At 65.7% G+C, this 57,671-nt stretch carries 50 protein-coding genes (1 of these 50 running past the window's edge); 14 read left to right on the top strand and 36 right to left on the bottom strand.

What is annotated here, in order from left to right; genetic code table 11:
* Positions 1-550, top strand: the 3' portion of a protein-coding gene (locus tag ACFYOW_RS38505; protein ID WP_387295133.1) for a M13 family metallopeptidase. It extends 1,487 nt beyond the left edge of the window; the window shows 550 of its 2,037 coding nt (coding positions 1,488-2,037); its start codon lies off the left edge, out of view; its stop codon occupies positions 548-550.
* Between the two features lie 21 nt (positions 551-571).
* Here ACFYOW_RS38505 and ACFYOW_RS38500 read toward each other — a convergent pair whose 3' ends face one another.
* A complete protein-coding gene (locus tag ACFYOW_RS38500; RefSeq protein WP_387295310.1) occupies positions 572-1,093 on the bottom strand; it encodes a Uma2 family endonuclease in 522 nt (173 codons plus the stop codon).
* 244 nt (positions 1,094-1,337) lie between these two features.
* Positions 1,338-1,676 carry a hypothetical protein gene (locus tag ACFYOW_RS38495; RefSeq protein ID WP_387295131.1) on the bottom strand — a complete coding sequence of 113 codons (339 nt, stop codon included), beginning with the start codon at positions 1,674-1,676 and terminating at the stop codon, positions 1,338-1,340.
* A 272-nt stretch (positions 1,677-1,948) separates the two neighbouring features.
* On the opposite strand from ACFYOW_RS38495, the gene ACFYOW_RS38490 reads away from it, so the two are divergent.
* A complete protein-coding gene (locus ACFYOW_RS38490) occupies positions 1,949-2,932 on the top strand; it encodes an ABC transporter substrate-binding protein (protein ID WP_387295129.1) in 984 nt (327 codons plus the stop codon).
* A 2-nt stretch (positions 2,933-2,934) separates the two neighbouring features.
* On the opposite strand, the gene ACFYOW_RS38485 is transcribed toward ACFYOW_RS38490, so the two are convergent.
* From ACFYOW_RS38485 to ACFYOW_RS38430, 12 genes are all read right to left on the bottom strand, one after another.
* Positions 2,935-3,999, bottom strand: a complete 1,065-nt coding sequence (locus ACFYOW_RS38485) for an MAB_1171c family putative transporter (protein ID WP_387295127.1) — start codon at positions 3,997-3,999, stop codon at positions 2,935-2,937.
* A gap of 44 nt (positions 4,000-4,043) precedes the next feature.
* Positions 4,044-5,813 (bottom strand): MFS transporter, encoded by a 1,770-nt coding sequence (locus tag ACFYOW_RS38480; RefSeq protein WP_387295125.1) that lies wholly within the window; start codon positions 5,811-5,813, stop codon positions 4,044-4,046.
* A gap of 84 nt (positions 5,814-5,897) precedes the next feature.
* The gene (locus ACFYOW_RS38475; RefSeq protein ID WP_387295123.1) at positions 5,898-6,662 is read right to left on the bottom strand and encodes an ABC transporter permease; all 765 of its coding nucleotides are present in this window, start codon (positions 6,660-6,662) and stop codon (positions 5,898-5,900) included.
* On the bottom strand, positions 6,659-7,423 hold the full coding sequence (locus ACFYOW_RS38470; RefSeq protein WP_387295121.1) for an ABC transporter permease: 765 nt from the start codon (positions 7,421-7,423) through the stop codon (positions 6,659-6,661). The genes ACFYOW_RS38475 and ACFYOW_RS38470 overlap by 4 nt, the downstream gene beginning before the upstream one ends.
* The gene (locus ACFYOW_RS38465) at positions 7,420-8,376 is read right to left on the bottom strand and encodes an ATP-binding cassette domain-containing protein (RefSeq protein WP_387295119.1); all 957 of its coding nucleotides are present in this window, start codon (positions 8,374-8,376) and stop codon (positions 7,420-7,422) included. Before ACFYOW_RS38465 ends, ACFYOW_RS38470 begins: the two co-directional genes overlap by 4 nt.
* Complete coding sequence (locus ACFYOW_RS38460) at positions 8,373-12,929, bottom strand: amino acid adenylation domain-containing protein (protein WP_387295117.1); 4,557 nt, start codon at positions 12,927-12,929, stop codon at positions 8,373-8,375. Before ACFYOW_RS38460 ends, ACFYOW_RS38465 begins: the two co-directional genes overlap by 4 nt.
* Positions 12,930-12,999: 70 nt before the next feature.
* Positions 13,000-18,993: an amino acid adenylation domain-containing protein gene (locus ACFYOW_RS38455; RefSeq protein WP_387295115.1), complete on the bottom strand. Its 5,994-nt coding sequence runs from the start codon at positions 18,991-18,993 to the stop codon at positions 13,000-13,002.
* Between the two features lie 14 nt (positions 18,994-19,007).
* Positions 19,008-22,091: a nocobactin polyketide synthase NbtC gene (nbtC, locus tag ACFYOW_RS38450; protein WP_387295113.1), complete on the bottom strand. Its 3,084-nt coding sequence runs from the start codon at positions 22,089-22,091 to the stop codon at positions 19,008-19,010.
* Complete coding sequence (locus ACFYOW_RS38445) at positions 22,084-23,400, bottom strand: polyketide synthase (RefSeq protein ID WP_387295111.1); 1,317 nt, start codon at positions 23,398-23,400, stop codon at positions 22,084-22,086. Before ACFYOW_RS38445 ends, nbtC begins: the two co-directional genes overlap by 8 nt.
* Positions 23,397-24,188, bottom strand: a complete 792-nt coding sequence (locus tag ACFYOW_RS38440) for a thioesterase II family protein (RefSeq protein WP_387295109.1) — start codon at positions 24,186-24,188, stop codon at positions 23,397-23,399. Before ACFYOW_RS38440 ends, ACFYOW_RS38445 begins: the two co-directional genes overlap by 4 nt.
* A gap of 184 nt (positions 24,189-24,372) precedes the next feature.
* Complete coding sequence (locus tag ACFYOW_RS38435; RefSeq protein ID WP_387295107.1) at positions 24,373-25,308, bottom strand: methionyl-tRNA formyltransferase; 936 nt, start codon at positions 25,306-25,308, stop codon at positions 24,373-24,375.
* Between the two features lie 40 nt (positions 25,309-25,348).
* Positions 25,349-26,635 carry a SidA/IucD/PvdA family monooxygenase gene (locus tag ACFYOW_RS38430; RefSeq protein ID WP_387295105.1) on the bottom strand — a complete coding sequence of 429 codons (1,287 nt, stop codon included), beginning with the start codon at positions 26,633-26,635 and terminating at the stop codon, positions 25,349-25,351.
* A 142-nt stretch (positions 26,636-26,777) separates the two neighbouring features.
* Between ACFYOW_RS38430 and ACFYOW_RS38425 the strand changes: the two genes are divergently transcribed.
* From ACFYOW_RS38425 to ACFYOW_RS38415, 3 genes are all read left to right on the top strand, one after another.
* Positions 26,778-27,269: a hypothetical protein gene (locus ACFYOW_RS38425; protein WP_387295103.1), complete on the top strand. Its 492-nt coding sequence runs from the start codon at positions 26,778-26,780 to the stop codon at positions 27,267-27,269.
* Positions 27,270-27,391: 122 nt separating this feature from the next.
* The gene (locus ACFYOW_RS38420) at positions 27,392-28,093 is read left to right on the top strand and encodes a siderophore-interacting protein (protein ID WP_387295101.1); all 702 of its coding nucleotides are present in this window, start codon (positions 27,392-27,394) and stop codon (positions 28,091-28,093) included.
* 245 nt (positions 28,094-28,338) lie between these two features.
* Positions 28,339-29,721: an alpha/beta hydrolase family protein gene (locus ACFYOW_RS38415; RefSeq protein ID WP_387295099.1), complete on the top strand. Its 1,383-nt coding sequence runs from the start codon at positions 28,339-28,341 to the stop codon at positions 29,719-29,721.
* Here ACFYOW_RS38415 and ACFYOW_RS38410 read toward each other — a convergent pair.
* Together ACFYOW_RS38410 and ACFYOW_RS38405 are read right to left on the bottom strand one after the other, a co-directional pair.
* A complete protein-coding gene (locus tag ACFYOW_RS38410; RefSeq protein ID WP_387295097.1) occupies positions 29,718-30,257 on the bottom strand; it encodes an ATP-binding cassette domain-containing protein in 540 nt (179 codons plus the stop codon). The genes ACFYOW_RS38415 and ACFYOW_RS38410 overlap by 4 nt on opposite strands.
* A 232-nt stretch (positions 30,258-30,489) precedes the next feature.
* On the bottom strand, positions 30,490-31,476 hold the full coding sequence (locus ACFYOW_RS38405) for a sulfotransferase domain-containing protein (protein WP_387295095.1): 987 nt from the start codon (positions 31,474-31,476) through the stop codon (positions 30,490-30,492).
* A 619-nt stretch (positions 31,477-32,095) separates the two neighbouring features.
* On the opposite strand from ACFYOW_RS38405, the gene ACFYOW_RS38400 reads away from it, so the two are divergent.
* The 5 genes from ACFYOW_RS38400 (at position 32,096) to ACFYOW_RS38380 (ending at position 37,664) form a co-directional block, all read left to right on the top strand.
* Entirely contained in the window at positions 32,096-32,290 is a 195-nt protein-coding gene (locus ACFYOW_RS38400) for a hypothetical protein (protein ID WP_387295093.1), read from the top strand.
* Positions 32,291-32,351: 61 nt separating this feature from the next.
* Complete coding sequence (locus tag ACFYOW_RS38395) at positions 32,352-32,858, top strand: TIGR03667 family PPOX class F420-dependent oxidoreductase (protein WP_387295091.1); 507 nt, start codon at positions 32,352-32,354, stop codon at positions 32,856-32,858.
* A gap of 51 nt (positions 32,859-32,909) precedes the next feature.
* Positions 32,910-33,845 carry an RluA family pseudouridine synthase gene (locus ACFYOW_RS38390; protein ID WP_387295089.1) on the top strand — a complete coding sequence of 312 codons (936 nt, stop codon included), beginning with the start codon at positions 32,910-32,912 and terminating at the stop codon, positions 33,843-33,845.
* A 104-nt stretch (positions 33,846-33,949) separates the two neighbouring features.
* A complete protein-coding gene (locus ACFYOW_RS38385) occupies positions 33,950-34,693 on the top strand; it encodes a CPBP family intramembrane glutamic endopeptidase (RefSeq protein WP_387295087.1) in 744 nt (247 codons plus the stop codon).
* 169 nt (positions 34,694-34,862) lie between these two features.
* Entirely contained in the window at positions 34,863-37,664 is a 2,802-nt protein-coding gene (locus ACFYOW_RS38380) for a hypothetical protein (protein ID WP_387295085.1), read from the top strand.
* A gap of 86 nt (positions 37,665-37,750) precedes the next feature.
* Here the strand turns inward: ACFYOW_RS38380 and ACFYOW_RS38375 are convergent, their stop codons facing one another.
* The 6 genes from ACFYOW_RS38375 to ACFYOW_RS38350 form a co-directional block, all read right to left on the bottom strand.
* Positions 37,751-38,488, bottom strand: a complete 738-nt coding sequence (locus ACFYOW_RS38375; RefSeq protein WP_387295083.1) for a hypothetical protein — start codon at positions 38,486-38,488, stop codon at positions 37,751-37,753.
* Positions 38,489-38,763: 275 nt separating this feature from the next.
* On the bottom strand, positions 38,764-40,932 hold the full coding sequence (locus tag ACFYOW_RS38370; protein ID WP_387295081.1) for an MMPL family transporter: 2,169 nt from the start codon (positions 40,930-40,932) through the stop codon (positions 38,764-38,766).
* Between the two features lie 41 nt (positions 40,933-40,973).
* Positions 40,974-41,420: an EXLDI protein gene (locus ACFYOW_RS38365; RefSeq protein WP_387295079.1), complete on the bottom strand. Its 447-nt coding sequence runs from the start codon at positions 41,418-41,420 to the stop codon at positions 40,974-40,976.
* Positions 41,421-41,602: 182 nt separating this feature from the next.
* The gene (locus tag ACFYOW_RS38360; RefSeq protein ID WP_387295077.1) at positions 41,603-42,838 is read right to left on the bottom strand and encodes an MFS transporter; all 1,236 of its coding nucleotides are present in this window, start codon (positions 42,836-42,838) and stop codon (positions 41,603-41,605) included.
* 170 nt (positions 42,839-43,008) lie between these two features.
* A complete protein-coding gene (locus ACFYOW_RS38355) occupies positions 43,009-43,473 on the bottom strand; it encodes an NUDIX domain-containing protein (protein WP_387295075.1) in 465 nt (154 codons plus the stop codon).
* Between the two features lie 3 nt (positions 43,474-43,476).
* On the bottom strand, positions 43,477-44,688 hold the full coding sequence (locus tag ACFYOW_RS38350) for a helix-turn-helix domain-containing protein (protein WP_387295073.1): 1,212 nt from the start codon (positions 44,686-44,688) through the stop codon (positions 43,477-43,479).
* Between the two features lie 131 nt (positions 44,689-44,819).
* Between ACFYOW_RS38350 and ACFYOW_RS38345 the strand changes: the two genes are divergently transcribed.
* Positions 44,820-45,293: a hypothetical protein gene (locus tag ACFYOW_RS38345; RefSeq protein WP_387295071.1), complete on the top strand. Its 474-nt coding sequence runs from the start codon at positions 44,820-44,822 to the stop codon at positions 45,291-45,293.
* 83 nt (positions 45,294-45,376) lie between these two features.
* On the opposite strand, the gene rpsQ is transcribed toward ACFYOW_RS38345, so the two are convergent.
* Genes rpsQ through rpsJ form a run of 11 tightly spaced genes read right to left on the bottom strand, consistent with a single transcriptional unit; the run spans position 45,377 to position 50,656 of the window.
* Positions 45,377-45,658, bottom strand: a complete 282-nt coding sequence (gene rpsQ / locus ACFYOW_RS38340; protein ID WP_063047820.1) for a 30S ribosomal protein S17 — start codon at positions 45,656-45,658, stop codon at positions 45,377-45,379.
* Positions 45,655-45,894 (bottom strand): 50S ribosomal protein L29, encoded by a 240-nt coding sequence (gene rpmC, locus ACFYOW_RS38335; RefSeq protein WP_040686552.1) that lies wholly within the window; start codon positions 45,892-45,894, stop codon positions 45,655-45,657. The genes rpsQ and rpmC overlap by 4 nt, the downstream gene beginning before the upstream one ends.
* Entirely contained in the window at positions 45,894-46,310 is a 417-nt protein-coding gene (gene rplP / locus ACFYOW_RS38330) for a 50S ribosomal protein L16 (RefSeq protein ID WP_014981662.1), read from the bottom strand. The genes rpmC and rplP overlap by 1 nt, the downstream gene beginning before the upstream one ends.
* 3 nt (positions 46,311-46,313) lie before the next feature.
* A complete protein-coding gene (gene rpsC / locus ACFYOW_RS38325; RefSeq protein ID WP_040686551.1) occupies positions 46,314-47,123 on the bottom strand; it encodes a 30S ribosomal protein S3 in 810 nt (269 codons plus the stop codon).
* Positions 47,124-47,534, bottom strand: coding sequence for a 50S ribosomal protein L22 (rplV, locus tag ACFYOW_RS38320; RefSeq protein WP_387295067.1), 411 nt, complete (start codon positions 47,532-47,534; stop codon positions 47,124-47,126).
* Positions 47,531-47,812 (bottom strand): 30S ribosomal protein S19, encoded by a 282-nt coding sequence (gene rpsS, locus ACFYOW_RS38315; protein WP_040686549.1) that lies wholly within the window; start codon positions 47,810-47,812, stop codon positions 47,531-47,533. The genes rplV and rpsS overlap by 4 nt, the downstream gene beginning before the upstream one ends.
* Before the next feature lie 15 nt (positions 47,813-47,827).
* Complete coding sequence (rplB, locus tag ACFYOW_RS38310) at positions 47,828-48,664, bottom strand: 50S ribosomal protein L2 (RefSeq protein WP_387295065.1); 837 nt, start codon at positions 48,662-48,664, stop codon at positions 47,828-47,830.
* Between the two features lie 33 nt (positions 48,665-48,697).
* Positions 48,698-49,003: a 50S ribosomal protein L23 gene (rplW, locus tag ACFYOW_RS38305; protein ID WP_040686547.1), complete on the bottom strand. Its 306-nt coding sequence runs from the start codon at positions 49,001-49,003 to the stop codon at positions 48,698-48,700.
* Positions 49,000-49,674, bottom strand: coding sequence for a 50S ribosomal protein L4 (gene rplD / locus ACFYOW_RS38300; protein ID WP_387295062.1), 675 nt, complete (start codon positions 49,672-49,674; stop codon positions 49,000-49,002). The genes rplW and rplD overlap by 4 nt, the downstream gene beginning before the upstream one ends.
* The gene (rplC, locus tag ACFYOW_RS38295) at positions 49,671-50,336 is read right to left on the bottom strand and encodes a 50S ribosomal protein L3 (protein WP_387295060.1); all 666 of its coding nucleotides are present in this window, start codon (positions 50,334-50,336) and stop codon (positions 49,671-49,673) included. Before rplC ends, rplD begins: the two co-directional genes overlap by 4 nt.
* A 14-nt stretch (positions 50,337-50,350) precedes the next feature.
* Positions 50,351-50,656 (bottom strand): 30S ribosomal protein S10, encoded by a 306-nt coding sequence (gene rpsJ, locus ACFYOW_RS38290; RefSeq protein WP_003938093.1) that lies wholly within the window; start codon positions 50,654-50,656, stop codon positions 50,351-50,353.
* 473 nt (positions 50,657-51,129) lie between these two features.
* Between rpsJ and ACFYOW_RS38285 the strand changes: the two genes are divergently transcribed.
* Positions 51,130-51,606 (top strand): hotdog fold domain-containing protein, encoded by a 477-nt coding sequence (locus ACFYOW_RS38285; protein ID WP_063046548.1) that lies wholly within the window; start codon positions 51,130-51,132, stop codon positions 51,604-51,606.
* Between the two features lie 160 nt (positions 51,607-51,766).
* Positions 51,767-52,960 (top strand): lycopene cyclase family protein, encoded by a 1,194-nt coding sequence (locus ACFYOW_RS38280; protein WP_387295058.1) that lies wholly within the window; start codon positions 51,767-51,769, stop codon positions 52,958-52,960.
* 6 nt (positions 52,961-52,966) lie between these two features.
* Here the strand turns inward: ACFYOW_RS38280 and ACFYOW_RS38275 are convergent, their stop codons facing one another.
* From ACFYOW_RS38275 to ACFYOW_RS38265, 3 genes are read right to left on the bottom strand one after another with little or no spacing between them, the layout of a single operon-like run.
* Complete coding sequence (locus tag ACFYOW_RS38275) at positions 52,967-53,821, bottom strand: ABC transporter permease (protein WP_387295056.1); 855 nt, start codon at positions 53,819-53,821, stop codon at positions 52,967-52,969.
* Positions 53,818-54,600, bottom strand: coding sequence for an ABC transporter permease (locus ACFYOW_RS38270; RefSeq protein ID WP_387295308.1), 783 nt, complete (start codon positions 54,598-54,600; stop codon positions 53,818-53,820). The genes ACFYOW_RS38275 and ACFYOW_RS38270 overlap by 4 nt, the downstream gene beginning before the upstream one ends.
* Positions 54,601-54,635: 35 nt before the next feature.
* Entirely contained in the window at positions 54,636-55,643 is a 1,008-nt protein-coding gene (locus ACFYOW_RS38265) for an ATP-binding cassette domain-containing protein (RefSeq protein WP_387295054.1), read from the bottom strand.
* A gap of 396 nt (positions 55,644-56,039) precedes the next feature.
* Between ACFYOW_RS38265 and ACFYOW_RS38260 the strand changes: the two genes are divergently transcribed.
* A complete protein-coding gene (locus ACFYOW_RS38260) occupies positions 56,040-57,563 on the top strand; it encodes an aldehyde dehydrogenase family protein (RefSeq protein WP_387295052.1) in 1,524 nt (507 codons plus the stop codon).
* Positions 57,564-57,671 lie beyond the last annotated feature (108 nt).

The raw sequence follows: 57,671 nt of genomic DNA, 5'->3' as shown, positions 1-57,671 counted from the left end.
GCCGCCGTTCTTCGACAAGGACGCGACGACCGCGGTCAATTACGGTGCGGTCGGCGCGACGATCGGTCACGAGATCGGCCACGGCTTCGACGATCAGGGCCGTAAATACGACGCCAGCGGTAATCGCAGCGATTGGTGGACACCCGAGGACCTGGCCGCATTCGAGGCCAAGACCAAACAGCTGATCGATCAATTCGACGTGCTGGTCCCCGAGGGCCTGGATCCCAAATACCACGTCGACGGCGCACTCACGGTCGGTGAAAACCTGGCCGATCTGCGCGGCCTGCAAATCGCCGTCGAGGCCTACCGCATCGCCGCCAAGCGCGACGGCATCGAGCCCGACTACCAGCAGATGTTTTTCTCCTACGCCCGCAGCTGGCGCGAAAAGCAGACCGAGGAATCGACCATCAGCCTGCTCCAGGACGTCCACGCCCCCAACGAATTCCGCTGCAACCAGATCGTCCGCAATATCGCCCAGTTCTACAACACCTTCGCCGTCAAGGAAGGCGACAAACTCTTCCTCCCCGAAAACCAGCGCATCACCCTCTGAGCCGGAGGCCGACCTTCCTCGTTATCGGACCAGGTCCGCGAAGCTGATATCGCCCAGCACCACGCGCTCCAGTCGTACGAATCCGTCGCGATGCAACCGGTGCAGGCGGTATTCGGCGGCGTGGGCGTCGAGCCGGAACTCGCGGACCTCTTCGATGTCGTACTTGGTGTCGAGTGCGACGACAAGGTAGAGCGGGATGCCCGCGCGGGCGTACTGCACCTTCTTGTCGAGCAGATCCTCGGCGGCGGTGGATGGCGAGGAGACCTCGATGACGATCAGGGCATCACCGGCCTCCGGTTTCGCACCCCGCTCCGGAAGACACCGATAGACCGTGACATCCGGCCGCCGGAACGTGAATTTAGGTACTCGCCAGAGCACTACGTCGATATCGGTCTCGACTCGAATACACGGTTCGGTACTCGGCAACTGCTCCATGGCACCGGCCAGCCTGCGCGCCACGCGATTGTGCTCGGGTACCGGCGATTCACAGACGATCACATGCCCGTGTACGACCTCGATCTCGCGTGCTGTCGCCTCGGGCAGTTGACGGTTATTGCTCCTCGGTCATCTCGTGCGGCAGATGGCCGTCGATCGTCATGACGGAAGCCTACCCATTCGCCATGGCGAGAGAGCCCATGTCCGCGGCAGCTGATCGACCGGCGATCTACTTCGCCGACGACGCCGTTGCGGGGCGTCGGATGGATGTGAAATAAGCCCGGCTGCTGTGCCGGGCTTACTCATACGAAGCGCTTCGAGGGGAATGGCTTGCGCTGCCGAGCTTCTGGAGTCAGAAGGCGCTGCCGGTGGAGGGCATGGGGAAATAGCCGGGCCAGCCCGGGGAGCCGAACCAGCCGCCATAGCCGCCGCCCCAGCCACCGTAGCCGCCCCAGCCGCCATAGCCGCCACGACCCCAGCCACCACGACCCCAACCGCCATGGCCCCAACCCCCGTGGCCGTGGATATCGTCGGCCTGATCGACCTGCACGATCGCCGGACCCTGCGCGTCGGTCGTATCGGCGAGCGCGGGGCCCGCGACCGCGGCGATCGGGGCCAGGGCAAGGGCGGAGGTGATGGCGATGCGGGCGACCATGGGGCGGACGCGTCCGGCGGAACTCTTTTGATTCATCGGAACTAACCTCAATTCGGTATGCGTCAGTCGTGCGAAGACCCGCGTGCTCACGGGTTCGACGTCGATGCCTCCCGGACGAGAGGATCATTTATTGACGTCATTTAACGTACCGCTATATAGCGGCACGTTCAATAGGTTCGCAATAGATGACATGACAGCAACCGGCAAGCCCGGATGATGCGACGATCAATGTAGGTTAGGCTGACCTTTGCTGTTGCGGCTCGAAGGGAGCCGAGTCGGGGAATTCCTCGATGAAGGAGAGGGTGTCGATGGAGTCTGCGCGGACGTCTCGTGGCTGGAAGCGGGCGGCGGTTGCCGTGCTGGCCGGTGCGCTGACCCTGGGTATCGCCGCCTGTGGGTCGTCGAGCGACGACGCGGGGTCCGACGGTGGCGCACCCGTGACCGTCAACCACGCACGCGGCACGACAACGGTGCAGGGCACCCCGAAAAAGATTGTCACACTGGGGAATCAGTGGCTGGATTCGACGCTGGCGCTCGGCGTGACCCCGGTCGGCTACGTCGACAATGTCGCCTCGATATCCAAGAGCACCCCGGCATGGGAGCCGAAGTCGCTCGAATCGGCGAAGGCCTTGAATACCACCGGCAATATCGCCGAGCAGGTCGCGGCGCTGGAGCCGGATCTCATTCTGGTGGACGGATTCCTGGCCGACCAGAAGACCTATGACGAGCTGTCCAAGGTCGCCCCGACGCTGCCCGCACTCACCTCCTCGTCGATCCAGCCCTGGCAGAACCTGGTGACCACGCTCGGCAAAGTACTGCACAAAGAAGACGACGCGACGCGCGTGATCGCCGATGTGGACAAGAAGGTGGAGTTCATCGGCCAGGCCAATCCGGGTCTGAAGGGCAAGACCTTCGCGAGCACCTGGTTGGCCAGCCCGGCCCAGCTGATGGTGCTGACCGATCCGAACGACGGGTCCAGCAAGATCTTCTCCCAGCTCGGACTGAGCATTCCGAAGAACCTCGCCGATCAGCCGTCGAATCAGGGCAGGCTGGCGCTGTCCCCGGAGCGGGTCGACGAGCTCACCGCCGATCTGCTGCTCGCGGGCTACTCCCCCGGTATGGACGAAAAGTACCGGCAGCTCCCCGGATACGCCGATCTGCCCGCGGTGAAAAAGGGTTCGGTGGTCTTCCTCACGGTGCAGGAAATCAGCGCCGTCAACCAGCCGACCGCACTGTCGGTGCCCTACCTGTTGAACAAGCTGGAGCCCGCCTTCGCCAACGCGGCGAAATAGGTTCAGCGCGCCGAAGATTCGAGGGCCGCACGCACCAGCGCGCGAGCCTTCGGCCATTCCGCGGCCAGAGCGAGCAGGTACCTGAGTTCATCGGTCCGGTCGCGCAGGTCGACCGGAGTGGCGCGACCGGAGGCCGTCGCGGGCGACCCACCAGCAGCTTTGGCCTGTACGGCCTGCGCGATACACCGCGTGTATTCGCGAATATCGGTGTGCGCCTCGATATCCGGTGCGTACGGCCGCAATTGCACTAGGGCGTCGCGGATTTCGACCGTCATCCGATACAGCCGTGATGTGGAACCACTACTCGGCCGAGCCAGCACCACCTCGGGTACGGCATCGGTGAGCGCCCGCCACAGCGGACGCAGTCGGCGACAGCAGCGCCCGGCCCGATCCAACTCCGCCCGAATCAGCAACGCATTCCACAGCGGGATTCCGATCAGGCCCGCGAGCAGGACCAATGTCGCGTATGTTCCGATCGCCCAGATCAGCCCCTGCTCATCGGGGCGAGTGCCGGTGGCCATCCGCACGAGCGAGACCACCGTGGCGCACGCGGCATACCCGGCGACGAGCAGCAGTGCACCGTAGGTCAGTCGTTCCTTCGCCGTGATCCCACCGGCGCGCAACTCCCGGACGCAGGCCCGCGTCATCAGCATGCCGGACAAGGCCGTCGGCACCGCGGTAAGCGACCAGACGGTGAGCCCCCAATCTCGCTGCGGTGCCACCACTATGCCGACCAGCACGACACCTCCGGCCGCCACGGCGATCCCGTCATAGGTGCGCTGCCGCCGCACCGCGGTCCGGGTGTCCACGCCGTCGAGCAAGCGGGCGAATCCGAAGACATTCGCCACAGTCAGCGCGCCGAAGATCGTGAACAGATCGAGGGCGAGATGAGCCCGACCGAGCCGACCGACGCAGATAAAGACGAGCAGACCGACCAGATCCCAGGCCAGTGCGCGATTGATGAGCCGGTCGCTGAGGGTCTCCTCGACCAGGAACCACCGGCCGATGGTGATCGCCGCGACGAATCCGACGATCACCACCACGGGCGCGACCGGCAGCGAGTTCATGGCCCAGACAGTAGAGTCCGAGCGCGGCACGCACCAGCCGTAGCTCAGCGCGCGGCGACGAGTTCGTCGGCCTCGGCGAGTTCGGCCAGTTCCTCCTCGACGTACTTATCGCCCGCGAAGTACGAGGCCACGGCGGCCAGGAACATCATCAGGGCGGCCGAGACGAACACCACGATCAGACCCGAGTGGAACGGTCCGGTGAGCAGATGCGGGAAGAACTCCTGACCGGTGAGGGTGTCCGCATTGACGCCCGGCTTGGCCAATTCGCCGCTGGGGCCGAGCAATTCCTGGATCGGGTTGTAACCCAGGAAGGCGGCGAACAAGCTCGCGACGGGCGGCAGATCGGCGAGTTGGGACGCGGCGCCCGCGGATACGCCCTGGGCGCGCAGACCACTGTCGAGTGCCGAGGGCAGGCTCGCGGCGAGGCCGACGACCATGAGCGAGAAGAAGATTCCCATCGACAGCGCGTTGCCGCCATTCAACAGGGTGCCGCGCATACCGGAGGCCGCACCGCGCTGGGACGCGGGCACGCTCGACATGATGGCGGCGGTGTTCGGTGAGAAGAACAGTCCGCAACCGATACCGTTGAGCAGCACGATCGCGGCGAACACCCAGTAGTTGAAATCGACCGGGATGACGAGCAGCAGCAAGAAGGTGAGCCCGGCCAGTGTCGCGCCGCCGGTGGTGAACCGGCGCGATCCGTAGCGATCCGACAGCCAACCCGAAACCGGTCCGGCGACAAGGAATCCCACGGTCAGCGGCAAGAGATAGATGCCAGCCCACAGCGGCGTCGATTCGTAGTCGTAGCCGTGCAGCGGCAACCAGATGCCCTGCAGCCAGATGATCAGCATGAACTGCATGCCACCGCGGCCGATCGACACCATCAGATTGGCGAAATTGCCGAGGCCGAACGCACGGTTACGGAACAGCGACAGATGGAACATCGGCTCGGCGACCTTGGTCTCCACCACGCAGAACGCCGTGAGCAGGGCGATGCCGCCGAACACCGCACCGAGCACCCAGGGGTTGGACCAGCCGGTGGGATGTCCGCCATGCGGCTGGATGCCGTAGGTGATGCCGGTGAGCAGTGCGGTCAGGCCGAGGCCGAAGGTGATGGTGCCCGCCCAGTCGACCTTGCCCTTGGTGCGCATGCCGACCTCATGCAGCGAGCGATAGGACCAGATCGAACCGATCACGGCGATCGGCACGCTGACCCAGAACACCGCGCGCCAATCCCATTCCGAGAGCACGCCGCCGATGATCAGCCCGAGGAAGGAGCCCCCGACCGCGGCGACCATATTGATGCCGAGCGCGGTACCACGCTGTTTGGCCGGGAAGGCGTCGGTGAGGATGGCCGTCGAATTGGCCGTCAGCATGGCGCCGCCGATGCCCTGCAGCACACGCCAGACGATGATCCACATCGCGCCCGAACCACCATGGAACGGATCGAAGGACAGCGCGACCGAGGTCACCGCGAAGACCGCGAAGCCGAGGTTGTAGACCCGGACGCGGCCGAAGATATCGCCGAGCCGCCCGAACATCACCACGAGCACCGCGGTGACGAGCAGATAGCCCATCAGCATCCACAGCAGATAGCCGACATTGCCCGCTTCCAGCGGATTCAGTCCGATGCCTCGGAAGATCGCGGGCAGCGAGATCAGCACGATCGAGGCGTTGACCGCGCTGAGCAGCACACCGAGAGTGGTGTTGGTCAGGACGATCCACTTGTAATGCGGGTGGTCCCGGTCGTAGCGCAGGCGACGACGAATGGTCTGGACATCACCCAGATCGAGATCGGCGGATGGAATCGTCACGGCAGCCCCTTGCGTATCGTTACCTCAGAAAACTATATAGTTAGCCGATGTAACTATCAAGCTGGGCCCCACTCAGTGGACCGCTCAGCCCTCCGCAGCCTTGCGGTAACCGCGTACCGCGAAAGCGCCGAAGACCAGGGCGAGCCCAACGGACCAGGCGATTGTCTGCAGCAGCGGGGTGGCGATGGGGCCGCCGATCGTGCAGCCGCGCATTGCCTCGATGGCGCAACTCATCGGCTGGACGCGCACCACCGGCTGCAACCAACCCGGGTAGTTCTCCACGGGTACGAATCCGGAATTGAAGAACATTCCGAGCAGCACGAGTGCCGAGAACAATTGCACGACCTTGTCGCCCGCCTTGCTGACGCCGACGGTGATCACCATGGTGGCGAAGCCGGGAATCAGCAGCACCGGAACGGCGAGCGCACCGAGCACGCCCAACCAGCCCTGCTCGAAGCGCAATCCGAGCGCGACGCCGAGGACGACCACGATGATCGTCGCGATCAGCGTGCGTCCGCATTCGGCGAGCAGCCTGCCGATCAGTCCGGCCGCGCGGTGCACCGGCAGCACCCAAAAGCGCCGCAGCAGACCGCTTTCCCGTTCCGCGTAGAGCGAAAGGCCCGTCCCCATGGCACCGTACATCGCGCCGGTGACCGCGATCATCGGGACGAAACCGTAGATGGTGTCCACGCCGGAGGATGCGCTGAGGAATTTGTGGAGCACCAGTTGGTACATCAACAGCAGCAGGACCGGCACGATCACGGTCGAGGTCAGCACCTCCTGTTCGCGCGGCCAGCGTCGCAGCAGTCGGCCCGTTTCGACGAAGCTCTGGTCGATCAGTGTTTTCACGGCCGTCGCCCTCCCACCCAGACCGAGATCGCGGTGAACGCCACGATCAGACCGAGAATCCAGGCCACCGCAACGGCGACGGCCGAGGTGTATTCGCCATCGGCGAGATCGCGCAGGGCCGCAGCGGCCTGGGAAACCGGCTGATTGCGAACGAAGGGCTGGATCCAACCCGGAAAACCTTCGGCCGAAACGAAACCCGTGGACATCATGATGAGCAGCAGTTGCGGTGCCAGCAGTGCGGACGCGCCGACTTCCGGCTTACCCGTGGCGACGCCGAGTGTGTCGGCACCGATGACCAGTGCGACGGCGAAGGCCAGGGACAATGCGATGAAGACGAGAGCCGCTGCCGCACTGTGGAATCGGAATCCGAAGGCCGTGCCGATGACCAGCGCTCCGGCGAGTCCGGCCAGCGCGCGAGCCAGATTCGCGGACATCCGTGCGGCCAGCGGCACCCACGATTTGACCGGCATGGACCGCATGCGAGTCCCCATGCCGCTGAAGGTGTCTCGGGCGGCACGGTCGGCCGCCGACATGGCGGTGAAGAACATGCCCTGCAGCACGATCACCGGCAGCAGGTACTGGGCGTAGTCCGCACCGGTCTGCTCCATCGACTTGCGCAGCGGGACATAGAAACAGACGAAGAAGATCATCGGCGCGACGAAACCGAAGGGCAGATCACCCTCGCGGACCGCAGCGCGCACGGTGCGACCGCTCAGCGCGGTCCACTGCATTCCGGCCGGAATGGTGACTGATTCGGTCATGCGGTCGCCAACCCGGGCTCGTCGGTGGTGAGCTTGATGAAGACCTCGTCGAGTGACGGTCTGCGCAGGGCGATATCGATGAGTTCGATACCGGCCTCGGTAATGCGGCGCAGCGCCTCGGCCAGCGTGGCGGCACCGTCGGGAGCGGGGAGCGACACCCGGTCCTCGGATTCGGCGACGGTCACCGTGCCGAGTCCGTCCAGTGCGGTGACCACGGCGGGCACGTCACCCGCGTCGACCGGTACGACCTCGCAGTGGCTCGAACCCGAGCGGGCCTTGAGTTCGTCCGCGGTGCCCTCGGCGATGACGCGGCCCTTATCGATGACGATGATGTTGTCGCTCAACGCATCCGCCTCTTCGAGGTACTGCGTGGTGAGCAGGATCGTCACCCCCTGTTCTTTCAGCGAACGCACCAGCGACCAAACGCCCTGTCTGCTCACCGGATCCAGGCCGGTGGTGGGTTCGTCCAGGAAGACGACCTTGGGCGGGCGCACCAGCCCGCAGGCGATATCGATGCGTCTGCGCATACCGCCGGAGTAGCCGCCGACGCGACGATCGGCCGCCTCGGTGAGATCGAACTGTTCGAGCAGTTCGGTGGCGCGGACCTTGGCCTGTTTCGGACGCAGACCCATCAGGCGGCCGAACAGGACGAGGTTCTCCCGGCCGGTCAGCACCTCGTCCAGGGCGGCGTACTGGCCGGTGAGCATGATGGATGCCCGCACATCGGCGGCCTCGCGCACGACGTCGTATCCCGCGACCAGGGCGCGGCCCGCATCGGGCTTGGTGAGCGTGGACAGAATGGAGACCGTGGTGGTCTTGCCCGCGCCGTTCGGGCCGAGTACGCCCAGCACACTCCCGGCCGGCGCCGAGAAACTCAGGCCGCGCACGGCGTGGACGTCGCCGAAGGACTTGCGGACGTCCTCGACCACGATGGCGTTTTCGATCGCGTTCATCGTTCTCCCGGAGTTGCGCTTGGTATGGCGGCGGCGACTGCGGTGATGCAGCGCTGCCAGATGGTGGCGAAACGGTCGATCTCGGTGGTGTCGAAAAGTGCGTCACTCCAGCGGAACAGGGTGGCCAGCTGGGGCCCGTCGGCGCCGGGGTAGACGGCGACGACGAGGTCGAGTGCGTAGCGCAGCGGCATCTCCGGTTCGGGTGCGACCGGAAGCCGTTGGTGCAGAGTGAGGTCGGTGATCGGGGTCCACGGACCCGATGCGCCTGCGGTGAGGTCCATGCGGCCCAGGTAGTCGAGCATTACCTGGGGATCGGCGTGCGGCTCGGTATCGCCGTAGCGCAGCAAGCCGTAGTCCAAGCCCTTGTTCGGAACGCTGTCAAGCTGTGCTGCAACAGCTTTCAGCAAGCCAGCGGCTTCGGCCGAATCGGATTCGGCGCGGGTGATATCGAGTGTCCAGCCCGTGCCGACGCGCAATGGGTACACGGTGGTGAACCAGCCGACCGTCCGCGATGTGTCGACGTTGCCGACGGCGGCGTCTGCACGGCCGTGGCCTTCGAGGGCGACCAGTGCGCCGGTGGAGCCGTCCTGGTTGCGTTCGAGTCGCCAGGTGGTGAGCGCGATTGCCAGTGCGGTGAGCAGCAATTCGCGCATGCCGAGGTCGCTGCCGAGGTCGTCGAGGATGCGGCGGGTGGTGTCGGTCGGCATGAACGACGGCGTGAGGCGGTAGGCGGACCAGGTGTCGCGGGTCGGATCCGGGTGGCGCAGGCCGAGTTCCGGATCGGGGCCGGTCAGCTGGTCCGACCAGAAGTCGCGTTGGGCCGATACTTCCGGTGCGGTGCTGCGCTTGTCGAGCAGTTCGGCCCAGCTGCGGTAACTAATCAATTCTGATGCGACAGTGGGGGTTTGCCCCTCCGCGATTTGCGACCATGCGTCGGCCAGATCCGCGAGGATGATGTGCCAGGAGACGGGATCAACCGCGAGGTGATGGATCGACAGCAGCAACACATCGCGGCCCGCGAAGCGGACGGCCTGAATCATGGTGCCGGTCTTCGGATCGATGCGATCGATCGCCGCTCGTGCATGCTTCTCGAGTGCGGTACCGAAGTCACCGGATTCCCGAACCTCGTGCAGGATATCGGCGGCGCGCACGCTGCCCGGCGCTCTGGTTTCGAACCTGTTTCGGGTCCTCGACAGCCGGCCGCGCAGCATGTCGTGACCATCGAGTAGTGCCTGTAGCACCGCTTCCAACTGGGCCCGATCAACCTCGGCGGGCAGCGATACCAGCGTCGAGAGTGCGAGCCTGCGGAAGCCGCCGTACTCGCACATCCAGGACATGATCGGCGTCGGGAGTACCTCGCCGATCTCGGTCGGGCTGTTCTCCTGTTGTGCCGCACGGGAATCGATGGCGGTGGCCAGATCGCGGACGGTGGGGTTGGTCATGACCATGGCCGGGCTGACCGAGAGTCCCGCGCGTCGCACCGCGTTCACCAGGGAGATGGCGACAATGCTGTCCATGCCGAGTTCGATGAAGTCGTCATCGATGCCGGGGGTACCGCCCAGCGCCTCGGCGAGCGCGCGGCACAAGGTCCGCTCGGTATCGGTGCTCGGCAGGGTGCGTTGGGCGGAGCCCTGTAGGGCCTGCAGCGCCAGCGCGTTCAGCGCTCGGACATCGAGCTTTCCGTTGCGGGTGACCGGCAGCTCGGGCAGCGCAATGACCCGCGCCGGAACCATATACGCAGGCAGGCGCTCCGCGAGGCGGGCACGCAAGGTGGCCGAATCAGTACTGACCGCGAAGGCGACAAGACTCTGGCCGCTCGGCCGCTGCACGACCAACACAGCGCCCGCACGAACCTGCGGCAGCTGCAGCAAAGCCGTTTCGATATCACCGATTTCGATTCGGTAGCCGCGAATCTTGACCTGGTCGTCGGCTCGGCCGAGATAGGCGAGATCGCCATTCGGCAACTGCCGCACCAGATCACCGGTGCGATACATGCGAGCGCCGGATCGGAAGGGGTCGGCGATAAAGCGATCCGCGGTGCCGGCGGCCTTACCGATATAGCCGCGGGCCACCTGAGCGCCGGACAAGTACAGCTCACCGACGACACCGCGCGGCACCGGCCGCAGCATGGCATCGAAGACGTAAGCGGACATGCGATCCACCGGTCCGCCGATGGTGGGCTGGGCATTGCCCGGCTCGTTGCGACCGGTATTCACCGTCGCGACCACCGCCTCGACCGTGGTCTCGGTGGGGCCGTAGCAGTTGTAGACCGCGGTACCCGGCAGCGCGCGCAACTGCTCCCACATGGGCGCACCGATGGCCTCGCCACCGAGGGCGAGCACGGTCAGTCGCTCACCGTCCACCAGACCGGCGGCCGAGAGCTGGGTGAACATGGACGGCGAGGTGTCGATCATGTCGATCTGGTGGCCGACGATGCCGTCGACGAGGCCCTGCGCATCGCGCATTTCGGTCTCGTCGAACAGGTGGACGGCGTGGCCGTCGAACAAGCCGATCATCGGCTGCCAGGAGGCGTCGAAGCTCAGCGACCAGGCGTGTGCGATGCGCAGCCGGCGGCCGAGCCGGGCCACCGCCGGGCGGTATACGCGGTCGCGGTGGTCGGTGAAGTAGCTGTTCAGAGCGGCGTGGGTGCCGATTACGCCCTTGGGTTCGCCGGTCGAGCCGGAGGTGAAGATGAGATAGGCGGCTGTCTGCGGGGCGACCGGGCGGTAGGGCGGGATGGGGTGGTTCGCGATTCGCTCGGCGACGGCGGAATCATCGAGTACCAGGATCGAGTGTGTGGTCTCGCCGAGCAGGTTTGCGGACTCCCCAATTGCCAGAATGAGTTTCGGATCCGCTTGGCGCAGTATGGATTCGATGCGGGCAGCGGGAGCCGAGAGGTCGACCGGCACATAGGCTCCGCCAGCTTCCAGTACGGCGAGGATCGAGATGATGGATCGAGCCGATCGCGGTAGCGCGAGCGCGACAACGGTTTCCGGGCCGACACCATTGGTGGTCAGCTCATTCGCCAGTTGCCCAGCAGCTGCACGCAATTCACGGTAGGTGTAGCGATCCGAACCCGTGCTCAGTGCGATCGCATCCGGGGTGTGGGCGACCTGGTTCAGGAAGAGCTCGTAAGCCGTGCCATTCGCGCAGACGTCCTTCTCGGCAACGATGACTTTCTCATCGGCCAGCAGGACGTCCAGTGCATCGGGGCTCGAATCGCCATGATCGGGCAGCTGACGCAGCACCGACAGGATCCGCCGGCCGATATCGCCGACCGGGAAGTGCGGCAGGGCTTCGGCAATCGCCTCGAGCATGACGACGAGCGTGCCGTCGTTCAGATGAGACACCACCGAAAGCGGGTAGTGCACCAGACTTTCCATGGCCACCGGCAGGAAGCGGGCGCCGCTCGCGGTGACGATCGGATCGGTGGCCGCGCCGATGGGTGCGTTCTCGAAGACGAACAGCACGTCGAACAGCGCACCGTGCCCCGCCGCGCGCTGAATGGTCGACAGGCTCACATATCCCGCATCCCGCATGGCCGCCGATTCACGCTGCAGCTGTGCACATTGCTGGGCGACGGTGCTGGTCCGGTCGATGATGACGCGCGCGGGCACGGTATTGATGAACAGCCCGATCATCGTCTCGACGCCGGACAGCGCATCCGGACGGCCGGAAATGGTCGTGCCGAAGACGACATCGCGTCGACCGGTGAGCCTGCCGAGGACGACAGCCAAGGCATACTGCACAACGGTATTGACGGTCAGGCCGTTCGCCCGTGCCCAGTGCACCAGCCGCGCGGTTTCGGCATTGTCCAAGCTGAATCGGCTGCGGCGCGGAATCGCCGCGCCGACTTCGGTTGCCGTACCGGCGGCCAGCATGAGCGGACCGCTCAGCGGCGCGAGGTATTCGGTCCAGCTGCGGGTGATGGCGGCGGTGTCCTGCGCGGCGAGCCAGCCGATGTAGTCGCGGTACGGCCGGGCCGGTGGCAGCGAATCCGTCTGTCCCCCGGCGTCGTACACCGCGATCAGCTCGCGGAAGAACACCGCGACCGCCCACCCGTCCATCAGGATGTGATGCGCGGTCACGATCATTCTGTGCCTACCCACCCCGCCGACTCCGCAAGCTCCGTCGGCTGCCATCCCCCGGTGCCGTTCGTCGGCCAGCGTGACCAGGGTAATCCGCAGAGCCGGACCGCGAGAGAGGTCGAACCGCTGCTGCCGGTCGGCCTCGGCGATGGCATCGAATTCCGCGGGTAGCGCGGAGATTTCGAACCAGGGCAGATCCACCCAGGTCGGCACGATCTGCACCGGCTTGGGTAGATCCTTATCCCAGAACGCTGCCCGCAGATTGGCGTGCCGCTCCAGGATCGCCTCGGCGCTGCGACGCAGCATCGGCACGTCGATCGGACCGCCGATATCGATGACGAACTGCATCGTGTACAGGTCGACCCCGTCGGCGGCCAGCCGCGCCAACGAGAACAGTCCCTCCTGCAGTGGGCTGAGCGCGAGCACATCCTCGATTTCCGCCGGGACGCTCCGGTCCACACTCATCGCAACGCCTTTCGGCCCATGGACATCGCATCGCCCTTCGTCGGGTCCGCCGCTCGGAAGAAATCGCCCCTCATTGCGACTGCTTCCATGCCGCACCCAATGCGGCCAGCGCGTCCGAGCCGAGGCCGGACACGCTCATCGCGGCGTGCTGGTGGTTATCGGTCGGCTCCGCGGGCTCGGCCTGCACGCCACCGTTACCGAAGGTGTCGCCGATGGTCGTAGTCACCCCGGTTGCTAACGCTTCGTCCACTGCGGCCGCGAGTTCGGCGATGGTGAGGTGCTCGAATACCAGCTGCGGAGACAGCGGGAGGCCGAGCTCATTGGCGCGGGCCGACCACTGGATGGAGATCACGCTGTCGCCGCCGAGTGCGAAGAAGCCGTCATCGGCGGTGACATCCTCGATCTCGAGCAGTTCCTCGAGGATCGCAATGAGCTGCTGTTCGGTCTCGGTGTGCTCGACATCGGAAGATGCTGTGCCCGTGCTGGTTTCACCGGAACTATCGGTCCGGAACGCGAGCCGCCCCGCGGTATCCCAGCGCGCCCGCTGCGTCGTGCGGAACAACCGGGCTCCCGGCAGGTGCGGGTCGTCGATGAACGCGACTGCCGAATCCTCGACGTACCCCTGAGCGAGCCCGACACCACCGACATACACATCGCCGTCTACGCCGGGCGCGACCGGTCGCAGGGCTGCATCCAGCACCAACAGCCGAGCCCCTGGAATGGGTCGCGCGCGTCCGCTGCCATCGACCGCACCGCGTGCCACCGCACCCGCGTACTCCGGAATCCGGAAGTCGAAGGTGGCGACCGAACCGGCCGCGAACGCGGGCAGCAGGTGGGGAAGCGCTGCGGGCCAATCGGTTCCGACGACCTCCCAGCTGCGCACCGACGGCAGCATGGAGACACCGGTCTGCACGAACCGCGACAGCGTGACCGGCTCGGCGACCACATGGGTGACCGAATGCGCACCGATCAACTCGACGAGCGCGACCGGATCTTCGCGTTGCTGTTCGGTGGTGAGGATCAGCGTCGCTCCATCGGCGAGCGCGGCCAGCAACTCGACTTCGATCTCCGATTCCGTCCAGGGTGCGGCGACGAGTCGCACATCCGCCGAACCCGTGGCCCGGTCCAGCGATTCGCCGCGGAGATCGGCGGCAATGGCGCGTCGATCGGCCACCGCGGCCGCCAGCGCCTCCCAGTCGAAGACAATGTGCGAAACCGCGATGGTCCCACCGGTATTCGCAACCGCATCCAATGCGGCTAGCCTGCGCACCACCCCGGCCGCCGAAGCACCATCGGGCACTTGCGCCGAGCCCCCGCCATCGAGCTGTTCGAACAGCTCGCCATAGGTGAGCGTCTCGGTACCGCAGCGCAGGGCGATCCGATCGGTCGGCACCCCGCGGCCACGCCGGATCAACTCGGCAATGCCCGGCGTCCAGGAGAGCTCCACACCGGTGGCCCATTCACCGAGGACCCGTTGCCGCTCGGCGGCGGGCATGATGTCGAGCTCACCCACCGTGCTGTCGGGGGCTTCGGCGAAGGCCGTCAGTACGCGAAGCATGCGCTGCGCGAACAACTCTCCGGTCGCAGGCTCGTACAGATCGGTATTGACGATGACGCTGGCATCGAAGCCGCCGTCGGAGCCCGCGAAGAAATTGATGCTGAGGTCCAACAGCGAGGTGTCGAAATCCAATGGCAATACCGTCAGCGCGGTGTGCGCGTCCAAGCCCTGACCCGCAGTGTCCCAGTCCTCTTCGCGGAAGTGCATCATGGCCTGGAACAGCGGATTCCTGGACCGGGATCGCGCCGGATTCAGCGAGTCGACCACGCGTTCTATCGGGATGTCCTGATTGCTGTACGCGCCGAGCGCGGTGTCGCGGGAGCGCTCCAGCACGGTCCGCAGCGTCGGATCGCCGGACAGGTCATTGCGCAGCACCACCATATTGGCGAGCAGTCCGACCAACTCGGCGGCGGCCGGATCGACCCGGCCCGCGATCGGCGTGCCGAGCGGAATATCCACACCCGCACCCAGTTTGTGTAGCAGGGTCGCGACCGCGGCCTGGTAGAGCATGAATTCACTGCCGCCGCTCGCCTCGGCCAGGGCCTCGAGCTTGCCGCGCAATGCGGCGGGCACCGCGAACGGCACCACATGTCCGTTCTTGCCGAGAATGGCGGGACGCGGGCGATCCAAGGCGACATTGATCTCGTCCGGCAGACCGGCGAGTGTGTCGCGCCAATAATCCACCTGGGTGCCGAGCGTCTCGACCACCTCGCGCTGCCACAGCGCATAGTCGGCGTACTGCACGTCCAGGGGCGTCCAGTCCGGATCAGCGCCTGCGGTGCGTGCACGGTAGGCGGTGGCGAGGTCGTCCAGAATCGTCCGGAACGACCAGTGATCCGCCACCAGATGATGTACGAGCAGCGAGAGTACGTGGGTCTTGTTGTCCAGCACGAAGATTCGCGGTCGGATCAGCAGCTCGGCATCAACGGCGAAGCAATGCCCACCGGCCGCGGCGAGTTCCGCACGCAGCTTCTCCGGATCGTCCAGCTCCGTCACCGGCACATCGATCGGCCCGGCGGGCAGCACCAATTGATACGGCACGCCACCGTTCTCGGGGAAGACGGTGCGCAGCACCTCGTGCCGGGCAACGACATCGCCGAGCGCGGCGGTCAGCGCATCGAGATCCAGCGGACCGTCCACCCGCACCGCGAATGGAATGTTGCCGATTGCACTCGGCCCCTCCAGCCTGCGCTGGAACCACAACGCGAGCTGCGAATAGGACAGCGGAATATGCTCGGGCCGTTCCCGTTTCAGCAAGGCGGGCACGGCAGCGCAGGCCGGTGCCGGCGTGGCTTCGATGAGCGCGGCAAGTCCCGCGACAGTCGGGGTGTCGAAGGGTGCCCGCACATCGATCTCGACGCCGAATTCGGTGCGAATCCGCACGACCAGGCGGGTGGCCAGCAGCGAATGCCCGCCTAGTTCGAAGAAGGAATCGTCCGCGCCGATCTGCTCGCGGCCGAAGATCTGCGCGAACAGGCCCGCGAGCCGGATTTCGGTGGCGGTGCTCGGCTCCCGATAGCGGCGTGTGGTGGCGCGTTCCGGATCCGGCAGCGCGCGACGGTCGAGTTTGCCGTGCACGGTCAACGGGATCTCGTCGATCACCGCAAAGGCACTGGGCACCATGTACTCCGGCAACGTCGCTGCGGCGTGCCTGCGCACCTCGTCGATATCGAGCGTCGGCTCCGAAAGATCACTGTCCGCAACTACATACGCGGCCAGCATCGCACCGACGGCCGCGTCCTCGACCGCGATGACGACACAGTGGCCGACACCCGGACAGGACGCGATGGCCGCCTCGACCTCGCCGAGTTCGATCCGGAAGCCACGCACCTTGACCTGCTCATCGGCCCGGCCGACGAATTCGATCTCACCATTGGCATTGCGTCGCGCGAGATCGCCGGTCCGATACAGCCGAGCGCCCGGCGCGAACGGATCGGCGACGAACCGATCTGCCGTCAGCCCGCGCCGATTCAGGTAGCCGCGCGCCAATTGCGCTCCACCCAAATAGATCTCACCGACCACACCCGATGGCACCAACTGCAGCGCCTCGTCGAGCAGATACACCGTGACGTTCTGATTCGGCACACCGATCGGCACGATCCGCGTGCCCTGCGGGCCTTCCACATTCATGTGCGTCGCACACACGACCGCCTCGGTCGGACCGTAGTGATTGCGCAGTTCGGCATCGAAGACGCCGGCGAACTTATCGGCCACCTCCCCGGGCAGCGCCTCACCTCCCACCGGAACATGCCGCAGCGCACGCCATTCGCTCACCTCCGGCAGCAGCAGGAAGGTGCTCAACATCGACGGCACCATATGCAGCACAGTGACCCCGCAGCGGGTGATCAACTCGGCGACATACGGAATATCGCGGAAGGCATCCGGCTTCGGGATGACCAGCCGGGCGCCGAGCGTCAGCGTCACGAAGATATCGAGCAGGGAGGCATCGAAGCTCACCGAGGAGGACTGCAGCAGCCGGTCCTCGGCGGTCATACTCCATTCCGCGACGAAGCCCGCGAGATGTTCGGCGATCGCGGCATGGGACACCGGCACGCCCTTGGGCTTTCCGGTGGAACCGGAGGTGTAGATGACGTACGCCAGATGGCCGGGCAGCAGCGGCCGCACCCGGTCCGTGTCGACAGGATCGGTTTCCGGAAGCTCGACGGCCGCGGCCTCGGCGGCGGCCAGTTCGGCCCGCCCGAGCACCAGCCGGGGCGCGGCATCCTCGACCAGGTAGTCGATGCGATCGTCCGGGTAGGCCGGATCGATGGGCAAGTAGGCCGCACCGGATTTGAGCACACCCAGCACCGCGACGACGAACTCCACCGAATTCGACAGCCGCAACCCGACGATGTCCTCGGTGCCCAGTCCACGCCCGATCAACCAGTGCGCCAAACGATTGGCACGGCGATTCAGTTCGACATAGCTGAGTTCGGTGTCGCGTTCGGCGGGGGCGACGATGGCGAGCGCGTCGGGCGTTGCGGCGACCTGGTTTTCGAAGAGCGCGACCATGGTGGTCGCTTCGGCCTCGACAACCGGGCCGTGTGACAGTTCGAGAATCGCGGCACGATCCGCCGCGCCGAGCATATCGATATCACCGAGCCTGCGATCGGGATTCGCGAGCGCGCTGTCCAGCAGCTGCACATAATGGCCGAGCAGCTGTTCCACCAGGGCACGGTCCAGATCGGCGATCCGGTACTCGGCCTCCAGATAGGCGCCATCGGCTTCGGTGACTACGGTCAGCCCCAGCGGAACCTGCGCCACAGCGCTACCGAGATCCAACAGCGTCGCCTCGACACCCACGAGATCGAAGCCCTGTGCGCTCCTGCGGACCCCGAAGCCGAGTCGGACCAGCTGCTCCAAACCGTTCCGGCCGCCGACGCGATCCGGATTCGCCTCGCGCACAACGCGATCGATGCCGACATTCTGGTGTGCGAAGGCGCCGACACAGGTGTCGCGAATGGTTTCGGTGAAGCGAGCGAAGGTGTCCTCGGGGCCGATGGTGGCACGCAGCAGCAGCGTATTGCCGAAGTAGCCGATCAATGATTCGGCGGCGGCATCACGGCGCACGGTCACCGGGACCGATACCAGGAAATCCGTTGCCGCGGTGTAGCGATGGATCACCGCGTCATAGGCGGCCAGCCACACCATGAACGGGGTGGCGCCGTGCGCACGCGCGAAGGCCTCGACCCGGCCGACGAGTTCAGCGGGCAGCGGCAAGGTGCACCGATCGGACTGCTTGGCCGCAACTGTGGCGACCGTGGCCGGACCAGGAAGTTCCAGGGATTCCGGCAGTGGGCGCAGGGTTGCGCGCCAGTAGTCGATATCGGCGCTGTCGTTGTCGGCGGCGATATCACCGAAGACTGCGACGTCGACGAATTGCGCACGGTCGTCCTGGACGGACTCGGCGCGGTAGGCGGCATTGAGTTCGGTGAAGAAGACGGCCCACGAGTCGTCGTCCCAGCTGATGTGATGCGCGACCAGCAGCAGGGCGAATTCATCGGCACCGATGCGCACAAGGCTGACGCGCAACGGCGACTCGGTCGCGAGATCGAACGGTCGGCCGAATTCCCGGCGGGCCAGCACTGCCAGCCTGCGCAACCGGCCGGATTCCGGCAGATCGGTCAGATCGTGTGCCTGCCAGGACAGTTCGAGATCGACATGGACGATCTGGTACGGCTCGCCGTTCTCGTCGAGCCCGTAGGTGGTGCGCAGGATGTCGTGGCCGTTTACAACGGCCGCTACTGCGTCACGCAGCCGCGCCTCGTCGAGCGCACCCGTCAGCCGGTAGGCCACACAAATATTGAGGGTCGTGTCCTCCGGATCGCGGGTCTGCAGAAACCACATGCGCCGCTGCCCGGCCGAAAGCGGGTGACGCTCACCGGGTTTCGATCTGCGAAGCGGCGCATTTCCGGAAGTCGGTGCGGTTAGGCCACTTTCGGCCAAACGCTGACGCAGCAGCGCCTTGCGGCGGTCCAGCACGCTCGCTGGCTCGTTGTTCGACATCGTCAATCCCTCGCCTAGACGTTGCTGTCGGCCATCAGGCGCACGACGTCGTCCAACGACGCGCCGCCCAGAATGGCCGCCACCGGAAGATCGCGGTTCAGTTCCGCCTGCACCCGCTTGCGGAAGTCCAACGCCTGCAGCGAATCCAGTCCGAGGGCCACCAGCGGCACCGAGCTGTCGATGGCGTCGAGCCCGTCGGCGCCCATCACCTTGCCCAGTTCGATGCGGACCTGGTCGGACAGTGAACCGGCGGACGGCACGACCGCCTCCGGTACGATCACGACGGCGGCGGGCTCGGCCTGCGGCGGGGCCGGTTCCACTCGAGTGAGCACATCTGCGAGCAGCGGACCCCAGCCGACCGCCGAGATGATGTCGTTCAACTGCGACCAATCGGCCGCCATCACAATGCGATTGCCGGGCCGTCCGATTTCGGCGTGCTCGGTGAAACCGACGGCGAGAGCGTCGCGCGGGTCCATGGACTGGCCGCCGGCAGCGGCGATCCGGTCCACGCCGACCGCATGCAGCGGCCCTTCGAGATCCCAGATACCCCATTGCATCGCAACGGCATTCGTCCCCGCTGCCCGCAAGCGCGTGGCCAGCACATCGAGCATGCGGTTGACGGTGGCGTAGAGAATCTGCCCGCGACCACCGAAGGTGGCCGCCGCGGACGAGCAGATGACGATCCGCGCATCCGCGGCCAGCGGCAGCAGCCGCAGCAGATGGTCGGTGCCGATGATCTTCGATGCCGCCATCTCGAACAGCTTCTCGGCGGTCACATCGGCCAGTTCGGCGCGCACATAGTTCACCGCGGCGTGCACCAGCATGGTCGCCGGTGTATCGGCCAGTGTGACGGCGAGCTCACGCACACTGGCTTCGTCGCTGACATCGCAAGCGACAACCGCGACCTCGGCGGTGCCGATCTGTCGGACGACCCGCAAACGGCCTGCGACGGAATCGGTTTCGCCGGACCGGCTGAGCAGCGTGATCCGCCGCGCACCACGACCGGCGAAGTACTCGGCGAACTTCAGTCCGAGCGTGCCGGTCCCGCCGACGATAACGACGTGCTCGAGCTCCGCATCATCCGGAGCTCCGGCCGACGGTTCGATTTCCACCTCGAGCCGCTTGGCATAGAGCCCGCTCGCGCGCAGCGCCAGCTGCGGTTCGTCCTTGGCGTGCAGTGCGCGCACGATCTTGGCCGCCTGCCCTGCGTCGGCGGCGTCGAGGTCGAGGTGCCGGAAGGCGGTGCCGATATTTTCCAGTCCGATGCAGCGGAAGCCGGCGGAGACCGCGCCGTGGAACAGATGCGGTGCCGGATCGTCGGCGACCGCTGCTTCGCCGCCGACGGTCACCAGCCAGCAGTCGGTGACCGTGGCGTCGAGCGCGGGCAGCCAGCGGGCGTCATAGAACCGTGCCAGTTCCGCGACCGCGGCGGGTCCGTCCAGATCCGGCAACCGCGGCAGCAGCACGACGATCGAGTCGTAGTCGGCAGTGTCGGCGGGCTGTTCGGGATCGTAAACGGTCGCGCCACCACCGTGGTTGTCGGCGGCGGTGCACAGCGCCGCCGCGAGTTCGGCGCACCGTCCGGTGTGGTCGACGACCAGCATTATGCGCGGCGAAACCAGCGAACGACGCTCGAGCCGTACCCAGCGCTCCGCCAGCCGGGTCGCAGTGTGCTCGGGGGCCACCGGCGCGGGCGTCTCGGCCCGGTAGGGAGCCCACAGTCGCTGTGGATTCAGCACGGTATTGGGGAAGTCTCGCAGCGGCAAACGCGCTGTGTCCGAATCGGATTCGACACGCAGTGCGTCCCACCGGTAATTCAGGTCGTGCACCGCAACCGTCGCCAGATTGCGGGTGAACTCGCCGAGGCCCGCCGCAGTGCGCAGCGAGGTGCCGATCACCCGGAATTCCGGTAGCGGCCGGGCGGGGTCCGGACGCACAGTGCTCAGGTTCTCCTGAATGGCCAACTGCAGCATCGGATGTTCCGACATCTCTACGAAGGTGTCGACGTCGGCGGTGGCCGCCGTGATCGCCCGATCGAACCGCACCCGGTTGCGCAGATTCCAATACCAGTACTGGTCGTGTCGCAGGTCGGGCGTGATAGGGGTGCCGAGTGTCGCACCGTAGCAAGGGATTTCGGTCGCGATGAAGTTCGGCCCGCTCATTTCCTCGCCGAGCGCCGCTTCCAGTCCCTCCCGGTACTCGCTGACCACCGAAGTGTGCGCCGGATACGCGACGCGGATCTCCCTGGCGAACTGACCGCGCGCGGTCGCGGTCGCCACCATATCGACGATGGTCTCGCGGTCACCCGAAATGGCCAGGATATGTGCCGAATTGACCACCGAGAGCTCGGCCCAGCCGGAGTGCCTTGCCAGCAGCGCCTCACACTGGTCGCGGTCCATGCCCAGCACCGCCATCGAATAGCCGCGCGGTGAAAGCTGATCGACGGCCAGGGCCCGATGCGTCACCGCGAGCACCGAATCCCGCAGCGTCATGACGCCGGAGACCGCACCGGCGGCCAGCTCGCCCTGACTGTGTCCGATGGTCGCGGCGGGCTCGACACCTGCCGCGCGCCACATGGCGGCGAAGGCGTACATCTGGAACATCAACGCAGGCTGGAGTACCCGCACGTGATCCTCGAACTGTCCCTCGTTGCCGAGCAGATAGTGCAGCGGCTCGCGGTGCCCGAAGCGCACCTCGAAGATCTCGGTGCAATCATCGACCGCGCGACGGAACGTCGGGGAGATCTCGTAGAAGAGTTTGCCCATGCCCGGCCGCTGACTGCCTTGTCCGGGGAAAACGAATCCGATGCCGCGCGCGGTGGCGACGCCATCGGTCACCACGACCGCGGGATGCTCGGCGCCCGCGACGATCGCGCGTAAGGCATCGAGCAGTCCGTCGCGGTTGTCGACCATCGCGAGCGCCCGACGGCGGCGCGCGAGCCGGGTGCGAAACAGCATGTCCGCCACGCGATCCGGGGTCACACCGGGATGCCGCTCCAAATATCCCAGGATGGCGGCCGCCTCGCCGCGCAGTCCGTCGGCCGTATCGGAGGAAAGCAGTACGGGGACGGTGCCGTCCGGTAGTCGGTAATCAGGCATCGATATCCTCCAGCACGGGCATGGCCACGATCGCGTGCGCATTGGTGCCGGCGACGCCGAACGAGGAGACGGCGCCGCAGCGGACGCCGTCGATCGGGTCCCAGGGTTCGAGTTTCGTGGCCAGCCGCAGGCTGGTGGCGTCCCAATCCACCTCGGTGGTCGGGTTGTCCGCGTAGAGGCTCGGCGCGATCTGACCGTTCGCGCCGCTCAGCAGCACCTTGATCAGGCCGAGCACCCCCGAGGCGGCCTGCGCGTGACCCATATTCGACTTCACCGAGCCCAGTCGCGGACCGTCGGTGCCGCGGTCGACGCCACCGTAGGACTGCGCGAGGGCGGTGAGTTCGAGCGGGTCGCCGACCGGCGTTCCAGTGCCGTGCCCCTCGATCAGGCCGATATCGTCCGGTCGGATTTCGGCCGCCGCCAAGGTCTTCTCGATCAGTCGCTGCTGTGCCGTCGCGCTGGGCACCGCGAGCGGTGCGCCCTTGCCGTTGTGATTGACCCGGGTGGCGAGCACGCGGCCATAGATCCGATGGCCGAGTTCGCGTGCGCGCGACTCGCGTTCCACGACGACCACACCGGCGCCCTCACCCCACAGCGTGCCGGTCGCGTCGGCGGCATAGGAGCGACAGTGGCCGTCGACGGCGAGTGCGTTGTTCTTGGAGAACTCGAAAAACGCCGCGGGCGAGCCCATGACACAAACGCCACCGGCCAGCGCCCAGTCACATTCACCGGCACGCACGGCATTGGCAGCCAGGTGCAATGCGGTCAGCGCCGATGCGCACGCGGTGTCAGTGGTCAGCGACGGCCCGATCAGTCCGAGACTGTGCGAAATCCGACCCGCCACCGCGCCGAGAGCGGTCCCGGTGGCCCGGTATCCGGAGTACTCGGTGACAGCACCGGACTGCGGCCCGTATTCATTGATGGACGCACCCATGAAACAACCGACGTCAGCGCCGTCCAGCGCGCCCGGATTGATGCCCGCATTCTCCAGCGCCCGCCAGGCCACCCGCAGCGCGACCCGCTGCTGCGGATCCATCGAAATGGCTTCGCGCGGGGTGATGCCGAAGAACATTGGATCGAATTCGGTTGCCTCCGACAGGAACCCACCGGCATCGGCGACCCGGCTCCAGCCTTCGGCGCGGTGCAGCGCGAGCAACTCCTCGATCGGCCATTCCCGATTGCGCGGGAACGGTCCGATGAGTTCGCGCCCTTCAGCCAGCGCCGACCAGAAGTCGGGCAGCGTCTCGATGCCGCCCGGCGCTTCGACGGCCATACCGGAGATGACGATCGGATCCATTTCGGTGCTCATCCGACGCGATCCAGTTCCGGTGCGAGCAGTTCCGCGATACCGGCGGCATTGTCGTTCAGGTAGAAATGCCCGCCGTCGAAGATGGTGACGTCGATTTCCTGTGCGCTGTGATTGGACCAGCCGTACAGCTCACGCGGCGTGATGAAGGTGTCCTCGGCACCGCCGAGCACGTGAATCTTGGCCTGCACCTGGACATCCACCCGGCAGGTATAGGAATCGAAAGCACGGTAGTCGGCCTTCACCACCGGCAGCGCCATCCGCATGAGCTCGCGGCTGCCGAGCACATCGGCGCCGGTGCCCTCCAGCGCGCCGAGGTGGTCGAGGATCTGCTCGTCCTCGGTCGGATGCGGCGGCAAGTCGGCGGCCCGGCCCGGCGAAACCGCGGCGGACGGGGCGAGCAGACGCACCTCGAGTCCGGCCGCCTCGGCAATGCGCACCAGTTCGAAGGCCACCATCGCGCCCATGCTGTGGCCGAAGACCGTCAGCGGCAGGCCGCGATTGTGTTCGGAGGTCCGGAATTCCGCGAACGCACCGGCGGCCAGTTCGGGCAGCGTGGCGAGCGCCGCCTCGCGGGCCCGGTCCTGACGGCCCGGGTACTGGAAGATCAGCACATCGAAGTGTTCGCTGAGCACCTTCGAGAACGCGCGATAGGTCGACGCGCCGCTACCCGCGTGCGGGCAGATCAACAATGGCGGGCGTGCTGTGCCGTTTCGAGCGACCTGCGAGCAGTCGCTGGCGGTGGAGCGGGGCTGGTGGAATTGCCGGATCCATCCGAGATTTGCTGGCATTTCTTGACTCCTGCGCTTCCGCCGGACCTCCCGGCGCAATAGTCGCGCCAGGCAGCGTCATTCGATCGGCGGCGTACAACACCCCCGGCACGCTGCACTGTCTGGTTACTTCTGAACGGTCGTCCGATATTAGCGTAGCCTACCCTAACAAGTCTACTGGCGGGCCCGCTCCCCTGGTGCCGCCTCACTGGTCGGTGAGATAACCACCGCGCGTGAAGAATTCCGCGGCCGAATGTTCGCTACCGTCCGTGGTGCGAATCCGGGTGAGCACCAAGCCGCGATTGCGCCCGCGATGCGCCTCCGCACCACACACCACCGCGCCTCCGCCCTCCTGCACGATCACCCGACCGGGCGTGCCGCCGTAGCGCGCCTCGGAGACGACCGCCTCGAGCACCTCGATCCGCTCACCGCGGTAGTAGGTGAACGCGCGCGGATACGGCTCGGACAGCGCGCGCACGAAACGCTCCAGATCGACGGCGGACCAGGTCCAGTCGATGCGGCTGTCCCGCTCGGAACGCTTATGAAAGTAGGTCCGCTCGGATTTGCGCTGCGGCTTCCATTGCGCGGTACCGGATTCCAGGGCGTGCAGCGCTTCCTGCAACGCGCCGGGGATGAGTTCCATACCGCGCAACACCAATTCGGTGCCGGTATCAGTGGGTCCGATGGGCAATGAGCGTTGAACCAGGATGTCGCCGGTGTCCAGCCCCTTGTCCATCCGATGCACGGTCAGGCCCGTCTCGGACTCACCGCTGATCAGCGCCCACAGCACCGGGGAGAAGCCGGTGAACTTGGGCAGCAGCGAATCGTGCAGATTCAGGGTGCCGTGCGGGGGCAGATTGTAGAGCTCGGCGGGCATCCAGGTATACCAACTGTTCACCACGATGACGTCCGGTTCGGCCCGCTTCACCAGGTCGATGGTTTCGGCATCGGCCCGTTCGGTCAGATGCACCGGGATGGCGTGCTCGCGGGCGAGGTCCTCGACCGAATCCGACCAGATCCCCTTGTAGGAATCCGCACTGGCCGGATGGGTGACCGCGAGCACGACGTCGTGCTCCGAATCGATCAGTGCCTGCAGGGTTTTCCGGCCCCAGGTCTGGAACCCGAACGAGACGATGCGCATGAAAACCTCACGTAGATGTATTGGGGATATCCGGACCGAATCAGCCCAGCCGGGCGGCCGCACCCCGCCGCGCACCGACGACCTGACGCGTCGGGGCGGTACGCAGGACCCGATCCGAAAGTTCGCCGAGGCAGCTGAGATTCGGGAACCCGGGCCCCTGTGCGATGGCGGCCATATTCGGCAGATAGAGCTTCGCGTCCAGTCCGGAGACCGCCAGGTCGTAGCCGATCGAGGCCTCCAGCCTGGGCTGGGTCAGCGGGCCGCCGACGGCGAGTTCCAGCAGGTCGGCGGCATCGGAATCGAAGAGCTCCAGGAACCACAGCGGCTGCCCGCCGGTCGCGTCGACCACCAAGTCGAAGTTCTGCACCAGATCCGGGCGACGGTCGTTGCGCAGCGTCACCGCCACGCCGTCACCCTGTTCGGCGACCCGCACGACCCGACCCTGCAGGTGATGCACGCGGTTGTCGCCGATGACGCTCTCCTGCACGCGAACCGAGAACACACCGCGGTCGGTGCGCCGGATGACATCGCGGCGCTCGTCCATGCTCAGCGCGTTCCACTTGGTCGGATCGCTGAAAAGCGCGTTCTCGAAATAGCTTTCGCCGCGGGTGTAGATGGTGGCCTTGGGTGTGATCACCGAGATGGTCAGCATGTCGTGGCGAACCAGCTCGTCCAGCGCCGAACCCGCTGTTTCGCCGCCGCCGATCACCGCGACGCGCGAGGAGACCGGCAACGCGCGTTTGCCCGCCAGATCCCAGAATTCGGAAATGCTGAGCACCCTGGGGTGTTCGGCCAAGGCCCGACCGCTGTGGCCAGGACCGGTGATCATCAGTGCGTCCGTGTCGATCTGGGTGCTCACACCGTCGGCGTCGGTCACCGAAACCAGCCAGCCGTCGGCCGCCGCCGCGACCGAATCCACTGTCCCCAGGACCAATTCGAGATCTATCGCGCGGGCCACCCACTGCAGATATTTAGCCCAGACGTGATGGTGCGGGCTCGGCCGGCCGCGGTCGATCCATTCGGCGTAGGTGCCGTGCTCGACCAGGAAGGAGGTCCAACTGTAGGCCATCATCGCCTCGTCGATGGCCCGGTTGTGCCCGCGCGCCCAAGTCGAGTGGTACGGGAATCCGATGTCCTTTTCCGGACTGGTACCGAGCCGGTGCTGTCCGTCGGTCCAACCGCCGCTCGGCAGCCAATTACCGCCGACGGCGTGCGCCTCGACGACGATCACGCGCGGGGCCGCGAGCCCCAATTTCCGCAGGACGTGCGCTTTTGCCGCCACCGCAAGGGCTTTCGGCCCGGCGCCGACCACCAATAGTGTGTCCACGGTTCTCCTGCGTTCGATCTGGTGCGGTAGCCAGGGTCACCTAACTTCCAGCTTTTAGCTTTGCATAGGCTTACCTTATATTGCACTGTAGTGCCAGTCCTCGGACCGACACCTCCCGGCAAACGAACGATTGGATGATCCGATGCTCAGCACCAGAAATAGGCCGGTGGCGCGCCTTGTCACCGCGGCGTTCTCGCTCACCGCAGCCGCCGTTATCGGCGCATTCGGCACCGTCGCCACCGTGGCCCCGGCCACCGCCGCACCCATCGGCGCGCCGATGCGGACCGCCGCCCCCGGCCTCGGCGAGCTGAAGGCAAAGCTGCAACTAGTGCTGAACACCGGCGCTTCGCGCTCCGCCCGCGCGGCCGAACTCGAGGCGGGCGAGGCCGGTCTCAGCCTGGTCGACCAGGTCGGCAGCGTCATGGCCTCGGCCCCGCCGAGCTTCCGCTGGGACGTCCTCGGCCCGGTCAATGTCTCCGGCGATCTGCTCACCGCCCAGCTGACCACCGCCATCGACGGCTGGGATCCCTGGTACTTCGACCTGTCCTGGAAGCAGATCGACGGCACCTGGAAGCTGACCCGCGAGGCCGAATGCACCATCGCGAGCGTCGCGATGCTGCCCTGCAACCTGTAATCGCCTGCGACACAAGCAAGCTGGCTCCGAGGCAGACCACCGCCTCGGGGCCACACCGCCATTCGGAGTAGTTTCACCGGACACCCACGACATCAAAGTGTGTTTAGGCTAACCTTAGCTACATGGGTAGAGGTTTCGAAGGGTTGATGCTGAAGGCGTGGCGCGCCGAGGATTACCGGCTCACGGTGACCTCGAGCGAGTACGTCAGCGACAAGTACATGCGGCTCGGATTCGACGCGGGTGGACTGCTCGCCGATCATCCGGTGCATCCGACGCAGTGGGTGCGGCTGTGGATTCCGAACGGTGAGCGCGAGCATCAGCGGGGCTACACGCTGGTCGATCCCGATCCGGACGGGAACAAATTCTCGATCGAATTCGCCGTGCACCACGGGCCCGCCTCGATGTGGGCGCAAAAGGCGGCCGTCGGCGACCAGATCGATGTATCGGTGCTCGGCTCGGATTTCCAACTGCCCGACCCACTCCCGAGCGAGTTCGTCATCTTCGGCGATACCGCGTCGCTGCCCGCCATCAATTCCCTGCTCGACGCGATCGGCGATGTGCCCGCCCGGGTCTGGCTGGAATGGCAATACGAATCCGACACCGGCCTCCCGGTCCGGAATAAGCCGCACCACCAGGTGAAATGGGTGCAGCGGATCGACAACGGCCGACTACTGCGCGAGCAGGCCAACGAAATGCAGTGCCCGAAGGACGCTTTCGCCTGGGTCGCGTGCGACGGCCACACCACACGCTCGATCGTCAAGGCGCTCAAGACCACCCACGAGCTGCCGAAAACCGCCATCAAATCCCGCGCATACTGGAAATAACCCCTCGGCCCGCACCAAGCCGTGCCGATTCGCCGAGCGTAGTCAAATGGTCGTTCCTGATCCCCGCGCCGGCCACCTTTCGACTCCCCTCGGCAGCGATAAGGTGCGCAGCATGCGGGCGGAGGGCGGGTCATACTTCGGGATGAGCTGGGTGCGACTTTGTGGCGACGTGTCGGCACCGGGCGATGCGGGATGCTGATGGTCGAATGGCTTCCGGATGTCGGTGGCACAGAAGCGAGCGGGCAATGTCGGTCATTGATGCAGTTGTATCCGCCGCCGCCATCCTTTTCGTGATGGCCGCGGCGGTATTTCCCAGGCGGGTCGCCTATGCGCTGCCAGTTGCGTTGCCGCTGTTGGTATTCGGCTGCCTGATCCAGTTCGTGCTGGAAGATTTCTACTGGCAGATGGTGCCGTGCTATCTGGCGATCGTGGCCGCGACAGTGCTCGTCGTCAGCCGATTGCGCCGGTCCGCGGTCACCGAGCAGACTCGTAAGCGTCGAGTTCTCGCCGTCCTCGCACCGGTGGCCGTCGGCCTGCTCGCCGTGCTCGCGATTCTGCCGTGGAGCATTCCGCCCGTCCCGACCCTGCCCGAGCCGACCGGCCGATACCGCATCGGCTCGGAGATCTTTCGCTGGATCGATGAGCAGCGACCGGAGACGGCCACCGATTCCACCGCCGATCGGCGCAATGTCATTGTGCAGGCGTGGTATCCGACCGACCTCGAGTCGGCGCGGCAGTGGGTCTATATCGACGGGCAGGACCGGCTGCCGAGCCGGGTGACGCAGATTCCCGGCTTCATCATGCACAACTACGGACGCATCGATACCCACGCCGACGCCGACGTGCCGATCAGCGCGGAACGCGCACGCTGGCCGGTGGTGCTGTTCTCACCGGGATACGGCGCGCCGCGCGCGTTCTATACCGGGCTCGTATCCGATCTCGCCAGCCGTGGCTTTGTCGTACTCGCCATCGACCATCCGTACGAGGTGGCGGTCACCGAACTCGCGAACGGCAGCGTCGCGACGGCGACCGATGACTTTCCCGAGAACGACGCCGACGGCGAACGGTATATGACCGAACATCTCCAAGTCCGTAGGGACGACCTGCGTTTCGTCCTCGATCAACTGGACCGGCCCGACGCCATCGGCGCACTCTCGGGTCGCCTCGATACCGATCGCATTGCGGCGATCGGACACTCGTTCGGCGGCGCGAGTGCGGTCGCCGCGGCGGCCGACGAGCCCCGGATCAAGGCGGTGGCGAATATCGACGGCACCCTGTACGGAGATCTGCCCGCCCTGAAACAGCCATTCCTGTTGCTGGAGAGCGATCACTCGGAAACCGGTCATTCCGCGCAGTACCTGGACCGCAACCGCGACCTCATCCAGCATCTCCATGCGATCGGATTCCGCTACGAAATCGCCGAGGCCAACCATTTCGCCTTCACGGACGTGCCGCTATTCCTCGCCGCGCCCGTGCGATTCGCCGTCGCCCAATTCATCGGCGGTGAGCGCGGACCGGTGGATACGCAACATGCGGCCAACGATATTTTGGTCGCATTTCTCCAGGATGGGGACATCCAGGCAGCAGCGACCGGTCACCCGAATATCCACGGCGGTCGGGTCCCTTAGACCGGTGTGGGCTCCAACCGCCATCCGGTGGTCCGCGACCGCTCGTTCCAGAAGTCGGCGTACCGGCCGTCGAGCGCCAAAAGTTCGGCGTGCGTACCACGTTCGATGATCCGGCCACCGTCGAGGAACAGGATCTGATCGGCATGCGCGATGGTGGCCAGCGGATGGGTGACGACGATTACCGTTTTATCCCTGGTGAGTTCGTGCATCCCGCGCACCACGACCGCCTCGCTGTGTGGATCCAGCGCACTGGTCGCCTCGTCGAGCAGCACGATCGGCGCATCCTCGAGCAGCGCGCGGGCAATCGAAACCCGTTGCCGCTCACCACCGGACAGTGTCGCACCGCCCTCGCCGACCGCGGTGTCGTAGCCGTCGGGCAGCCGTTCGACGATTTCGTCCACCCTGGCCGCCTCGGCCGCGCGCCGCCGGGTGATCGCCGAGCGCTGCCGCGTCAGGGCAGTGTCGAGCGCCCGATTGCCCGGTCCCACCGCACCGAAGGCGCGCAGCACCGGCTGCGCCTGTGCGAATTCGACCACCCGCGAATCGGCTTCGGCCGCCGTCTCGTGCAGCCGCGCATCGGAGCGGGTATAAGCGCGCGGTTATGGTGCCCGGCCGCAGCTCGAGGTCGATCTCGCGCAGCACTTGGTAATCCGCGCGATATCCGAAGCTCACGCCCTCGAACCGCACCACACCCGCGGCCACCGGATCGGGAGCCGATACGGAATCGGCACCCATCTTCACACAAGATCGGCCGAGAGGGTAGGTTATCTAATGGTCGTTCCAACCGAGGTCGCGCCCGATCACCTCGAACAACTTGTCGTTCCACGGGCGATAGAACTCGCGCAGCCGGGCCACCGAACCCTCGTCGGGCTCCGGGACTTCGAGCGGATTGCGGTTCAAGACGTGATGACGGACCGGCTCCACGGCGGTCAGTCCGAGGAATTCGTGGATGCCGCACACCGTCTTCGAGATATCAGCGAAGAAGTCCTCGGCGGTGACGATGTAGACGTTGTCCTTGTCGAACGCTTCGAGCCAGCGGGCCACCGCATTGACGTAGACGCCGGTGCCGAGCACCGGCATGGAGGGCAGCGTGGTCGGTGGCGGCGGCGCGGGGAACATCTCCAGCGCGTACCCGATGTAGTCGGCAAAGGTGTGGCCGTACGGCACGGCGCGCAGACCGTCCTTATTACTGAGGAACAGATCCCACTTGTAGTGCGAGTAGGCGCGATCCACCGGATCGCGCAACATCATCACGATCTTGGCGTCGGGGCGGGCCGCACTGTAGTTGTCGATCAACGGAAGATCGTGCAGCAGTGGGTCGAAATGGCCCGCGAGCGCCTGGCCGGTACATCGCATCACCTCGGCCTTCTGCCGCTCCGTCGGGAAGAACGGACCCCACATGTGCGGACAGCCGTGCCCGATCTCCTTGGTGAGCGGCGCCAGGATGCTCGGATGCTGCATGAGGTAGCTGGCCAGGTCGGTGGTACCGCACTTCAGCGCGCCGACGCACGCGAAATCCGGCAGAACGCGCGGCCCACCGAAACGCCGCAACCACAGCCGGATCGGTGGCACTCTGCCGAAATAATGCGGCAGCGTCAGATAGCGAATTCCTAGCTGCGCTGTGCGCAGCGGATGCCCGAGATAGCTCTCCCGGTTGTAGCGGTGCAGTTGCCATTCTTCGAATACCGCAAGCCCTTTCGTGTATCTATCGGAGGCAAACTCTTGTGCGCTCGACGGCGCCACCCCTGTCGGCATTGGAATATCCCCTCGCACAATGATCTTCGCCGCATCGTGCGCGGCGATCTACTTTCCGAACCAACCGCTAGGAATGGTTCGTCGGACTACTGACAAGCAATTCGAGGAAACATCCGTTGTTACCTCCTGCCATCGATCCCGCTGCCCGTCGGGAATCGATTCGCGGATCACGTTAGCGCCGAGTTCATCCCGGCGTTACCGAAATCCCGGCTGTCGATACACAAGCGACCATGCAGCCCATCTGGGCAACTTCACAAGACCCGCCGACAAGGGGATGCGCGGCCACATGCTGGCCGCCGCTGCTCACCCGGCCGAAATCCCGCACAGGGCAGGACACTTGCCCAAGAGTTCGATGTGCAACCCGCACAGTGAGATCTCTCCTCCGACAACGACTTCCACGCCGAGGCACGAGCGGTGGCGAGAGGCCACCGATCGGCTACTGCGGAAACCCGCACCTGCTCGATACCGAATGACCGGTTCTCTCATCGCACTTGGGCAACACATCTTCGACGTGCTGGGGAAGCTTGTGTGAACGGCGCACCATCCCAGCAACTTTCGTGCGCGAGCATTACTAGCTTATGCAGCTACACAGATTGCGACTGCGGTTGGAGATGTGAAAATGTTTGTCACGACAATTATTTCGAATATCGGCGATTGCCGCCGTGATCCCGGCACCTTGACCGAGCGACAGGCGCACCGAGCGATGCAGGTGCATCTGAATTGCAGTGTCGACAGCTGCAAGGTCCGCCGCCGCGCCCGACAGACACTGGTCGAGTCCCGGCGAATGGTGCTGGACGAACGCGCCGAGCCGTAATCGTCCATGGCGTAACTGCGGCGCCCGGAATCGACTACGCCGTCTGAGCGTTGGCACAATCATGAGTGCAGCATCGCGCAGTGATTCGATGAGGGGTGGCGGTCGGGCGACGGGCGGGCCCACCACCGAATCCGATCGCTCCGCCACGCCCGTCGTCGACACCGGCACCGCATTCGGTGCCAGGGTCGCCGGCCGCCTGGAACGCGAGAATGTCATCTGGCTGACCACCGTCGGCCGCAGCGGAACACCACAGCCGAATCCGGTGTGGTTTCAATGGCGCGACGGTGAATTCCTGATCTTCAGCCAGGCCGATAAGCCGAAGTTGCGAAATATCGCCCGCAATTCTCGGGTGTCGCTGCATCTCAACAGCACCGCGAGCGGTGGCGACGTGGTGATTCTCACCGGTACCGCGCGAATCGACGAAGCCGGGGCGACACCGGCGGAAGTCGCCGCGTTCACCGAGAAATACGCCGAGGGACTCGCGTCGCTGTCGATGACCGAGGAACAGTTCCACGCCGACTATTCGGTCACGGTGCGCATCACCCCGGATCGACTGCGCGGATTCTGAGCCCGACCCGGCCGTGAGCTGGGGATTCGTGGCCGACTAAGGTCGTCGGTAATGAGAAGGAGGCAGCAGCCGCCGTTGCCCAAGCGGCACGGCCTGGATCCGGCCCGGCTCCGCCTACCGGAGCAGGGCGATTGGGCGACCATTCGCGACCATCTGGTGGATCGGCTGCCTCGTGTTCCCGCCGCGCGCATCGATGAGTTGCTGGATGCGGGCGGGATCGTCGATCTATCCGGTCCGATCGCACCGGACGCGCCGTATGTGCCCGGGAGCGCGGTCTGGTTCCATCGCGACCTACCCGATGAGGCCGAAGTTCCATTCGAAATCCCGATCGTCTACCGCGACGACGATCTGCTCGTGGTGGACAAGCCGCACTTCCTGGCGACGATTCCGCGCGGCCAGCACATCCTGCAGACGGCGTTGGTCCGGCTACGTCGCGAACTCGACCTACCCGATCTCATTCCGGCGCACCGGCTCGATCGCGTCACGGCGGGGCTGGTGCTCTTCGTGATCAATCCGGCCCGACGCGGGGCCTATCAGACGATGTTCCACAAGCGCACGGTGCGCAAGGAGTACGAGGCCATCGCCCCCTTCGATCCGGAGCTGACGCTGCCGCGCACGGTGCGCAGCCGGATCATCAAGGAGAAGCAGGTGCTCGCCGCGCAGGAGGTGGCGGGGGAGCCCAATGCGGAGACCTGGATCGAATTGCTCGAGCAGCGCGACGGCCTCGGCCGCTACCGACTGCGGCCGCTGACCGGGCGCACCCATCAACTGCGGTTACATATGAACGGACTCGGCATTCCGATCCTCGGCGACGACTTCTATCCGGTCCTCACCGACAAATCTGTGCACGACTTCACTCGGCCCCTGCAATTGCTGGCCACATCACTCGAATTCATCGACCCGGTCAGCGGCGCACCGCGCCGGTTCGACAGTGCTCGGACGCTGCAGGCATGGGCGGATCCGCAGGGTTGGCGGGGTCGGCATTAACGCCGACAGAGCGTAGCGCGAAACAAGGTAGGACCATGTTGATGACACAACCCCCCGAAGCCGAACCCGTCGCGCCAGTTGCGGGCATCCGTAGACTGGGCCCGATGCTTCAACAGGACCTCGACGATGCGGCACCGCCCCTCCACAAACTGCACGCCTATCTCGACGTGGCCGTTGTGGTGATCGTCCTGGCCTGCACGAATCTGATCGCCCACTTCACCACCGCGTGGGCGAGCATCCTCACCGTTCCGATCGCCGCCGTGGTGCTGCTCGGCCTCATGCGGCGACGCGGGCTCGGCTGGTCCGAACTCGGACTCGCACCGCGGCACTGGCGACGCAGCACGCTCTGGGCGCTCGGTGCGGTCGGCTTAGTGCTCGCCGTGGTCGCGATCGGGGCGCTGCTGCCGATCACCCGGCCGTTCTTCCTCGCCGACCGCTACGCCACCATTTCCGGCGCGCTCATCGCATCGATGATCGTCATCCCGCTGCAGACCGCGATTCCGGAAGAGCTGGCCTTCCGCGGTGTTTTGCACGGCACGCTCGACCGCGTCTACGGCGTCCGCGGTGTCTTCGCGGCGGGCTCGCTGCTGTTCGGCCTCTGGCATATCGCCTCCTCCATCGGCCTGACCACCAGCAACCGCGGCCTGACCGGCGTCATCGGCGGCGGCCCGGCCGGTCAGATCATCGGCATCCTGCTCGCCGTCCTCGCCACCGCCGCCGCGGGCGTCGTCTTCACCTGGCTGCGCCGCCGCAGCGGCAGCCTCCTGGCGCCCATCGCCCTGCACTGGTCGATAAACGGCGCAGGCGCATTGGCCGCCGCCATCGTCTGGCACACCACCCTCACCTGACCCGAATTCCGCGCAAGCCGAGGAGCTTGCGATTCGCGCATTTGTTCGAGTTTTCGGGGTGCGCAGCATTGACCTCGGGCGGGTAGCGGTTTAATCTCGGTGCGATCACACATATGTTCGAGCATGTAGGTCTGCGTCGGTATGACACCTGCTCCTGGGAAGGCTCGCGATGCGCGACAAACAGTCGACCGGTAGGTCCGAGATCGCCGCATTGGCCGAGCGGGTCGCGAACGCGCGGGGGCGGCTGCCGCTGCAGGATGACGCGGCGCTGGTACAGGCATTATCGGATGACGAGATCGATGCGGAACGCGAACTCGCGCAATGGGTTCGGGCGCAGCGGCGGGGCCAGCGGAAACGGGCTGTCCAGGATGAACTCACGGCGGAGAAGCGCAACCGGCGAACCATGTCCGCCATCCAGCGCGCCGATGACGCGGACGCCCGCTGGCATCGGCGCGCACTGGCGGCGCGGCGGCGGGTCTCGAATCAGGATGCGCGCCTAGCCCAGTTGTACCGGCGGGCCGAATGGTCCTCGCGTGCATTGATCGCCGTCGTGGTGCTCGGCATGGTGTGGGCCGGGGTGAATGTGCAGCACAACCTGGTGCCCAGCGGGAATATGGCAGATCCCCTGTACTGGTTGAGCTATGGGATCGAGGCGATGATCTCGATCCCGATCATCACCATCATGGTGGCCGCGACGACTGCCGCCCGCTGGGGCCGCGAACTCGACCGCGGCAAGGTCGTCTTCTTCGAAACCGCCTTGCTCGGAACGACCATCGCGCTCAACGCGGGCCCGCACCTGGCCGCCGGATCCTTCGGTCAGGCCGCCGAATACGCGATCGCACCGGTCATGGTCGGTGTCGTGATCTGGTTGCACGCCTGGGTTTCCGCGCGATACGCCCTGCTCATCGACGGTGTCCCGATGGTCGAGGACGAACCCGACCTGCCGCCCCGGCATCGAGTCACCACCGAACGTGGCGCACCCATCGATACGTTCCGTGCCGATGAACCCACCGACCGTCGAGAACTGCTCGCCGCCAGGGGTTTCGATCCCCTGCTCGACCAAACCGGTGTCCGCTTCCCGGTCGATATGGATCCCCATGTCGCCGATGCAGCGATGCGTGCCGCCCAACCCGACGCGGTTCCCGTCTCGCGCCTCGATTGCACGGAAACGCTCGTCTATCACGCGCAGAGCACCCGCTCGACGAACGGCCGTCTCACCCAACAGCTCCCGAGCGACGACTACCGCGCTGGTCACGCGGTGCGTGCGACGGATCCGATCCATGACACCGCGCGGCCCTACACCGACGCCAACGGAACATTGCCGGCCCATACGTCGGCGGGCGCCGCGAACAGCCTCGGCGAGAACACATTTCACGCTTCGGACGTCGATCAGCGCACTACACCAGATACCGCTGCGAACGCCGAGCGCGCAGCTCACGCCACTGCGCGCGGCAAGTCCGCGACGGCACCGATGAATGTTCGGGACACGACTATTGCCGGGTTCGAGCCTCGGGACGCGCCAAGGACGGGTGCCGATCAGCGCGCGACCTTCGCCGACACAGACTTCGCGCCACAAGCGGCAGCGCCGAGCGCCGCCGGCACCCGCGACGAGCACACGGCCGTTGCCGCGAACGGATTCGCCCCACAGACCGCCGATGAGCGCGCGACTTTCGCCGCCGCAGGTTTCGAGCCCCGGACAGCTGGAGCGAATGCGGCAGGCACCCGCGACGCGCACACGACTGCTGCCGCAACCGGTCTCGATCCGCAGACCGCGCTGGCGCCGACTGCCGACGAGCGCACAACTTTCGCCGGCATAGGCTCAGCTCCCCGGACGGCTACACCGAGTGCCGGCACCCGCGACGAGCACACGTCTATTGCCGCAGCAGGACTCGATCCCCGGACCGCGGCGACTGCTACCGATGAGCACACGACTGTTGCCGCCAACGTCCGTACCGCGTCCGCGACTCCCTACGAGCACACAGCTTCCAATACCAGCGGCCTCGAGCCCCATACAGCACCTGCGGCCGCCGATCGTGGGGCTTTGCCTGCCACAGGCGACGCAGCTGTTCCTGCTACCGATATCGACCTCCGGACTGCAACGGCGGCCGACGCCGGCACTCCGGACGAGCGCACGGCCTCCGCAACTGCAGGCCTCGAGCCCGATGCCACGACCAGGGCGTCCGGTCGCGACGAACGTTCCGATCGCAATGCGAGCGCGACTTCTGTTGTCGGAGAAGCGGAACCGCAGCGGGCTGCAGCACACCCCGCAGCACAGTCGCAGCTGAGCATCTTCGATACGGCGAATGTCGAATCCGTCGCGCAGACCAGTGCGGACACCGGGGACCGTGCACAGGCCGACACCGATCGCGCCACGGTGTCCCGCACCGCAACCGCTGCGGGCACGGGCACGGGCACGGGCACGGGCACACCAGGTGACGCTCCCCGCCCTGCGAAGTCCAGCACTCGCACCGAAACCCCCACACGCACAAGCACACCCACCGAACCTCAGCGTGCTGCCCGAGGTTCCGCCACACCGACCCCGGCCGAACGAATCACACGAGCAGTGGAGGATCACCGCACTTCGAGCGCCGACAAGTCTGCAACCGATCACGAGGATCAGACCGCAGCATCCGAGGCCGAGGTCAAGCAACTCGTTTCGGATGAGGCACCTCGCCGCACCACCAGCGAGGTGATCAGCGAAGTCGTGCAATCACTTTCGGCCGAGGACCTGCTGACCGAGAACCTCGGCTCCGAGAGCGACGATATCGAGGTGTGGTCGGTCGCCCGCGCAATCGCGGGCCGCGGCCTCTCGGTCATCCCCGTAGAACAACTCGCCGAAATCCTCATGCTCGCCGACCAATCCTGGACCCCAACCAGCATCGGCGCCGAAGTCGGCCTCTCCCGCACCGCCATCGCCCAGGTCCTGGAATTCGCCCGCCGGGTCCGCCGCCCCTACGCAATCAGCAGCTAACCAGACCTCGCCGCAGCAACCGACAGCAGCACCGACAGGGAGACATTCGGTGCTCCCCACACACGAATACCGCACCGCTACGACCGTCAGCAACGCAGCGGGAGCAGCAGCGAAGGGGAGGCAGCAGCGCGGCGGCAGCAGTAGCAGTGACAACAACAGCCCGAAAGCGACAGCGGCAGTAACGACAGCAGCGGCAGCGGCAACGCTGACAGCGGCGGCGGCATCAGCGACAGCCCGAAAGCGGCGACAGCCCGAAAGGCGGCGATAACGGCAGCAGCGGCAGTGACAGCCTGAAAGCGGCAGCGACAGGGCGGCATTCGGTGCTCCCCACACGAATACCGCGCCGACGCGACCGTCAGCAACGCGTGGCAGCAGCAGCGCGGCGGCCAGCAGCGACAGCCCGCAGCGGCGGCAGCCCGAAAGCGACAGCGGCAGCAGCAACGCTGCACCAGCAGCGGCGGCAGCGCGGCGGCCAACAGCAGCGACAGCGGCAACGGCAGCAGCAGCAACGAGGGCGGCGAGCAGCAGCGCTGTGTCAGCAACAGCGCAGCGGCGACAGCAACGCGGCAACGGCAGCGCAGCAGTAAGCTGACCGGCAGCCGCGGCAGCCCGACAGCTGCGACGGCAGCGGCAGCAACGGCCCGACGGCGGCAACGCAGCGGCAGCAGCAGCGAACGGGTGGCAGCAGCGCGGCGGCCAGCAGCAGCGACAGCGGCAACGGCAACAACGCTGACCGGCAGCGGCAGCGGCGGCAGCAGCGGCAGCCCGACGGGCGTAGCAGCAACGCAGCCGCTGTGCAACCAGCGGCAGCAGCAACGCTGCACCAGCGGCGGCGTCAGCAGCGACAGCGCGGCGACCAGCAGCGGCGCATCAGCACCGTCAGCACGGCGTTCGGTGATCCCTGCTCACGCATACTTACTGAATACCTCACATAGGTTGCGCCGTATGCGAGGTAGTCACTGGCTATGCGGCAACGAGCGTTGAGGACGACGAGAAAGGCCGTCCGACTTGGATATCCGAGTCGGACGGCACTGTTCACTCAGCGGCTGGACTTGTCTGCGTTCCCAGGATCGACCTGTTGCCGCTGCCTGCTCGGCCTTTAGTTGTAGAACGTATCCGAGTACGCGTACGGATCCGAGCGCGCATCCTGCGACTTCCCCTCGGATACACCCGAATCGCGATCCCCATGCCCCGGCCACCAGGCACGGTGCCCGATCAGCGCGGTCACCGCCGGGGTGAAGAACATCGCCATGACGAATGCGGCGATCGCGATGCCCACCGAAATCGCAAAGCCCATCTGTGACAGCACATTGTTGCCCGCCAACATCATCGAGGCGAAGGTGCCCGCCAGGATCACACCGGCTGCGGCGACGGTCGGACCGGTATGCTGAACCGCAAGGGCAGCAGCCTGTTTCGGCTCGTTTCCGGCTCGCGCCTCCTCACGCAAGCGAGCGACCATCAGAATGTTGTAGTCGGTGCCGAGTGCCACCACGAACAGGTACATGATCACCGGCAGGGTGAAGATCAGTCCGGAATTGCCCTGGAAGTGCTGGAAAACCAGTACCGCGGCACCGAGCGTCGCGGCGAAGCCCAGGAAGACCGAGGCCATCAGGTACCACGGCGCCACCAGACTGCGCAGCAGCAGCGCGAGCACGATCATGATGAGGATCGCCGCCACCGGGAACACGATCTTGTAGTCGTGCACCATCGCGTCCTGGAAGTCGACGTACACCGACGAGATGCCACCCACCACAGCGGTAGTGCCCGCGGGTGCCGCCGAATGCACGGCGTCGCGCAGCGGATCACGCACCGTATCGAGCGCGGCATCCGATTCGGGCGCACCATTGAGGGTCACCTGGAAGTCGGCGGCCAGTCGGTCACTCGATACCATCGGCGTCCCGACCTGACTCACACCCGGTACCGCGGCGAGGACGGCACGGTAGGCGGTGAGCTGGTCATTGTCGAGCGGTGCGCCGTTGTCCGAATGCAACAGCACCTCGGACGGTTGGGTCGACCCGGCGGGCATCCCCTTGAGCAATTCCTTGTTGTAGACCGTCGATTCGGAGGAATCCGAGGTCGAGCCCGAGCTCAGATCGAACGTCGGATGGAAGCCGAACGCCAGCACGCCAAGGGCCACCAGCAGCCCACCGGACACCGCCGCGAACGCACCGGGCCGCCGCCCCATCGCCGCGCCGATCGCACCGAAGCGCGCACCCTTCGGCTCCTGCTGCCACGCCTTCGACGGCCAGAACACCTTGGTGCCCAACAGCGAAACCACGGCGGGCACCAGCGTGAGACCGGCCAGCAGCGCCACCGCGACGGCGATCGCCAGCGCGGGACCGAGCGCACGGAACATACCGAGCGTCGAGAGGGTCAGCGCCATGAATGCGATGATCACCGCACCGGCCGCCGAGGTGATCGCCTCGCCGACCTTGGTGACCGCACGGACCATCGCGGTTTTCGGATCCTCGCCGGCCCGCAGTCGCTCCCGGTACCGGAACATCAGGAACAGGATGTAGTCGGTGCCGACACCGAAAAGCACAACCAGCAGAATGGAATTCACCGAACTGTCGACCTTCAGATCGAAGGCCTTGCTGACCATCGCGATCAGACCGCCGACGGTGCCGGAGACCGCGCCGATCACGACAATCGGCAGCAGCGCGATCACCGGACTGCGGAAGATGATCAGCAGCAACACCAGAATCAGCACGACTGTCGCGATGCCGATAATGGCCATACCCTTTTCACCGGACTCCGTCTGGTCCAGCATCTGCGCCGCCTGACCGGTGACGCCCGCCTTCAGATCCGAACCCTGCACCTGATCGCGCAATGCGTCGCGCAGTTTCTTGACCGCATCGCTCTGCGTCGTATCGCCCGCATTGGTCACCTTCGTCATCTGCACGGCGGCGATCTGCACCAACCGGTTCTCCGAGGCCGGAACGGCCTGGATACCGATGACGTCCTTTATTCTCTGGTCGTCGAGCTTCGACGCGATCGCCGTCACGCTCGCCGAATCGGCCTCGGACAGCGGTGCGCCGTCCGCGCGGACGAAGACGAGCAGCGCCGCGGGCGCCTGCTGTTGCGGAAATGCCTGCTGTTGCAATTGCATTGCCTGAATCGACTCGTAATGCGATGGCAGGAATTCGGATTGGTCGGTGGTCGATTTCAGTTGCGGCGCCGTGGCCACCACCGCGATCACGATGAACAGCCAGAGACCGATCACCTTCCACGGGTTGTGCACAACGATCGCGCCAAGTCGAGCGAACATGTGGGAGAGGTCCTTTCGAGGTCCGAACGAGCGGACCGGTCTCAGATGTCGAGTTCGTCGATCTTCGGACTCGTCGCGGTGCCGACGAGTTCGCGGTAGATGCGTGCCGGAATCCGCCCGGCGAGTTCCTCGACCGAGTCGACGATGTCCACCGTGTAGTCGCCCCAGGTGTGGTCGTCGACGTCGAAGATCTCGCGCCAGTTCTTCAGATCCTTGGTCCAGTTCGTCAGCGCGAAGTCCATCCAGTCGGCCCGCTGCCGATGCACTACGTATTTGCCCTTGCGGCTCAGGTAGACCCGGATCACCTCGATTCCCGATTTGGTGAATTCCCTTGTCTCACCGAGCTTTCGCCCGACGAAGCGCTGTCTGCGCAGGCCGCCGGGACCGACTTTAAGCAGTACATCGCGCATATCCGATGCGTCCTTGTCGATATTGATCGTGGTCACGTCCGAAGCAGTGCCGTTCGGTGCGCTCGAATCCGGTGTCATGATTCCCCGTCTCATAAATAGATATGCAAAAAAGCATGGGTTCGACGCCAGCGGACCCGATTCGGTCCGCTGCGGTGAGTCGATCTGCTGTTTCCGGTCGCCTCGAGCCCGCTCCTCGGCGTCCGTCGGGAATCACTATAAGTAGATGTATACGTATAACGCAAGACCTGCGTCGAGCGAGTTCAGCGCGCCCCGGCAGGCAGCTCCTCCCGGTCGACCCGACGCACCACCTTGACCAGCAGCAACAGCCCGATACCGAGTCCGAGCCCGAGTGCCGCGGCCGCCGCGAAGCCCGCCGGGAATCCGCCCGCGTCGATCGCGACGCCGCAGAGGGAACTGCCGATGCCGTTGCCGAGCGTCATCGCGGCGCCGTGCCAGCCGATCGCCTCGCCGCGCCCGCCCTCCGGAACAATGCGACTCAACTGATCCACGGATGCGACAAGCGTTGGCGCACAAAGTGCTCCGGCAATGAGCCCGGTCACCCCGAGCGATAGCGGACCGACGGCGAAGCACATCGGAATGGTGACGGCGCCGAGCCCGGCGAGCAGCACATACGTCGAAATGGATCGGTGCAATGCGCCGTAGACGAGCCCGCCGACCAGCGAACCGAAACCCCAGACCGCCATGACCACGCCGAGCCACCGCTGCGCGCCGAACTCGCGAATGGCGGATACGAATGTCAATTCCGAACCCGCGAGCACCGCGATCGCCACACACGCGCCGATGCACAGCGCGACGAACTCGACCCGGAACCATTCGGACCGCGGCACCGTCGCGGCACCGGCCTTGTCATCCGAGCGCAGCGGCGGATTACGCACCCACACAAAGACTCCCGCCAACACCAGCGCCATCTGCATCCCGAACAGGGTGAGCGTCGTCGACCATGCCGTCGCGGCGGCGACGCCGAGCACCGGTCCGACCATGAACGCCATCTCCACCGACACCGATTCCAACGCCAGCGCCGGTTGGCGGCTCTGCTCGGTGGTCGCCGCGATTACCGCCTGCCGCACCACCGTGAAAATCGGAATATCGAAAAGTCCGGCGACCGCCGCGAGCACCAACAGCGCCGGATACCCCACAAACGGCGCGATCGACCAACACAGCGCCCCGACCACAATCGACGGCAGAATCGTGCGCCGCAACCCGAACCGATCCAGCATCCGCCCCCGCCACGGCCCACTCGCCGCAACGCACAGCGTCACAACCGAACTCAACGCCCCGGCCTGCCCATACGACCCGTGCAACGTCTGCACCACATGCAATGCGAGCAATACCGACCCGGCGAAAAACGGAATGCGAACCATCACACCCAGCAGCAGCACATCGCGCACCGCCGAATCCGCAAGCACCTCCCGATAGGCCCGCACCCGACCGAGCATCGCACGCCCGCTCACCGCCACGCCACCGATTAATCCCATGATCCGAGCTCCGGCGCGTGCGCGGAGACCATGCGACAAGCGGCCCTCGAACTATTCGGCAAGTCGCTTCAACCGAAGTACTGATCAACGGTCGAGAAATCCGCACAGCGAGTGAATCTTCCCGCCCCGGATATCGATCGAGCATCCGCTCGAGGCTAGTTCGGCGTCGATCACTGTGGCGCGGGCTCACCGTGTTCGAGGTAGGCGGTGCGGCTCGCGGCACGCGCGATGTGCGCTTGGCGTAGTCGGCGGGCGAGTCGCGGGATGAGATAGTTATCGAGTTTCGACAATGGTACCCAGGCCCACTGGTCGAGTTCGGTCTCCTGGAGGGTGATGGCTTGCTCATCGGATCCGAGGTCGCCGCAATCGAAAACATAGAGAATTTTGTCGCCATCAGTTTCGGTCGGCGCCCAATCGTGAACAAGCAATTGCTTTGGTGCACGGTCGATTCCGAGTTCTTCGCGAATCTCGCGATGACAGGCCGCGCCTGGCGACTCCCCCGGCTCGACATAACCGCCGGGTATATCCCAACCACTGCCGTAAGTCTTGTGCACCAACAAAACCTCGTCGCCGCGCACGAAAAGCCCGCCCGCCGCTAGCCGTGCGCGCGCAAAATGATTGTCCTCGTTGGTCATTGGTTACCTCACGACGTGCATTCGTTGGGCCAAGGCTTGCAAGACGAACGAAGGACTGCCGTGCGCGTTGCGCATCCAGGTGAGTACGAGTTGCCGGCTGAGGTAATGATGGCGAACCTGTTCCGGGGCCGCCTGCTCGGCGTCGAGCAGAGCCGATACCGAATCCTGCTGGCGGCCAGCCAGATTGAACGCGCGAGCAAGCTCGAGTTGATGCCGAATCCGGCGCTCCACCGGGAGGGCGGAGGTATCCAGCCCGGGACCCAACCGAAGCGCGATCTGCACATCACCGAGTTCCATTGCGGTGTTGACCCGATGGATCGCGACATTGGTGGGCCCGAACGCTGTCCACAGGCAGTTCCGATCGCCACCCAGTTTCCGCGCAGCCACATCCGCCTCGGCCAGAAACTCCTGCACAGTGTCACGGCGATTGCTCCGGGCGGCGGCCATCGAGCCGACGAGCAGCAGCGTTCCGTACACCGACAACATGTCGTCGCGACCCTCGTGCAGGTACGGCTGCAAGTAGGCCGCTCCGGCTTCGACCAGATCGACAGCGGGTTGCACACGGCCCGTAGACATCACCGTGAAGGCGACCGATCGCATCAGGGAACCGACAATCGCGAGATCATCGGTTCGCTGAGCCGCCGCGAGACCTCGTTCCGCGGCGTTCCAAGCCAAATCGGTTTCGCCGAGCTTGGTCAACACCGAGGCCGCCACTTGATAGCACAGCGCCAACAGCCGGTACCCGGATTCGTCTTCCGCTCGCTGGGCCACCGCCAGCGCGGCAGACAACAGGCCGGGCAATCGGCCCGCCACAAATCCGAACCTGGCCCCCTGATAGGCATCGAAAACACCACGCAGCTCCCGTTCGAGCGCGGGGAGTTGAAACGACTCCGGATCACGAGCGGGCGGCACCGGCGCAGGCATCAAATGGCTGTAGTCCATCAATGCGGCCCGGAGCGCGGGGATGGTCGAACTCCCGCTGTCGGTGGTCCATTCCAACAGACTCGGATCACCGATCAGGTCTCCCAGCGAAACATCCAGTGCGTCTGCGAGTAGGCGGATCACCGACAAGCGGTCCAGCGGAATCCGATTGTTCTCGACCTTGCTCATCCAATCGTCTGTCCGCCCGACAAGACCGGCTAGCACGTCTTGGGACATACCGCGACGCCGTCGGTACCAAGACACCCGCTCACCGATGGTGAGGTTCTGGGTCATTCCGCGCACAACACAATCTTCCGACTCGGCTGGGCAACAATCCCGGAAAGATATTCCGGGCATACATCTGATCCGGCCTCAGGCTACTTGCAAACCAAACGACATCAGTGCTGAACGGGACAAAGGCCACCGTGGACACCGAGGAACTCGAGAGCGTCGTCGATTGGGCGGACTACTACCGCCAACAGTTTCATCTCCCCGCCGAGGAACGCGGTGGTTACGTGATGCTGCCGGTGACGAACCATCTGGGCATTATCCACATGCCGAAGCTATTGGCCGAAAAAGTCCGAAATTCCTTGCTACAGAACGGAACTCCCGGCCCGGTGCTGGCGCGGCAGATCCGCTGGACCTTCGTCGCGGCCGTGGACTACTCCCCGGGTAATCAAGTCCTGGAACTGTTGGCACGCAAAAACATTTGTGTGCCCGTCGTCGGCAGCGCGCTGATGATACCGACGGGCCTCGGGCGGTGGACCCGCGAAGGGGCGCACTGGATCAATCCGCCGGATCGCGATCAATTGCTGCCAATACTGTCGACCGTCATCAGCACAACGCTGGCATCGTTATTCGATCGAAACGATAGACCGGCTCCGCCGCAGACCGGGTGAATAATCCGAACCGCCGGGCAAATATGAAAAAGGCCCGCTTCCCAAATGGGAAGCGGGCCTTTGCTTTACCGCCGGAAAAGGGGTTACTTGGCCTTCTCCAGGACCTCGACCAACCGCCAGTGCTTGGTGGCCGACAGCGGGCGGGTCTCCATCAGCTGGACGCGGTCGCCGACACCGGCGATCTCGTTCTCGTCATGCGCCTTCACCTTGGTGGTGGAGCGGATGATCTTGCCGTAGAGCTTGTGCCGCGTGCGGTCTTCCAGCTCGACGACGATGGTCTTGTTCATCTTGTCCGAGACCACGTAGCCGATGCGAACCTTGCGGGTACCGCGCTTGACCTCGGGGGTCACGTTCTCTTCACTCATGCCGCATCTCCCTTGCCAGCGGGTGCCGAGGCCAGGCCGAGCTCGCGCTCACGCATGACCGTGTAGATGCGCGCGATCTCGTGACGCACGACGCGCAGGCGACGGTTGTTGTCCAACTGACCCGTCGCCATCTGGAAGCGCAGATTGAACAGCTCTTCCTTCGACTCGCGCAGGCGGGCGACGAGCTCCTCTTCGTTGAGCTCGCGGAGCTCTGCGGCCGGTGTACCGGTAGCCATCAGAACTGCTCCTCCCTGGTCACGATCCTGCACTTCATGGGGAGCTTGTGCATCGCGCGGCGCAGGGCCTCGCGAGCGATCTCCTCGTTGGGGTAACTCATTTCGAACATCACGCGTCCGGGCTTGACGTTCGCGATCCACCACTCCGGCGAACCCTTACCGGAACCCATGCGGGTTTCGGCCGGCTTCTTGGTGAGCGGGCGATCCGGGTAGATGTTGATCCAGATCTTGCCGCCACGCTTGATGTGGCGGGTCATCGCGATACGCGCGGACTCGATCTGCCGGTTGGTGACGTAGGCGGGCTCGAGAGCCTGGATGCCGAATTCACCGAACGCGACCGAAGTGCCGCCCTTGGCCATGCCGCTGCGGCTCGGGTGATGCTGCTTCCGGTGCTTGACCTTCCGTGGCATCAACATGCGTCAGCCCTCCTGTGTTTCTGCCGGGGCGTCGGCAACCGCGGTAGCGGCGCCTGCACGCCCGGCCTCGGTGCTGGTCGCGGTGGTGCCTGCGGAACCGGACCGACGCGGGCGGCTCGGCCGCTCCCGGCGCTCACGGCGGTCACCAGCGGCGGGCGCGGCCGCGGCCGTGACCTCACGCTTGCCACCGACGATGTCGCCCTTGTAGATCCAGACCTTCACGCCGATGCGACCGAAGGTGGTCTTGGCCTCGTAGAGGCCGTAGTCGATGTCCGCGCGCAGCGTGTGCAGCGGGACGCGACCCTCGCGGTAGAACTCCGAGCGCGACATTTCGGCGCCACCGAGGCGGCCCGAGCACTGCACCCGGATGCCCTTGACGTTCGGCGACCGCATGGCCGACTGGATGGCCTTGCGCATCGCGCGACGGAACGCCACACGGTTGGACAGCTGCTCGGCGACACCCTGGGCAACGAGCTGCGCATCCGACTCGGGGTTCTTGACCTCGAGGATGTTCAGCTGCACCTGCTTCTTGGTGAGCTTCTCCAGCTCGGCGCGAATGCGATCGGCCTCGGCGCCGCGGCGACCGATGACGATGCCGGGACGCGCGGTGTGGATGTCGACGCGAACCCGGTCACGGGTGCGCTCGATCTCCACCTTGGAGATGCCCGCCCGCTCCATGCCGGTGGCGAGGAGCTTGCGGATGGCGACGTCTTCCTTCACGTAGTCCGCGTACTGCTTGTCCGCGTACCAACGCGACTTCCAGTCGGTGGTGATACCGAGGCGGAAGCCATGGGGATTGATCTTCTGTCCCATTTACTTTGCCCCTCCCTTCCGGCGGCTGCGAGCAGCACCGGCGGTGGGCACGCTCTCGACCTCGATGGTGATGTGGCTGGTGCGCTTGCGGATCCGGAACGCGCGGCCCTGGGCCCGCGGCTGGAAACGCTTCATGGTCGCGCCCTCGTCGACGTAGGCGGTCGAGATGACCAGCGTGGCCGGGTTCAGGCCGAGGTTGTTCTCGGCGTTGGCCGCGGCGCTGGCGACGACCTTCGCGACCGGCTCGCTCGCGGCCTGCGGCGCGAACTTCAGGATCGCGAGGGCGTCCTCGACCCGCTTGCCGCGGACCAGGTCCACGACACGGCGAGCCTTCATCGGGGTGACGCGAACGTGCTTCGCCGTCGCCCGGGCAGTCGGGTTCTGAACCGTCGCTGTGTTTGATTCGCTCATCGCCGCTTGCTCTTCCGGTCTTCCTTGACGTGGCTCTTGAACGTCCTGGTGGGCGCGAACTCACCCAGCTTGTGGCCGACCATGGACTCCGAGACGAACACCGGCACGTGCTTGCGGCCGTCGTGGACGGCGAAGGTGTGACCGATGAAATCGGGGATGATGGTCGAACGACGGGACCAGGTCTTGATGACCTGCTTGCTGCCCTTTTCGTTCTGAACGTCCACCTTCGCGAGGAGGTGGTCGTCGACGAACGGGCCCTTCTTGAGGCTGCGTGGCATTTCTTACCTCCTCCTTCAGCGCTTCTTGCCGGTCTTGCGACGGCGGACGATGAGCTTGTCGCTCGGACGGTTGGGCTTGCGGGTGCGGCCTTCCGGCTGACCCCACGGCGAGACAGGGTGGCGACCACCGGAGGTCTTGCCTTCACCACCACCATGCGGGTGGTCGACCGGGTTCATGACGACACCACGGACCGTGGGGCGGCGACCCTTCCAGCGCATACGGCCGGCCTTACCCCAGTTGATGTTCGACTGTTCGGCGTTGCCGACCTCGCCGACGGTGGCGCGGCAGCGCACGTCGACGCGACGGATCTCACCGGAGGGCATACGCAGCGTGGCGTAGGGCCCTTCCTTACCGAGCAGCTGGATGCTCATGCCAGCGGCACGGGCCATCTTGGCGCCACCGCCAGGACGCAGCTCCACGTTGTGGATCGTGGTACCGGTCGGGATGTTGCGCAGCGGCAGGTTGTTACCCGGCTTGATGTCGGCGGTCGGGCCGGACTCGATCGGGGTGCCCTGCACCACGCCCTTGGGGGCGATGATGTAGCGCTTCTCGCCGTCCACATAGTGCAGCAGCGCGATGTTGGCGGTGCGGTTCGGGTCGTACTCGATGTGCGCGACCTTGGCCGGGATGCCGTCCTTGTCCATGCGACGGAAGTCGATCAGACGGTAGGCACGCTTGTGGCCGCCACCGCGGTGACGGGTGGTGATGCGACCGTGAGCGTTGCGGCCACCCTTGCTGTGCAGCGGACGGATCAGCGACTTCTCGGGGGTCGACCGAGTGATCTCAGCGAAGTCCGAGACGCTGGAGCCACGACGGCCCGGCGTAGTCGGCTTGTACTTACGGATTGCCATGAGTTCTTCTCTGCTTTCTGGATTCCCAGGCGCTTACGCGACCGGGCCTCCGAAGATCTCGATGGGCTTGCTGTCGGCCGAGATGGTCACGAGCGCGCGCTTGGTGTCCTTGCGCTTGCCGTAACCGAAGCGGGTCCGCTTGCGCTTGCCCTGACGGTTGGCGGTGTTGACGCTGGTCACCTTCACACCGAAGACCTTCTCGACGGCGATCTTGATCTGCGTCTTGTTGGAATCCGGGTGCACGATGAAGGTGTAGGTACCTTCCTCGATCAGTCCGTAGGACTTCTCCGAGATGACCGGCGCCAGCAGAATGTCGCGGGGGTCGGCGATCGTGGTCACTTGCTCTCCTCCTGTGCGGATTCGGCGGGGCCGTGCACGAAGGCGTTCAAGGCCTCGACGCTGAACACCACTTCGTCGCTCTCGAGCACGTCGTAGGTGTTGAGCTGATCCGGCGCGATCGGGTGCACGAACTCCAGGTTCTGCACGCTCTTCCAGCCCGCGATGTCCTCGCGTCCGAGGACGAGCAGGAACTTCTTCCGGTCCGACAGCTCGGACAGGAACGACTTCGCGGTCTTGGTCGACGGGGTCTGACCCGAGACCAGTTCGGTGATCACGTGGATGCGCTCGTTGCGCGCACGATCCGAGAGGGCGCCACGCAGCGCGGCGCGGATCATCTTCTTGGGGGTGCGCTGGCTGTAGTCACGCGGCTGCGGACCGTGCACGGTGCCACCACCGGCGAACTGCGGCGCGCGGGTCGAACCCTGACGGGCGCGACCGGTGCCCTTCTGGCGGTACGGCTTCTTGCCACCACCGGAGACCTCGCCGCGCGTCTTCGTCGCGTGCGTGCCCTGGCGTGCGGCAGCGAGCTGCGCGACGACGACCTGGTGCATCAGCGAGATGTTCGCGGTGGCATCGAAGATCTCCGCGGGGAGCTCGACGGTGCCGTTGGTCTTGCCGCCGAGTTCCTTGACCGGGAGGGTCAGGTTGGTCTTCTTCTCGACGCTGGTCATGCGTGCGCACCACCCTTCACTGCGCTCTTGACGGTCACGACGCTGCCCTTGCGACCCGGGATCGCGCCCTTGATCAGCAGCAGGCCGTTCTCGGCGTCGACCTTGTGCACCGACAGGTTCTGCGTGGTCACGCGGTCGTTACCCATGCGACCCGACATGCGCATGCCCTTGAACACGCGGCCGGGGGTGGCGCAACCACCGATGGAACCGGGGCGACGGTGCACTGCCTGGGCACCGTGCGAAGCGCCCTGACCACGGAAGCCGTGGCGCTTCATGGTGCCTGCGAAGCCCTTGCCCTTGCTGGTGCCGGTGACGTCGACGTAGGCGCCCTCTTCGAAGACATCGGCGTTGATCTCCTGGCCGACCTCGAAGGTGGAGGCGTCCGCGACGCGGATCTCGGCGACGTGGCGGCGCGGGGTGACACCGGCCTTGGCGAACTGACCGGAAACCGGCTTGTTCACCTTGCGCGGGTCGATGGCGCCGAAAGCGACCTGGAGGGCGCTGTAGCCGTCGCGCTCCACGGTGCGGATCTGGGTAACGACGTTCGGTCCGGCCTTGATGACGGTCACGGGGACGACACGGTTCTTGTCGTCGAACACCTGGGTCATACCGAGCTTGGTGCCCAGGATGCCGGCCGCCGGCCTGTTCTTGTTGTCAGTCATATCTCGAGTCCCCGTCACTGAATGTTGACGTCGACGCTGGCCGGCAGGTCGATGCGCATAAGGGCATCAACCGTCTTCGGCGTCGGGTCGAGGATGTCGATCAGCCGCTTGTGCGTCCGCATCTCGAAGTGCTCGCGCGAGTCCTTGTACTTGTGCGGCGAACGGATGACGCAGTACACGTTCTTTTCGGTCGGCAACGGCACCGGCCCGACCACACGGGCCCCGGTGCGGGTCACCGTCTCCACGATCTTGCGCGCGGACGCGTCGATCGCTTCGTGGTCATAGGCCTTGAGCCTGATGCGGATCTTCTGTCCCGCCACGCTAAGTGTCCTTTTCTCCGCTTATCGTTCGTGGTCCGGAAGCCGGCTTCCGTACCACCTTCAATTGCACAGCCCGAACACACGAAGACGTCTCAGTGAGACCGCGACCGGGCACGCCCGATCATTCGCCGCTGTTCATCTGTCATGGTTCTCCGGTCCACGCGGTCGGGCGTGTCGCCCATCCGCTCATTCCTCGGCCCCGGTCGAAAACTTCACCTGGCCTGGAACGTTTGTCCCGGACGTACCCACGCTGGATGTCCAGCGAGGTACACGATTGGGTGTTGCTCGCCTCGCCACCCGCCACAACCGCCGAACGGCATGACCCGGTGCAAGGCAACCCGAACAGTATGCCCGACCGCGTTGGCGACTTCAAATCCGCCCCCTGCCAACGCTTCGCCAGCAGGTCAGGGTGCGAATCCCGGGCGCGCCCGACCACTACCGCGCACTAACTTACTTCTGAGTAAGATAGAGCTATGACGAAACCGACCGCGACTCATCGGATCTGGAACAAGCTGCCGGACAACCGGCTGGGGCACACCCTGTTCTCGCTCGGCATGGTGGCCCGGGTGCCCTACTTCGGGACGGTGCTGCCGAGCGTCGTGCGGCTGGAGCCCGGACTGTGCGAGGTGACCTCGCCGAAGTGGTTCGGCATCCACAACCACCTGGGCACCTTCCACGCGATCGCGGCCTGCAACCTGGCCGAGGTGGCCATGGGCATGCTGAGCGAGGCCACGGTGCCCGATACGCACCGCTGGATTCCCAAGGCCATGAATGTGCAGTACCTGGCCAAGGCCGAGACCGGTCTGCGCGCGGTGGCGAAGCTGGCCGAGGTGCCCGACTTCACCCGGATCACCGAGGGGCAGGAGCTGACCGTTCCGGTGTCCATCTACGACAAGCACGGCCTCGAGGTCGTGCACGCCGACATCACCACCTGGATCACCCCCAAGTAGGTGGGCGCGCCAGGGTATCGAGGCAGCGAGGGCAGTACATCCACCACGCGACCTGCAGGCCGCCTGAAGCGGGTGCAGGTCACACGCGAGATGTGCGGTTCGCCGCATCGACCGGTAGCGGTGTTGCGGGCGAACGGACGGAGCGGTTTGAATGCGAAGCATGGGTGACAGGGCGGTCCGGGAATTCGACCTCTGCGTGGTCGGGCTCGGACCGACCGGCCGAGCGCTGGCGCATCGGGCCATGCGGGCCGGGTTCCACGTGGCCGCCGTCGATCCGCGGCCGCAGCGGCTCTGGCCGCCGACGTTCTCCTGCTGGATCGATGAACTGCCGGAGTGGTTGCCGTCGAGCGCGATTGCTGCACGTATTCCGAAGCCGACGGTCTGGACAAAGGCCGAGCATCGGATCGACCGCCCCTACTGCGTGCTGTCGAAAACCGGACTGCGCGATGCACTGCCGCTCGACGACGTCACCGTTGTAACCGGGCGGGCAACTCGTGTCGAGGCCCATGAGGTGGAGCTCGCGGACGGCACGATCCTCAGGGCCGCAGCGGTTTTCGATACCCGCGGGCTGCCGACACTCGGACAGCGCCGCGCGGCAAGTGCACACGGCATCTTCGTCGATGCCGAAACCGCCGCGCCCATGGTGACCGAGGGCGAGGGCCTGCTGCTCGATTGGCGTCCGGAGAACGGCGCGGGACCGGATGAGCCGCCGTCGTTCCTCTATGCCGTCCCGCTCGGTGACGGCACGGTGATCTTCGAGGAGACCAGCCTCGGCCTGCGCGGCGGTATGCCGCAGCACGAGTTGCGCAGACGCACCCTGAACCGCCTTGCCGCACACGGCATTCGGCTCACCGGCGACGAGCCGACCGAGGCCGCGCACTACCCACTGGACCAGCCACCGCCGAAAAAGGCGACCGCCCAAGCGATTCCGTTCGGCTCCCGCGGCGGCATGATGCATCCCTGCACCGGCTACAGCGTCGCCGAATCGCTGGCCCTGGTCGACACCGCCGTCGCCGCCCTTCAGCAAGGCCACGACCCCATCGCCGAACTCTGGCCGTGGCAGGCCCGGCTGGTGTACTGGATGCGCATGCGCGGCCTCTGGGGCATGGGCCGCTTGACCACCGAACAGTCCATCGCCATGTTCGACGCGTTCTTCAACGCATCGCCGCGCGGCCAGCGCGCCCTGCTCTCCGCCCACGACGATTACACCGTCCTCGGCGCCGTCCTCGTCAACACCGTCGCTCGCACCTGGCCGTTCCGCTGGCGCTACGACCTGGTCGGCTGGACGAATCGAAACCGCTGGGTCGGTTTCGATTTCGCCGCAGCCGAACGCGAAGAGGGCCGGATCGGCTGACGAAGGTCAGGCGCCGGTTTCGGCGGCGCGCTGGTAGCCGCGGATCGCCGGATACGCGAACACGACGATGAGCCCGAGAACCCAGGCGACGGTCTTCAACAGGGGGTCGGCGACGGCGCCGCCGTAGGACAGCCCCTTCATCGCATCGATGGCGCAGCTCATCGGCTGATTCGCGACAACGTCCTGCAACCAGGTCGGATAGGCGATCACCGGCACGAACCCGGAATTGAAGAACATCAGCAGGGTATTGACGATGCCGATGATGCTGACCAGCATGACGCCCTCGGTAATGGTCGCCAGCGCCGTGACCAGCACCGCGAAGCCGACACCGAACAGCACCGGAATGCCGACCAACGCGATGGCCGCCAACGGACCCTGCCCGAAGCGGAAGCCGAGGGTGAAGCCGACCGTGATCACGAACAGCGTGGTGACCAGCACGCGGACCGCCTCGGCGAGCAGCCTGCCGGTCAGTCCGGCCGCCCGGTGTACCGGCATGGTCCAGAACCGACCGAGCAGTCCGGTGAACTTCTCACCCTTGAAGCCGAGTGCGCTGACCACCGCACCGGACATCGCCGCGACCAACGTGATCAGCGCGACCTGTCCGTAGATACTCGGCTTACCGGTGGCCGCGGTGATCGAATTGCCGAGCACGACGCGGAACATGAAAAGCGTCAGCGCCGGATAGATCAGCGTCTGGATGGTGGTCGCGGGATCGCGCGCCCACACCAGCAGCAGCCGCTTGCACTGGATCAGACTGTGCGTGATCCAGGTCGACAGCGCGCGTTCGGATGGCGTGGCCACCCGCGGCAGCGGGTCGAATCCGTCCACCTCGATGCGCTCCAAGGTCTCGACAGAACTCATGACCGCCTCACACTCGCCCAGATCGCCAACGGAGTAAAGACGATCGCCATACCGCCCAGCCAGGTCAGCGGCACCCACAGCACATCCCAGGTCACGCCGCTGTGGGCCATATCGCGCAGCGCGAAGGAGAACTGGGAGATCGGCTGATTGCGCACGAACGGCCGGATCCACATCGGAAAACTACGTTCCGGGACGAATCCGCAGGAGAGCATGCCGAAGATCAAGGTGGGCAGCGTCAATGCCTGACTCAGCGATTCCGGGCTCTTGGTCAGACTGCCGAGCGCATCCGCACCGAGTGCGAGCACGGTACCGACCGCGATCGAGAACACGCAGAACAGCACGGCCTGACCGGGTCCGGCGACGAACCGGAAGCCGATCATGTAGCCGAAGATGATCGCCGCGGTGAGCGCGGTCAGCGAACGCACCAGGCCCGCGCCGATCCGCGCGCTCAACGGCACCAGCATGCCGATCGGCATCGTCTGCAGTCGCGTGCTCAGACCGGTCAGCGCCTCGTATGCGGACAGCTGCGCATTCGACATCATCGTGAACGCCATGGTCTGCAGCACGATGATCGGCATGACGAACTGGGCGTAATCGATGCCCTGGAACTTCATGACATAGCGCAGCGGCAGATAGAAGCCGAGCGTGAACACCAGCGGGGTGATCATCGCGACGATCAGTTCGCCCTTGACGGCCATGGTCCGCACAATGCGTCCGGACAGCGCCCGCCACTGCGCGAAGTAAGAGAGCCTGGCGGCGGGCAGCTCGGCGAAGAGCAGTGCCGAATCGGCCCGCTCGACGGTGGTGGAACTCACTAGTGGCCGCCCGAATGGCCGGTGATGGAGAGGAAGACATCGTCGAGCGAGGGCCTGCGCAGCGCGATGTCGGCCAACTGGATCCCGGCGGCGTCGAGCCTGCGCAACGCCTCCGATAGCGTGCCCGCGCCGTCGGGTGCGGGAATCGAGATCCGGTCGCCGCCATCGACGTCGGCGAGTACGGCGGCGGGCACCAGATCACCGAGTGCGTTGGCGGCCTTGCCGAGCTGACCCGGATCCAGCGGCACCACCTCGCAGTAGCTGCCGCCGGTCTTCGCCTTGAGCTCGTCGGCTGTGCCCTCGGCGATCACCGTGCCCTTATCGATGACGATGATGTTGTCGCTGAGCACATCGGCTTCCTCGAGGTACTGCGTGGTGAGCAGCACCGTGATGCCCTGATTCTTCAGCGCGGTCACCAGATCCCACACGCCCTGCCTGCTGCGCGGATCCAGACCGGTGGTCGGCTCGTCGAGGAAGACCACCTCGGGGCGCACCACCAGTCCGCAGGCGATATCGACCCGACGACGCATACCGCCGGAATAGTGGCGCACCGCGCGACGGCCCGCGTGCACCAGGTCGAATTCCTCGAGCAGGGTGTCGGCGCGCTTGCGGGCGGCCGATTTGCCCAGGCCCATCAGCCTGCCGAACAATTCCAGGTTCTCCCGGCCGGAGAGGTTCTCGTCGAGCGCGGCGTACTGGCCGGTCATCATGATCGAGCGGCGCACACCCGCCGGATCCTTCAGCACATCGTGGCCGGCGACCACGGCGGTGCCGGAATCCGGGCGCAGCAGGGTCGACAGCACTTTGACCATGGTGGTCTTGCCCGCGCCGTTGGGCCCGAGGATGCCGAGCACGCTCGCCCGCTCGGCTGTGAAGCTGATGCCCTGCAGCGCGTGCACATCGCCGAATGACTTCCGGACATCCGCAACCGCGACCGCGACGTCACCACCACCGTCGATGGGTGGTGGCTCGCTGGTATGCGAATCCGCTTGGTTCAAGCTCGGCATCAACTCTCCACTGTGTCTGATCGGCGGCGTTCGCGGGCCGGGGCGGCGACCCGGGTCGCCGAGAGCGCGGGCAATGAATACGTCCCGGTTGGTGATCCCTGCCGCCAAGCGTGATGTTACCGGCAGAGGCATCCGCGCATGGCCGACCGCGTCATACCCAGCGGCCCGCGACCTAACTGTGTCCTTACTCACATTTCTTCCGGCCGATCCACTCGACCCGAGAACGTCGCTGGTGGCGGCCCTCGAGGGGCAGCGTAGGGGCGGTAGCGACACCTTGTCCGGTCGTCGCGGCGACCATAGTCTGCTAGACGGGGAAAACGCACTAACTCGTTTGCTGCAGCGCTGTTTCGCCAAAGCGTTCAGCGGCTGCGGCGGATCGACCTGCGAGAGGTGACCATGGCCGAGACCGCGCAGCCGAGACTGGCAGCGCATACGGGAGGATCGGGCCGACCGAACGTGCTGACGTCCTATGACCCGCGCACCGGCGAGATCGTCGGCAACTATGCCGTGATGGGCGCGGGCGAAATCAACCGCACGGTGCGCGCCGCACGCTCCGCCGAAAAATGGTGGGCGGAACTGGGATTCAACGCCCGCAAACGCTGGCTACTGGACTGGAAACGCACTATCGCCAGGCGCGCAGGCGAATTGGTGGAAATCCTGTGCGAGGAAACCGGAAAACCACAGGCGGACGCGGTAACCGAGGTGATGCTCGCCGTCGAGAATCTGGATTGGGCGGCCCGCAATGCCGCGCGCGTGCTGGATCGGCGCAAGCTCGGCTCCACCTGGCTGACCCGCAACCAGCACGCGTCGGTCGGCTATCTGCCGCTCGGCGTGGTCGGGGTGCTCGGACCGTGGAACAACCCGGTGTTCACCCCGATGGGCTCGATCGCCTACGCGATGGCCGCGGGCAATGCCGTGGTGTTCAAACCCGATGAGCTGACCACCGGCGTCGGGGTCTGGCTGGCCGACAGCTGGACCAAGCTCGCGCCGAATCAGCCTGTGCTGCAAGTCATTACCGGCGATCACGCCACCACCGCGTCGCTGTGCCGCGCCAAGGTGGACAAGATCGCCTATGCCGGTTCGGATGCGGGCGCGCGCGAGGTGATCACGCTGTGCGCGCAGACGTTGACGCCGGTGGTGGTCGAGCGGAACGGCAAGGGCACCATGGTGGTTCACGTCGACGCCAAACTCGACGAGGCCGCCGAAGCCGCGGTGTTCGGCGCGATGGCCAATGCGGGTCAGAACTCCACCGGCATTCAGCGGGCCTACGTCGCCAACTCCGTCTACGACCGATTCCTGGAACTGGTGATCGAGCAGGCGCGGCGGCTGCGGCCCGGCGCGGACAAGCGCGCGTCCTACGGTCCGATGATTCTGGAATCGCAGGTCGACGTGGTGCGCAAACAGGTGCGCGATGCACTGGCCAGAGGCGGGCGCGCAGTGGTCGGCGGACTGGATTCGATTCGCGATCCCTATATCGAACCGATCGTCTTGGCCGAGGTGCCGGAGGAGAGCGTCGCGATCACCGGCGAGGGCATCGGGCCGCTGCTGATCGTCAACAGGGTCGCGAATATGGACGAGGCGGCACAGCGGATCAATGCGGTGGGCAATGGTGTCGCGGTGTCGGTCTTCACCCGGGATGTGCACGGTATCGAATCCTTCGCCGAGCAACTGCGGGTCGGCGTTGTGACCATCAATTCTTCGAGCACCTACGCCGGGATTCCGGCGCTGCCGTTCGGCGGGGTCGGCGAATACGGGCAGGGACACCATCACGGCGATCAGGGACTGCGCGAGTTCAGCCGGACGCTGGCGATCGCGCGCAAGCGGTATCGCGCGGCAGTGAACCTGTCCACCTTCGACCGGCACCCACGGCATCTGCGCACGGCCAAGGCCATCTTCCGCATGCGCCACGGCGGTGTTTGATTTGCTGTGTCTAATTGGCCGCGCCTTCGGCGCGGCGTGTTCGCGGCCCCCTGGTGTCTCGCGTCCGAGCCGTCGAGACTCGCGCCTGCGGCGCATGCGCTTCGACGA

This window comes from Nocardia sp. NPDC006982, from assembly GCF_042869435.1.
Lineage (GTDB): Bacteria > Actinomycetota > Actinomycetes > Mycobacteriales > Mycobacteriaceae > Nocardia.
The sequence above is the reverse complement of the archived record's forward strand: the minus strand, read 5'-3'. Positions and strand labels throughout refer to the sequence as shown.

What these genes read in the sequence shown, in the direction of transcription:
- ACFYOW_RS38425 (WP_387295103.1), top strand. Translation starts at nt 26,778, where the DNA reads ATGCTCAGCACCAGAAATAGGCCGGTGGCGCGCCTTGTCACCGCGGCG.
- ACFYOW_RS38470 (WP_387295121.1), bottom strand. Translation starts at nt 7,423, where the DNA reads ATGACCGAATCAGTCACCATTCCGGCCGGAATGCAGTGGACCGCGCTG.
- ACFYOW_RS38355 (WP_387295075.1), bottom strand. Translation starts at nt 43,473, where the DNA reads ATGACCAACGAGGACAATCATTTTGCGCGCGCACGGCTAGCGGCGGGC.
- ACFYOW_RS38440 (WP_387295109.1), bottom strand. Translation starts at nt 24,188, where the DNA reads ATGCCAGCAAATCTCGGATGGATCCGGCAATTCCACCAGCCCCGCTCC.
- rplV (WP_387295067.1), bottom strand. Translation starts at nt 47,534, where the DNA reads ATGAGCGAATCAAACACAGCGACGGTTCAGAACCCGACTGCCCGGGCG.
- rplB (WP_387295065.1), bottom strand. Translation starts at nt 48,664, where the DNA reads ATGGCAATCCGTAAGTACAAGCCGACTACGCCGGGCCGTCGTGGCTCC.
- rplD (WP_387295062.1), bottom strand. Translation starts at nt 49,674, where the DNA reads ATGACCAGCGTCGAGAAGAAGACCAACCTGACCCTCCCGGTCAAGGAA.
- ACFYOW_RS38260 (WP_387295052.1), top strand. Translation starts at nt 56,040, where the DNA reads ATGGCCGAGACCGCGCAGCCGAGACTGGCAGCGCATACGGGAGGATCG.
- ACFYOW_RS38460 (WP_387295117.1), bottom strand. Translation starts at nt 12,929, where the DNA reads ATGAGTGTGGACCGGAGCGTCCCGGCGGAAATCGAGGATGTGCTCGCG.
- ACFYOW_RS38495 (WP_387295131.1), bottom strand. Translation starts at nt 1,676, where the DNA reads ATGAATCAAAAGAGTTCCGCCGGACGCGTCCGCCCCATGGTCGCCCGC.
- ACFYOW_RS38490 (WP_387295129.1), top strand. Translation starts at nt 1,949, where the DNA reads ATGGAGTCTGCGCGGACGTCTCGTGGCTGGAAGCGGGCGGCGGTTGCC.
- ACFYOW_RS38445 (WP_387295111.1), bottom strand. Translation starts at nt 23,400, where the DNA reads ATGAGCACCGAAATGGATCCGATCGTCATCTCCGGTATGGCCGTCGAA.
- ACFYOW_RS38435 (WP_387295107.1), bottom strand. Translation starts at nt 25,308, where the DNA reads ATGCGCATCGTCTCGTTCGGGTTCCAGACCTGGGGCCGGAAAACCCTG.
- rpsS (WP_040686549.1), bottom strand. Translation starts at nt 47,812, where the DNA reads ATGCCACGCAGCCTCAAGAAGGGCCCGTTCGTCGACGACCACCTCCTC.
- ACFYOW_RS38385 (WP_387295087.1), top strand. Translation starts at nt 33,950, where the DNA reads ATGCTTCAACAGGACCTCGACGATGCGGCACCGCCCCTCCACAAACTG.
- rpmC (WP_040686552.1), bottom strand. Translation starts at nt 45,894, where the DNA reads ATGGCTACCGGTACACCGGCCGCAGAGCTCCGCGAGCTCAACGAAGAG.
- rpsC (WP_040686551.1), bottom strand. Translation starts at nt 47,123, where the DNA reads ATGGGACAGAAGATCAATCCCCATGGCTTCCGCCTCGGTATCACCACC.
- ACFYOW_RS38370 (WP_387295081.1), bottom strand. Translation starts at nt 40,932, where the DNA reads ATGTTCGCTCGACTTGGCGCGATCGTTGTGCACAACCCGTGGAAGGTG.
- ACFYOW_RS38455 (WP_387295115.1), bottom strand. Translation starts at nt 18,993, where the DNA reads ATGTCGAACAACGAGCCAGCGAGCGTGCTGGACCGCCGCAAGGCGCTG.
- rpsQ (WP_063047820.1), bottom strand. Translation starts at nt 45,658, where the DNA reads ATGAGTGAAGAGAACGTGACCCCCGAGGTCAAGCGCGGTACCCGCAAG.
- ACFYOW_RS38400 (WP_387295093.1), top strand. Translation starts at nt 32,096, where the DNA reads ATGTTTGTCACGACAATTATTTCGAATATCGGCGATTGCCGCCGTGAT.
- ACFYOW_RS38465 (WP_387295119.1), bottom strand. Translation starts at nt 8,376, where the DNA reads ATGAACGCGATCGAAAACGCCATCGTGGTCGAGGACGTCCGCAAGTCC.
- ACFYOW_RS38360 (WP_387295077.1), bottom strand. Translation starts at nt 42,838, where the DNA reads ATGGGATTAATCGGTGGCGTGGCGGTGAGCGGGCGTGCGATGCTCGGT.
- nbtC (WP_387295113.1), bottom strand. Translation starts at nt 22,091, where the DNA reads ATGCCTGATTACCGACTACCGGACGGCACCGTCCCCGTACTGCTTTCC.
- ACFYOW_RS38395 (WP_387295091.1), top strand. Translation starts at nt 32,352, where the DNA reads ATGAGTGCAGCATCGCGCAGTGATTCGATGAGGGGTGGCGGTCGGGCG.
- rplP (WP_014981662.1), bottom strand. Translation starts at nt 46,310, where the DNA reads ATGTTGATGCCACGGAAGGTCAAGCACCGGAAGCAGCATCACCCGAGC.
- ACFYOW_RS38380 (WP_387295085.1), top strand. Translation starts at nt 34,863, where the DNA reads ATGCGCGACAAACAGTCGACCGGTAGGTCCGAGATCGCCGCATTGGCC.
- ACFYOW_RS38485 (WP_387295127.1), bottom strand. Translation starts at nt 3,999, where the DNA reads ATGAACTCGCTGCCGGTCGCGCCCGTGGTGGTGATCGTCGGATTCGTC.
- ACFYOW_RS38350 (WP_387295073.1), bottom strand. Translation starts at nt 44,688, where the DNA reads ATGACCCAGAACCTCACCATCGGTGAGCGGGTGTCTTGGTACCGACGG.
- ACFYOW_RS38405 (WP_387295095.1), bottom strand. Translation starts at nt 31,476, where the DNA reads ATGCCGACAGGGGTGGCGCCGTCGAGCGCACAAGAGTTTGCCTCCGAT.
- ACFYOW_RS38265 (WP_387295054.1), bottom strand. Translation starts at nt 55,643, where the DNA reads ATGCCGAGCTTGAACCAAGCGGATTCGCATACCAGCGAGCCACCACCC.
- ACFYOW_RS38275 (WP_387295056.1), bottom strand. Translation starts at nt 53,821, where the DNA reads ATGAGTTCTGTCGAGACCTTGGAGCGCATCGAGGTGGACGGATTCGAC.
- ACFYOW_RS38365 (WP_387295079.1), bottom strand. Translation starts at nt 41,420, where the DNA reads ATGACACCGGATTCGAGCGCACCGAACGGCACTGCTTCGGACGTGACC.
- ACFYOW_RS38415 (WP_387295099.1), top strand. Translation starts at nt 28,339, where the DNA reads ATGTCGGTCATTGATGCAGTTGTATCCGCCGCCGCCATCCTTTTCGTG.
- ACFYOW_RS38280 (WP_387295058.1), top strand. Translation starts at nt 51,767, where the DNA reads ATGGGTGACAGGGCGGTCCGGGAATTCGACCTCTGCGTGGTCGGGCTC.
- ACFYOW_RS38420 (WP_387295101.1), top strand. Translation starts at nt 27,392, where the DNA reads ATGGGTAGAGGTTTCGAAGGGTTGATGCTGAAGGCGTGGCGCGCCGAG.
- ACFYOW_RS38285 (WP_063046548.1), top strand. Translation starts at nt 51,130, where the DNA reads ATGACGAAACCGACCGCGACTCATCGGATCTGGAACAAGCTGCCGGAC.
- rplC (WP_387295060.1), bottom strand. Translation starts at nt 50,336, where the DNA reads ATGACTGACAACAAGAACAGGCCGGCGGCCGGCATCCTGGGCACCAAG.
- ACFYOW_RS38390 (WP_387295089.1), top strand. Translation starts at nt 32,910, where the DNA reads ATGAGAAGGAGGCAGCAGCCGCCGTTGCCCAAGCGGCACGGCCTGGAT.